52 protein-coding genes and 1 pseudogene (2 of these 53 running past the window's edge) are annotated in these 57,085 nt (G+C 69.4%); 25 read left to right on the top strand and 28 right to left on the bottom strand.

Features of this window, described 5'->3' with window-relative positions:
• Window positions 1–99, top strand: the 3' end of a protein-coding gene (locus KME78_RS46430) for an endonuclease/exonuclease/phosphatase family protein (protein ID WP_219536347.1). 900 nt of this gene lie to the left of the window's left edge; 99 of the gene's 999 nt are visible here — the last part of the coding sequence; its start codon lies off the left edge, out of view; it ends in the stop codon at window positions 97–99.
• Between the two features lie 5 nt (window positions 100–104).
• Here KME78_RS46430 and KME78_RS46425 read toward each other — a convergent pair whose 3' ends face one another.
• Entirely contained in the window at window positions 105–929 is an 825-nt protein-coding gene (locus KME78_RS46425) for an oxidoreductase (RefSeq protein WP_219536346.1), read from the bottom strand.
• A 90-nt stretch (window positions 930–1,019) separates the two neighbouring features.
• On the opposite strand from KME78_RS46425, the gene KME78_RS46420 reads away from it, so the two are divergent.
• Window positions 1,020–1,544, top strand: a complete 525-nt coding sequence (locus KME78_RS46420; RefSeq protein ID WP_308127391.1) for a MerR family transcriptional regulator — start codon at window positions 1,020–1,022, stop codon at window positions 1,542–1,544.
• Between the two features lie 143 nt (window positions 1,545–1,687).
• On the opposite strand, the gene KME78_RS46415 is transcribed toward KME78_RS46420, so the two are convergent.
• Window positions 1,688–2,689, bottom strand: coding sequence for a hypothetical protein (locus KME78_RS46415; protein ID WP_219536344.1), 1,002 nt, complete (start codon window positions 2,687–2,689; stop codon window positions 1,688–1,690).
• 122 nt (window positions 2,690–2,811) lie between these two features.
• Here KME78_RS46415 and KME78_RS46410 point away from each other — a divergent pair, with 122 nt between their 5' ends.
• Complete coding sequence (locus tag KME78_RS46410; protein ID WP_219536343.1) at window positions 2,812–3,237, top strand: hypothetical protein; 426 nt, start codon at window positions 2,812–2,814, stop codon at window positions 3,235–3,237.
• Between the two features lie 190 nt (window positions 3,238–3,427).
• On the opposite strand, the gene KME78_RS67590 is transcribed toward KME78_RS46410, so the two are convergent.
• Entirely contained in the window at window positions 3,428–4,546 is a 1,119-nt protein-coding gene (locus KME78_RS67590; protein ID WP_308127390.1) for a TetR/AcrR family transcriptional regulator, read from the bottom strand.
• Between KME78_RS67590 and KME78_RS46400 the strand changes: the two genes are divergently transcribed.
• Window positions 4,522–4,914, top strand: a complete 393-nt coding sequence (locus tag KME78_RS46400; protein WP_219536342.1) for a hypothetical protein — start codon at window positions 4,522–4,524, stop codon at window positions 4,912–4,914. The two genes, KME78_RS67590 and KME78_RS46400, sit on opposite strands and share 25 nt — an antisense overlap.
• A gap of 9 nt (window positions 4,915–4,923) precedes the next feature.
• Here the strand turns inward: KME78_RS46400 and KME78_RS46395 are convergent, their stop codons facing one another.
• The 3 genes from KME78_RS46395 to KME78_RS46385 are packed head-to-tail and all read right to left on the bottom strand — an operon-like array spanning window position 4,924 to window position 7,430.
• On the bottom strand, window positions 4,924–6,048 hold the full coding sequence (locus KME78_RS46395; RefSeq protein WP_246653397.1) for a magnesium and cobalt transport protein CorA: 1,125 nt from the start codon (window positions 6,046–6,048) through the stop codon (window positions 4,924–4,926).
• 9 nt (window positions 6,049–6,057) lie between these two features.
• Complete coding sequence (locus tag KME78_RS46390; RefSeq protein WP_219536341.1) at window positions 6,058–6,546, bottom strand: nuclear transport factor 2 family protein; 489 nt, start codon at window positions 6,544–6,546, stop codon at window positions 6,058–6,060.
• Complete coding sequence (locus KME78_RS46385; RefSeq protein ID WP_219536340.1) at window positions 6,546–7,430, bottom strand: amidohydrolase family protein; 885 nt, start codon at window positions 7,428–7,430, stop codon at window positions 6,546–6,548. The genes KME78_RS46390 and KME78_RS46385 overlap by 1 nt, the downstream gene beginning before the upstream one ends.
• A 34-nt stretch (window positions 7,431–7,464) precedes the next feature.
• Between KME78_RS46385 and KME78_RS46380 the strand changes: the two genes are divergently transcribed.
• Window positions 7,465–8,163, top strand: a complete 699-nt coding sequence (locus tag KME78_RS46380) for a M50 family metallopeptidase (RefSeq protein WP_219536339.1) — start codon at window positions 7,465–7,467, stop codon at window positions 8,161–8,163.
• A 45-nt stretch (window positions 8,164–8,208) separates the two neighbouring features.
• On the top strand, window positions 8,209–10,344 hold the full coding sequence (locus tag KME78_RS46375) for a serine/threonine-protein kinase (RefSeq protein ID WP_219536338.1): 2,136 nt from the start codon (window positions 8,209–8,211) through the stop codon (window positions 10,342–10,344).
• Window positions 10,345–10,363: 19 nt separating this feature from the next.
• Here the strand turns inward: KME78_RS46375 and KME78_RS46370 are convergent, their stop codons facing one another.
• Window positions 10,364–11,317, bottom strand: coding sequence for a winged helix DNA-binding domain-containing protein (locus tag KME78_RS46370; protein ID WP_219536337.1), 954 nt, complete (start codon window positions 11,315–11,317; stop codon window positions 10,364–10,366).
• 168 nt (window positions 11,318–11,485) lie between these two features.
• On the opposite strand from KME78_RS46370, the gene KME78_RS46365 reads away from it, so the two are divergent.
• Both KME78_RS46365 and KME78_RS46360 read left to right on the top strand, forming a co-directional pair.
• Window positions 11,486–11,734: a hypothetical protein gene (locus tag KME78_RS46365; RefSeq protein WP_219536336.1), complete on the top strand. Its 249-nt coding sequence runs from the start codon at window positions 11,486–11,488 to the stop codon at window positions 11,732–11,734.
• Between the two features lie 87 nt (window positions 11,735–11,821).
• The gene (locus tag KME78_RS46360) at window positions 11,822–12,289 is read left to right on the top strand and encodes an NUDIX hydrolase (RefSeq protein ID WP_219536335.1); all 468 of its coding nucleotides are present in this window, start codon (window positions 11,822–11,824) and stop codon (window positions 12,287–12,289) included.
• Window positions 12,290–12,310: 21 nt separating this feature from the next.
• On the opposite strand, the gene KME78_RS46355 is transcribed toward KME78_RS46360, so the two are convergent.
• The 9 genes from KME78_RS46355 to KME78_RS46315 all read right to left on the bottom strand — a co-directional run bounded on the left by KME78_RS46355 (window position 12,311) and on the right by KME78_RS46315 (window position 22,100).
• Window positions 12,311–13,324 carry an aromatic/alkene monooxygenase hydroxylase subunit beta gene (locus KME78_RS46355; RefSeq protein WP_219536334.1) on the bottom strand — a complete coding sequence of 338 codons (1,014 nt, stop codon included), beginning with the start codon at window positions 13,322–13,324 and terminating at the stop codon, window positions 12,311–12,313.
• A gap of 2 nt (window positions 13,325–13,326) precedes the next feature.
• Entirely contained in the window at window positions 13,327–13,632 is a 306-nt protein-coding gene (locus KME78_RS46350; protein ID WP_308127389.1) for an MmoB/DmpM family protein, read from the bottom strand.
• Between the two features lie 11 nt (window positions 13,633–13,643).
• Window positions 13,644–14,003 carry a monooxygenase system ferredoxin subunit gene (locus tag KME78_RS46345; RefSeq protein ID WP_219536332.1) on the bottom strand — a complete coding sequence of 120 codons (360 nt, stop codon included), beginning with the start codon at window positions 14,001–14,003 and terminating at the stop codon, window positions 13,644–13,646.
• Window positions 13,993–14,244 (bottom strand): toluene-4-monooxygenase system B family protein, encoded by a 252-nt coding sequence (locus KME78_RS46340; RefSeq protein WP_219536331.1) that lies wholly within the window; start codon window positions 14,242–14,244, stop codon window positions 13,993–13,995. Before KME78_RS46340 ends, KME78_RS46345 begins: the two co-directional genes overlap by 11 nt.
• A gap of 10 nt (window positions 14,245–14,254) precedes the next feature.
• Entirely contained in the window at window positions 14,255–15,751 is a 1,497-nt protein-coding gene (locus tag KME78_RS46335; RefSeq protein WP_219536330.1) for an aromatic/alkene/methane monooxygenase hydroxylase/oxygenase subunit alpha, read from the bottom strand.
• A gap of 88 nt (window positions 15,752–15,839) precedes the next feature.
• A complete protein-coding gene (locus KME78_RS46330; protein WP_219536329.1) occupies window positions 15,840–17,891 on the bottom strand; it encodes a transglutaminase TgpA family protein in 2,052 nt (683 codons plus the stop codon).
• Window positions 17,888–18,967 (bottom strand): DUF58 domain-containing protein, encoded by a 1,080-nt coding sequence (locus KME78_RS46325; RefSeq protein WP_219536328.1) that lies wholly within the window; start codon window positions 18,965–18,967, stop codon window positions 17,888–17,890. Before KME78_RS46325 ends, KME78_RS46330 begins: the two co-directional genes overlap by 4 nt.
• On the bottom strand, window positions 18,968–19,945 hold the full coding sequence (locus KME78_RS46320; protein WP_246653396.1) for an AAA family ATPase: 978 nt from the start codon (window positions 19,943–19,945) through the stop codon (window positions 18,968–18,970).
• A 16-nt stretch (window positions 19,946–19,961) separates the two neighbouring features.
• Complete coding sequence (locus KME78_RS46315; RefSeq protein ID WP_219536327.1) at window positions 19,962–22,100, bottom strand: hypothetical protein; 2,139 nt, start codon at window positions 22,098–22,100, stop codon at window positions 19,962–19,964.
• A gap of 132 nt (window positions 22,101–22,232) precedes the next feature.
• Between KME78_RS46315 and KME78_RS46310 the strand changes: the two genes are divergently transcribed.
• The 3 genes from KME78_RS46310 (at window position 22,233) to KME78_RS46295 (ending at window position 28,574) form a co-directional block, all read left to right on the top strand.
• Window positions 22,233–23,432: a hypothetical protein gene (locus KME78_RS46310; protein WP_219536326.1), complete on the top strand. Its 1,200-nt coding sequence runs from the start codon at window positions 22,233–22,235 to the stop codon at window positions 23,430–23,432.
• Between the two features lie 236 nt (window positions 23,433–23,668).
• A complete protein-coding gene (locus tag KME78_RS65285; RefSeq protein WP_246653395.1) occupies window positions 23,669–25,093 on the top strand; it encodes a hypothetical protein in 1,425 nt (474 codons plus the stop codon).
• A 160-nt stretch (window positions 25,094–25,253) separates the two neighbouring features.
• Window positions 25,254–28,574: a coiled-coil domain-containing protein gene (locus KME78_RS46295; RefSeq protein WP_219536325.1), complete on the top strand. Its 3,321-nt coding sequence runs from the start codon at window positions 25,254–25,256 to the stop codon at window positions 28,572–28,574.
• 176 nt (window positions 28,575–28,750) lie between these two features.
• Here KME78_RS46295 and KME78_RS46290 read toward each other — a convergent pair whose 3' ends face one another.
• Entirely contained in the window at window positions 28,751–30,154 is a 1,404-nt protein-coding gene (locus tag KME78_RS46290) for a citrate synthase (RefSeq protein ID WP_219536324.1), read from the bottom strand.
• A 67-nt stretch (window positions 30,155–30,221) separates the two neighbouring features.
• Here KME78_RS46290 and KME78_RS46285 point away from each other — a divergent pair, with 67 nt between their 5' ends.
• From KME78_RS46285 to KME78_RS46275, 3 genes are all read left to right on the top strand, one after another.
• Window positions 30,222–31,436, top strand: a complete 1,215-nt coding sequence (locus KME78_RS46285) for a LeuA family protein (protein WP_219536323.1) — start codon at window positions 30,222–30,224, stop codon at window positions 31,434–31,436.
• A gap of 350 nt (window positions 31,437–31,786) precedes the next feature.
• A complete protein-coding gene (locus KME78_RS46280) occupies window positions 31,787–33,151 on the top strand; it encodes a WD40 repeat domain-containing protein (RefSeq protein WP_219536322.1) in 1,365 nt (454 codons plus the stop codon).
• 57 nt (window positions 33,152–33,208) lie between these two features.
• Window positions 33,209–33,700 (top strand): GNAT family N-acetyltransferase, encoded by a 492-nt coding sequence (locus tag KME78_RS46275; protein ID WP_219536321.1) that lies wholly within the window; start codon window positions 33,209–33,211, stop codon window positions 33,698–33,700.
• Here KME78_RS46275 and KME78_RS46270 read toward each other — a convergent pair.
• Entirely contained in the window at window positions 33,659–34,528 is an 870-nt protein-coding gene (locus KME78_RS46270; protein ID WP_219536320.1) for a 4Fe-4S domain-containing protein, read from the bottom strand. The genes KME78_RS46275 and KME78_RS46270 overlap by 42 nt on opposite strands.
• A 202-nt stretch (window positions 34,529–34,730) precedes the next feature.
• Between KME78_RS46270 and KME78_RS46265 the strand changes: the two genes are divergently transcribed.
• From KME78_RS46265 to KME78_RS46255, 3 genes and pseudogenes are all read left to right on the top strand, one after another.
• Window positions 34,731–35,309, top strand: a complete 579-nt coding sequence (locus KME78_RS46265; protein WP_219536319.1) for a class I SAM-dependent methyltransferase — start codon at window positions 34,731–34,733, stop codon at window positions 35,307–35,309.
• A gap of 30 nt (window positions 35,310–35,339) precedes the next feature.
• A pseudogene (locus tag KME78_RS46260) lies at window positions 35,340–35,849 on the top strand (DUF1579 family protein); the annotation flags it as partial.
• A 30-nt stretch (window positions 35,850–35,879) separates the two neighbouring features.
• Window positions 35,880–36,704, top strand: a complete 825-nt coding sequence (locus KME78_RS46255; RefSeq protein ID WP_219536317.1) for a TauD/TfdA family dioxygenase — start codon at window positions 35,880–35,882, stop codon at window positions 36,702–36,704.
• 10 nt (window positions 36,705–36,714) lie between these two features.
• Here the strand turns inward: KME78_RS46255 and KME78_RS46250 are convergent, their stop codons facing one another.
• Complete coding sequence (locus tag KME78_RS46250) at window positions 36,715–37,440, bottom strand: hypothetical protein (RefSeq protein ID WP_219536316.1); 726 nt, start codon at window positions 37,438–37,440, stop codon at window positions 36,715–36,717.
• The gene (locus KME78_RS46245; RefSeq protein WP_246653393.1) at window positions 37,437–37,952 is read right to left on the bottom strand and encodes a SigE family RNA polymerase sigma factor; all 516 of its coding nucleotides are present in this window, start codon (window positions 37,950–37,952) and stop codon (window positions 37,437–37,439) included. Before KME78_RS46245 ends, KME78_RS46250 begins: the two co-directional genes overlap by 4 nt.
• A 478-nt stretch (window positions 37,953–38,430) precedes the next feature.
• On the opposite strand from KME78_RS46245, the gene KME78_RS46240 reads away from it, so the two are divergent.
• On the top strand, window positions 38,431–39,711 hold the full coding sequence (locus tag KME78_RS46240) for an NlpC/P60 family protein (protein WP_219536315.1): 1,281 nt from the start codon (window positions 38,431–38,433) through the stop codon (window positions 39,709–39,711).
• Between the two features lie 109 nt (window positions 39,712–39,820).
• Here KME78_RS46240 and KME78_RS46235 read toward each other — a convergent pair whose 3' ends face one another.
• The 3 genes from KME78_RS46235 to KME78_RS46225 all read right to left on the bottom strand — a co-directional run bounded on the left by KME78_RS46235 (window position 39,821) and on the right by KME78_RS46225 (window position 42,973).
• On the bottom strand, window positions 39,821–40,957 hold the full coding sequence (locus KME78_RS46235) for a LuxR C-terminal-related transcriptional regulator (protein WP_246653392.1): 1,137 nt from the start codon (window positions 40,955–40,957) through the stop codon (window positions 39,821–39,823).
• 430 nt (window positions 40,958–41,387) lie between these two features.
• Complete coding sequence (locus KME78_RS46230; protein ID WP_219536314.1) at window positions 41,388–41,867, bottom strand: hypothetical protein; 480 nt, start codon at window positions 41,865–41,867, stop codon at window positions 41,388–41,390.
• Window positions 41,868–41,896: 29 nt separating this feature from the next.
• Window positions 41,897–42,973: a family 43 glycosylhydrolase gene (locus tag KME78_RS46225; protein WP_219536313.1), complete on the bottom strand. Its 1,077-nt coding sequence runs from the start codon at window positions 42,971–42,973 to the stop codon at window positions 41,897–41,899.
• A gap of 370 nt (window positions 42,974–43,343) precedes the next feature.
• On the opposite strand from KME78_RS46225, the gene KME78_RS46220 reads away from it, so the two are divergent.
• Window positions 43,344–44,201 (top strand): MurR/RpiR family transcriptional regulator, encoded by an 858-nt coding sequence (locus KME78_RS46220; RefSeq protein WP_308127387.1) that lies wholly within the window; start codon window positions 43,344–43,346, stop codon window positions 44,199–44,201.
• A 331-nt stretch (window positions 44,202–44,532) separates the two neighbouring features.
• On the opposite strand, the gene KME78_RS46215 is transcribed toward KME78_RS46220, so the two are convergent.
• Window positions 44,533–45,687, bottom strand: coding sequence for a hypothetical protein (locus tag KME78_RS46215; RefSeq protein WP_308127386.1), 1,155 nt, complete (start codon window positions 45,685–45,687; stop codon window positions 44,533–44,535).
• 328 nt (window positions 45,688–46,015) lie between these two features.
• Between KME78_RS46215 and KME78_RS46210 the strand changes: the two genes are divergently transcribed.
• Window positions 46,016–47,452 (top strand): vanadium-dependent haloperoxidase, encoded by a 1,437-nt coding sequence (locus KME78_RS46210; RefSeq protein WP_219536311.1) that lies wholly within the window; start codon window positions 46,016–46,018, stop codon window positions 47,450–47,452.
• Window positions 47,453–47,555: 103 nt separating this feature from the next.
• On the opposite strand, the gene paaZ is transcribed toward KME78_RS46210, so the two are convergent.
• The 4 genes from paaZ to KME78_RS46190 all read right to left on the bottom strand — a co-directional run bounded on the left by paaZ (window position 47,556) and on the right by KME78_RS46190 (window position 52,220).
• Window positions 47,556–49,580: a phenylacetic acid degradation bifunctional protein PaaZ gene (gene paaZ / locus KME78_RS46205; RefSeq protein ID WP_219536310.1), complete on the bottom strand. Its 2,025-nt coding sequence runs from the start codon at window positions 49,578–49,580 to the stop codon at window positions 47,556–47,558.
• A gap of 99 nt (window positions 49,581–49,679) precedes the next feature.
• On the bottom strand, window positions 49,680–49,952 hold the full coding sequence (locus tag KME78_RS66705; RefSeq protein ID WP_219536371.1) for a substrate-binding domain-containing protein: 273 nt from the start codon (window positions 49,950–49,952) through the stop codon (window positions 49,680–49,682).
• A gap of 4 nt (window positions 49,953–49,956) precedes the next feature.
• Window positions 49,957–51,015, bottom strand: a complete 1,059-nt coding sequence (locus tag KME78_RS46195) for a zinc-dependent alcohol dehydrogenase (RefSeq protein WP_219536309.1) — start codon at window positions 51,013–51,015, stop codon at window positions 49,957–49,959.
• A complete protein-coding gene (locus KME78_RS46190) occupies window positions 51,012–52,220 on the bottom strand; it encodes a mandelate racemase/muconate lactonizing enzyme family protein (protein WP_219536308.1) in 1,209 nt (402 codons plus the stop codon). The genes KME78_RS46195 and KME78_RS46190 overlap by 4 nt, the downstream gene beginning before the upstream one ends.
• Before the next feature lie 131 nt (window positions 52,221–52,351).
• Here KME78_RS46190 and KME78_RS46185 point away from each other — a divergent pair, with 131 nt between their 5' ends.
• The 5 genes in view from KME78_RS46185 to KME78_RS46165 are tightly spaced (at most 29 nt apart) and all read left to right on the top strand, a layout consistent with a single transcriptional unit that may run on beyond the window.
• Window positions 52,352–53,464 (top strand): cellulase-like family protein, encoded by a 1,113-nt coding sequence (locus KME78_RS46185; protein ID WP_219536307.1) that lies wholly within the window; start codon window positions 52,352–52,354, stop codon window positions 53,462–53,464.
• Between the two features lie 29 nt (window positions 53,465–53,493).
• On the top strand, window positions 53,494–54,798 hold the full coding sequence (locus KME78_RS46180; RefSeq protein WP_219536306.1) for an extracellular solute-binding protein: 1,305 nt from the start codon (window positions 53,494–53,496) through the stop codon (window positions 54,796–54,798).
• Between the two features lie 11 nt (window positions 54,799–54,809).
• Complete coding sequence (locus KME78_RS46175; RefSeq protein ID WP_219536305.1) at window positions 54,810–55,670, top strand: carbohydrate ABC transporter permease; 861 nt, start codon at window positions 54,810–54,812, stop codon at window positions 55,668–55,670.
• Window positions 55,667–56,476 (top strand): carbohydrate ABC transporter permease, encoded by an 810-nt coding sequence (locus KME78_RS46170; RefSeq protein ID WP_219536304.1) that lies wholly within the window; start codon window positions 55,667–55,669, stop codon window positions 56,474–56,476. Before KME78_RS46175 ends, KME78_RS46170 begins: the two co-directional genes overlap by 4 nt.
• Window positions 56,473–57,085 carry the 5' portion of an ABC transporter ATP-binding protein gene (locus KME78_RS46165; RefSeq protein ID WP_219536303.1) on the top strand. It continues 524 nt past the right edge of the window, so the window shows 613 of its 1,137 coding nt (coding positions 1–613); the start codon lies at window positions 56,473–56,475; its stop codon lies off the right edge, out of view. Before KME78_RS46170 ends, KME78_RS46165 begins: the two co-directional genes overlap by 4 nt.

Genomic DNA, 57,085 nt, shown 5'->3' with positions numbered 1-57,085 from the left:
CTGACGGACAGCCGTGCGGGGGCGGCCGATGTACAGGTGTACGACATTCCCGGATCGGACCATCGGGCGGTCTTCGCCGACCTGCGGGTCCAGCCGTAGGGCGTTCAGCTGGTCGAGAGGGCGATGGGCCGCCATTGATCCAGCTCGCGGCGGACGAGCTCGAGCTTGGCCTCCACACGCGCGACCGCGTCCGCGCCGAGTTGCAGGCGCAGCGGAGGCTCGCCGGCCTCCGCGACGTCCACGATCGCGGCGGCGGCCTTCGCCGGATCGCCTGGTTGACGGCCGTCGTTGGCGGCCAGGGCCGCGCGGATGGGGCCCGCACCGGCGTCATAATCCGAAATGGATGCGGGCTGGACGTGAAGGCTCGTGCCATTGAGGAAGTCCGTGCGGAAGCCGCCCGGTTCGACAATGATGACCCGCACACCGAGTGGCGCCAATTCGCCGTACAGCGCTTCGGAAATGCCCTCGAGGGCGAACTTCGTCGCGCCGTACAGGCCCGTGCCCGGGGCCGTGGCGAACCCGGCCACCGAACCGATGTTCAGGACGCACCCGGATCGCTGGGCGCGCAGGGTGGGCAGCGTGACGCGCAACGTGTTCAGCACGCCGAAGACGTTGACGTCGAACACGTCGCGTGCCGCCTTGTCGGACACCTCCTCGACCGCGCCCACCAGCCCATATCCGGCGTTGTTCACCACAATGTCGATCCGGCCGAACTCCGCCAGTCCCGCATCAACCGCGGCTTGCAGTTGCTCCTGCGAAGTGACATCCGCGGTCACGACCAGCAGTCCGGCAGGCTTGTCCGGGTATGCCGTGAGCACCGCCGCCGCATCCCGAGCCGTGGCGATGACACCGTGCCCCCGAGACAGTGCTTCGCGCACGATTTCCGCCCCGAGCCCCCGCGACGCTCCGGTGACGAACCAAACACTCATGATCTTTCCTCATCCGTTCGATCGGCTACGGCTCGACGCTATTAGCTAGAGTCGGCTCTAGATCAAGCGATGGCGGGACGGGAGTCGCTCGTGGATTTGAGCATCGGTGAGGTGTCCAAGCAGAGTGGGCTGAGCGTCCACACGCTGCGCTTCTACGAGAAGGAGGGGCTGTTCGCCAACCCCGTACGCCGCACGCACAACGGGCGGCGGATCTACCACGAGGAAGACCTCGAATGGCTGGCGAGCTGCACCAAACTGCGCTCCTCGGGGATGTCGCTGGCGGCGATCCGGCGATACGTCGAGCTGACCCAGCAGGGGCCCGGCAACGAGCACGAGCGTCTGGCGTTGCTGCAGGACCATGAGAAGCAGGTCGAGGCGCACATGCGTGAGCTGCAGGAATGCTTGGACTTGATCAGGTACAAGGCCAGGGTTTACGCGGAGTATGTCGCCCGCGGCCAAGCCGACGAGCTCTGGAACCCATCCCATCCAGACGCCGAAGCGACTGTCACCGATCCATGCCGCGATGCGCCTCGCGCGACAGCTGAGATCGCCACCACCGATTGCCCCCCGACCCTGCGGGAGCGGAGGCAGGAAACCCCGCTGACGAAGGCTTGAGGGCCCGCATGAATACGCCGCCATGGACTGCAATGTGCTTGGACGCCGATCCAAGTCGTTGATCGAGATCCGGCGGAACCAGAACCCGATCGCTTTCGGCTTCTCCACGCCACATGAGAGAACCCGCCGTACCATCTCTCTCTTCAGTGCGGGGTAGGGCAATAACACGAATCCTGGTAACTCGGCGCCATCAGGTCGAGGCGGTCCGCGTATTCGGGTCGGCCGAGGTCTCGGTACGCGCGCGCCCACAACGGCTTGAGGTCGGCGAAGTAACAGCTCGGTACGTTGACGAAAGCGTCTTTGAGCGCGAGCAACACTGTCGCCGGATATCCGGCATCGAGCCAGCATGTGGCGGCGATCAGCTCTGGTTCGAGCGGTGGGGGGTCCGCGACCACCGGCCTCCGATCGGCGTACGCGTCGGCTGGGGCGAGCACGCCGATGCCGTCCGCGCCGGGCTCGTGCCGCCACCCCTCCGGTACGTCAAACACGATGTCGTACTCGGTGTCCTCCCGGACGGTCGTGCCCTGCCACCATGAACCGGGAAAGGTCCGGTCCGGGGCTGGGTCTATGCGGAGTTCGGCGGCCAATCGAGCAACAAGTCTCTGGTTCTTGGCGCGCGCGTCGATCTGCCGCTGGTTCTGGGCGAGCCACACGTCTGGGTCACGCCACGCCGGAGGCTCCGGGACCGGGTTCTCGCGCCACTTCCGCAGGGCCCACGACAGCATGAACTCCAGGCCGGTACGGGTGTCCGCGCCGATCAGGGTCACGCCGTGTTCATGACCGTTGGCCAGGACAACCGGATGGTCCAGGCGCCCAAGCTCCGGAGCGGGCACCAGCCAGCCGACGTCGCCGCCGTCGCCAAGGGAGCCGAAGGGCACGAACTCCGGCGTGGCGAAGTGCGGTACTGACAGCTGCCGATCTACGAACTCCGGGTAGGCGTCGCAGCCATCGGGCGGGCGGGGAATCGTGGCCAGGTCGAACATGAAATCGTAGTGAGACATCAGCAGGGTGTAATCGTAGGTTTCGTTCTCTTCGTAGAAGTCGTACGCGGCCTGCCAGGCGATGTCGATCAGCGTGCGGAGCGCGGGCGGAGTGGGAAACGAGAAGAGGTCGTCAATCCATGGCGGCGCTGTCGAATCGGTCACGGCACCAGAGGATACTCACCGACATCAATCGCCCGATGTGGCATTTGGGCGATCTGACCTCCGCTGTAAGTTTTCCGTGCGATGATCATCAGCCCGGACTTCCGTACAGAGAAAGGAGAGCCGTGACAGACGTGTCGGCATTTTCCGAGGATGAGCTGAATCAGCTACTGGATGTAGCGAGGCAGGCAATGTGGGCCGCGCTGCAGGCCGAAAGCGATGGCATCATCGGGTTCGCCAAGGAGCTCTACGCGGGCGGCAAGGCATTTGAGGAGGCCAAGCAGCACAGCAGCAAGCTGATCAGCACGCTCGCGTCCCGCACCCCGGTGGGTGAGGCGGCCGGCTCGACGCCGGAGGAGGCCATCGCGAGCGCGCTCGACAAGGTTCCGGGGGCCATCGCCCTGCTTCGCGCCAAGGGAACCGAAGAAGACGTGCACGCCTACGGGCAGTGGCTGATCGAGATCGCCGCCAAGATGTCCGACGGCGCCAAGGGGGTCTCCGGGGCCGAGCAGAAGTTCATCGACCAGCTGACCGCGGCGATCAAGGGCTGACCACTCGTAGAGGTCGCCTTTGCCGGCGTGTATCCGGCGAGCAGCGGAACCAGAACTGTATCCGCGAGCGCCGTTCGAACGGGCAGTCGACGACCTCCTTCCATGAACCCGGCAACCCGAACCGACCGTGCTCTTTGAGAATGCCGGTCGGTTCGGACGCCATCTCCTCCGCCAAGAGGCGCCACCACCTTCAACTACGCGGTCGAGGCCCCATACCGACGAAGACCGCTTGGAGCACACGGTCGAGGTAGTCGGGCGTCAGCGGCTCATGCGTGATCAGCAGCCTGTAGTACAGCGGGCCTGACAAGACCTCGAAGGCCAGGTCCAGGTCGAAATCGGGGGCGAGTTGCCCCTGCTCTTTGGCGACCTTGAGGCGGGCCAGGGTGTCGGCCGTCTGTGGCTGGATGAAGCGTTCGTTGAGGGCGGCGGCGACCTCGGGATTGTGCTGCGCCTCCCCTATCAGGTCCCGGTACAGCGGTCCCCATGGCGGCCGAGCCAGCAGGTCGACGGCCCGGGTCATGACCTCACGCAGATCGGCCACGATGTCGTCGGTGTAGGGATGCTCCAGGCCTGTGGTTCGCGAGCTGAGAACCGCGTCGAGGAACAACAGGGCCTTGGAGGGCCATCGGCGGTAGATGGTGTCCTTGCCGACGCCGGCCCGGCTGGCGACCGCTTCCATGCTGAGCTTGGCGTAGCCGACCTCGAGGGCCAGGTCGAGCGCGGTCTGCATGATCGCTTCGGTTCGGACGGCGGAGCGACGGCGGGCGTTCATGACTCCACCATATCGGGACGGGACGTTTCGTTTGACAATGAAGAGGCCACGAGGTGAGGTGCTTCTCCGGCCCTTGTTCGGGAGCTCGGGGATCACCACCTTGGAGACCTCCTTGGCGATCACTGGCAGTCGCTCCGCGTTGTCGCGCCATAGGGGCATGTCGCCGCGCACCCAGTAGCGGCGCGCCAGGTGCAGGTGGACCAGGTCGTCCGGGATCAGTATGCCGACGGTGCCGTCCAGCAGGCGGATGTCGTCGCGGGCTCGCCCCGCGATGCCGTAGAGAATCAGGCAGGCCAGGGCACAGACGGCTGTGCCCAGCGCGGCGATCCACCAGAAGCCGATGCCGATGCAGACCGCGATCAGGATCGGCGGTGGCAGCCATAAGGGGCGGGCCGCGGCCAGCGCCCGCGCGTGGCGGGACATCAGCCGGTCCGCCCTGCGCTGCTGGTCGCGATCCGTGTCCGGTGCGTCGCGAATGATGCGGTCAGCGTCCGGGCCGGTGCGGTGGGCGTATGCGGCGACATGAGCAGCGGGCACACGCGGCGAGCGAGCTGTCGCTCCTCGGCAACACCCTGTGCGCCCAAGGCGACCGGCTCGGCGCGGTCATCGCCTACCGCAGGGCGGCTCGCCTGGCCCCGCCTGCCATGCGTGCGGTGATCCGGCTCATGCTCGGGCTGGTGCTGTCGGAGCTGGGCGACTTACGTGCCGCGCATCGAGCTCTGCGCCGGGCCGCGAGGGCGGAGGAGCAGATCATCGCCGACAGGGCACGAAGGACGCTGGCGATGATCAGCAGCGACCGCCTCCTCAGCCCACCGCAGAGCCTCGTGCGGACGCCCGACATCGAACTCCTCGATCGGCTGAGTCACGCGCGAAAGGACATGCCCAACGGGGAGCCCGGCGCGTGACTTACCCGGTCAGAGCCAGTCGCGGCGCTTGAAGACCGTGTAGAGGACCAGGCAGACCACACCCATCAGCAGCATCGCGAACGGGTAGCCGAACACCCAGTGCGTCTCGGGCATGAAGTCGAAGTTCATCCCGTAGATGGTGCCGACCAGCGTCGGGGCGAACAGGATGGCCGCCCAGGCGGAGATCTTCTTGACCTCCTCGCCCTGCCGGATGCTGGCCTCGGTCATCCGGGCGATCTCGTCGTTCTGCGCCTGCGTCACCAGTGTCGAGTTGACCAGCAGGATGTCCTGGAGCATCTGCCGGAAGGAGACCACCCGCTCGTTGACCGTGATGGCGTGGTCGGCCACGTCACGCAGGTAGCTCTGCAACTCGTCGTTGACGCCGTACTTGGCCGCCCCGGCGATGAACCCGTCGATCATCCGCACCAGCGGCGCGGTCGCCCGCTGGAACTCGATGACCTCCCCCGACAGCTCGTAGACGCGCCGCGACACGGACGGGTCGCCGCCGAACACCTGGCCCTCGATCTCCTCGATGTCCTTCTGCAGCCCGGCGACCACCGGGGCGTAGCCGTCGACCACGGCGTCGAGGACGGCGTACAGCACCGCCTGCGTGCCCTGGCGGAGCAGCTCGGGGTCCGATTCCATGCGCTTGCGTACGGCCTGCAGGTCGGGCGACTCCGCATGCCGTACGGTGATCACGAAGTTGGCCCCGACGAAGACGTGCAGCTCGCCGAACGCGACCTCCTCGACGTCGTCGAGGTAACGGGCGGCACGCAGTACGACGAACAGCATGTCGCCGTAACGGTCGGCCTTGGGCCGCTGGGAGCCCACGATGGCGTCCTCGATGGCCAGCGGGTGCAGCTGGAACTCCTCGGCGAGCTTGGCCAGCTCCCAGTCCTTCGGCCGGTAGAGGCCGATCCAGGCGAGACTGTCGGGCAGCTCCTTGAGGCGTTCGAAGGCGTCGGCCAGCGAGCCGGGGTTGTCGACCCGCTTGCCGTCCTGGTAGATGGCGTTGTCGATGACGGTCGGCTGGTAGGGCGCCTGTTCGCCGGCGCGCGGGTCCATCGAGTGCTCGGGAGGCGCCTCGCGGGCGCCGCCTCCGTTACCCCGTCCGAACCCCATCAGCCGTGCCATGTGCGCCCCTTACTGGAAATCTGCCGCAAGCTCGTCGAGTGCCCGCGTCGCCCGGTCTCGGATGGACTTGCGCCACATCGGCGTCCAGCCGAACAGCAGCCCATGCGGCCTGCCCAGCGCCATCCGGGACCAACGCTTGAAGTCGAAGTCGTCGTGATGTCTGACGATCACGCCGTCCTCGAACCTGAACAGCGCGTCGATCTCGCTGACCACCTCGCGGCCCGTGCTGGCGAAGGTGTAGCGGGAGGACCAGTGCGCCGTGCCGGTGAAGTCGTCGGCCGTCACGCCGCTGAGCTCCGACTTCAGGCCGTCGCGCTGACCCGCTTGCACCCGCCACATCGCCATCACCCTGCGCCGGCCCTCCACCTCCTGGAAGACGGGGTCGCCGAAGCTCACCTCGGGGTGGTAGCACCTTTCCATCGCCGCGTAGTCGGCGCGGCCGAGTGCCTCGTAGAAAGCGCGGATCAACGCCACGTGCTGGTCGTTCACCTTGCCCATCAGATCATGATTGTGCCGTTATGCCAGCATACGGCCCTCAACCAGTCTTCTCCCAGGTCGAGCCGGTGAAGAGCACGCAGCTGGTGCGCGTACGAATATGGAATTGTCGGGAAATCGGTGCCAAGCACCACCTTCCCCGCGAGACCAAGATCAAGCAGCGCGGGCCGCAACCTGTCCGGAAAAGGCATCCTGGCCTGGGTGAAGTCGGTGAAAGCCATGGTCGTGTCGAGCGCCACCCGCTCGTAGCGGGCGGCCAGCTCGAAGAACGGGTCGTACTCGGGCATGCCCAGGTGCGCGATCACCACCCGCAGCCGGGGATGCCGGCGCAGCACCGCGCCGATCGGCTCGGCCCCCAGGAAGCCGCTGCCGACCGGCACCGAGCTGGCGTGGACGACCACCGGTACGCCCGCCTCGGCGAGCAGGCCCCAGATCTCGTCCAGTTCGGGCACCCTCGGGTCGAACCCGCCCACCTGGAGGTGCACCTTGAAGATCCGCGCGCCGAGCTCCAGCGCCCGCCGGACGTAGCCGGTCGCGCCCGGCTCCGGGTAGAAGGTCGCCGACGGCAGGCAGTCCGGCGTACGACGGGCGAAGTCGAGCGTCCAGTCGTTGAGCTCGGCGGCTATGTCCGGCTTGTGGGCATAGGCGAGGGCGGGGAAGGCCCGCACGCCCAGCTCGCGCAGCCGGGCGACCCGCTCCTCCACCGGCCACAGGTACTCGATCTTCCAGCCGTCCCCCATGAGTGGCCCGCCGTGGGTGAAGTGGTGCCAAACCCGGCGTTCCATGCGCTCCGGCAGGAAGTGCACATGCAGGTCGATCAGCCCCGGCAAGCCCAGTTCTCGCCACCATTCCGGAACCTCGGCATCAGAATCTCGTTCTGTGAGCACGACCGAGACTTTAGCTGGATAGGGTCATACCTCGATGGACAAGCTCTGGGCTCACCTGATCGAGGTTCAGCCTGCCCCCGACCCGTGGGTCGTGGTGGTCTCGGCACTCGTCGCGTTCGCGATCGTCAGCTTCGGCATGTCCTGGCAACTGTCCAGGGGCCTGATCACGATCGCCCACGAAGGCGGCCACGCGCTGATGGCGCTGGCCACCCGGCGCAAGCTCGAAGGCATCCGGCTGCATTCGGACACCTCCGGCGTGACGCTGACCAGGGGCCGGCCCAACGGCCCCGGCATGGTGCTGACCGCGCTCGCGGGCTATCTGGCGCCGTCGCTGCTCGGGCTGGCCGCCGCGTGGCTGACCGAGCAGGGGCGCATCACGCTGCTGATGTGGACCGTGCTGCTGTTCCTGGTCTGCATGCTGCTGCTGATCCGCAACCTGTACGGCGCGTTGATCCTGCTCGCGACGGGCGGCGCGGTGTTCGCCCTGTCGATGTACGCCCCGGACAACGTGCAGCAGGTCGTGGCCATGGTGGCGGTCTGGTTCCTGCTGTTCGGTGGGGTACGCCCGATCATCGAGTTACAGCGCAAGCGGCGCAGGCGGCAGGCCCGTGACTCCGACGCCGACCAGCTCGCCAGGCTGACCTTCCTGCCCGGCGGCTTCTACGTGTTCTTCTTCCTGCTCGTGGCGGGCGCCTCGGTGGTGGGCGGCGCCTATCTCATGAATCCGCTCTAGGCAGGAAAAATCACATTAAACTCGCCCGTGACAGGGGGGAGTACTGTGCTGCCAGTCGAGGACGCGCCCGGCTACCGGGTACTCGATCAGGCCGGCCAGGGCGGTTTCGCCATCGTCTACCGCGCCTACCAGGAGCGCCTCGACCGGATCGTGGCGCTGAAAGTCCTGTCCGTGGACCGGGTCGACCAGCGGACCATGCGCAGGTTCCAGCGCGAACTCCAGCTCACCGGCCGCCTCACCGGCCATCCGAACGTCGTGACCGTCTTCGACACCGGCGTGACGCGCTCCGGCAAGCCGTACATCGCCATGGACTTCTTCGAGAACGGCTCGCTGCGCGACAAGGTCCGCAACGAGGGCCCATTGCGGGTGCCCGACGTACTGCGCGCGGGCGTGAAGCTGGCCGGGGCGCTGGCCGCCGTACACGAGGCGGGGGTCCTGCACGGCGACATCAAACCCCAGAACATTCTCATCTCCCGGTACGGCGAGCCGGCCGTGGCCGACTTCGGCGTGGCCAGGGTCGTCGACTCGTCGGAGATCTCGGCCACGGCGCAGGCGTTCACGCCGTTGCACGCGGCGCCGGAGGTGCTGACCGGGCAGCCGCACTCCGCCTCGTCCGACATCTACTCGCTCGGCTCGACGCTCTATCACTTACTCGCCGGGCAGCCCGCCTTCCACAGTCCGACGGACCCGTCGATCGCGCCGCTGATGTACCGGGTGCTGAGCGCGGAGCCGCCGCCGCTCAACCGGGCCGACGTGCCGCCTGTGGTGTTCGAGATGGTGCTGCGGGCGATGGCGAAGCAGCCTGATGTGCGGTACGGGTCGGCGCGCGAGTTCGCGCAACGGCTGCGGGAGGCGCAGGCGGAGCTGGGACTGCCGGTGACGGACCTGGTCGGGCAGGATCCCGCTCCTGGGCCTGCCACCGCGACGGTGCCCCGGCGAGCGGACACCGGCGAGCCTGCTGCGGGCGGTCCCTCGACGGGGGCGCACCTGGCCGGGGCGCCGGTGACCGGGGCGTACGCACCTGGACCGGTGGCCGCGCCGGCCGGATACAACCCGTTCGAGCCACAGCCGTCGGGTCCTCAGCCGACGAATCTTCAGCCGACGGGTCCGCAACAGGCAGGTCCTCAGCAGGCGGGTCCTCAGCAGCCCGTGTACAGCCCCTTCGCGCCGCCGCCAGCCGACGCGCAACAGCCGGGGCACAGCCCCTTCGCGCCGCCGCCAGCCGGCGCGCAACAGCCGGGGCACAGCCCTTTCGCGCCGCCGCCCGTCGGCGCGCAGCAGTCCGGGTATCACCCCGCTGGGCTCCAGCCGTCGGGGCCGCAGTTTGGCGGGCCTCAGTCGACCGGCTCTCAGCTCGGCGCAGACGGATCGGCCGCTCCCGCCACGATCCCACCCCCGCATCCGGCGCAGACCGGTTCCTCGTTCGGAGCCGCACACCCATCGCAACCGGGCTATCCGCCCAGCGGCGCCTATCCTCCCTCGGGCGGTCCGGCGGTAGGCGGTCCGGCGGTAGGCGGTCCGGCGGTAGGCGGTCCGGCGGTAGGCGGGCCGGCGGTAGGCGGGCCGGCGGTAGGCGGGCCGGCGGTAGGCGGGCCGGCGGTAGGCGGGCCGGCGGTAGGCGGGCCGGCGGTAGGCGGGCCGGTAAACGCGTCGGGCGGACTCCCGCCGGGGCGTACCGGACTCCCGCCGACGCGGAGGGGAACGCGGGTGGCGACGATCGCAGCCGCCGCCACGATCGTGGCGCTCGCCGGCGCCGGATTCGCCGTCTACCTGTCGCGACAGAACGCCGCCCCCGTGGCCGACCCACAGGCGTCCCAGCTCCCGTCGACAGCCCCCAAGTCGTCCGAGAACACCGGCACCATCAACAACGAAGCCCTGGCCGCGCTGGCCCCACGCCGGGTACAGGTGGTGGCCGACCGGAGCACACTCGTGGAGCTACGGTGGGCGCTGCCCAAGGAGTCCGCCCGCTACCCGGTCGTGGTCCAGCGCTCCCCCGCCAAGCAGGGCGAGCAGGCGATCACCGCCCTCCAGCCCGGCACCACCTCAACCCGCGTGGCAGGCCTGGACCCGGACACCGGCTACTGCTTCCTGGTCGGCGTCCCGCTGCAGATCTCGAAGACCAGCAAGGTCGCCTGGTCCAAGCCGGTCTGCGTCAGGGGCGCGGTCGCCAAGAACAACTAGATCGGGCGACGGTCCACGCTCAGCCGAGGAACCGCCGGACGTCCGCGATCTCGGCATCGAGCTGCGGCCCCGGCGGCGGCGCACCGAACGGGGACACTGTCACCTCGCTCCCCTTCCGCCCCCAGACCCCGGCGATCACCCCGTCGACGAGCAGGACAGGGCGCAGGATCCCGCCGCCGGGAAACACCTTGCGGGCGTGTTCGGCGGGCAGGATGGGGTCCCGGCTCTTCCAGCCCAGCAGGTACTCGTCGAAGGCGGGTGCCAGCCGTACGAGCTGGGTGGACGCGGAAAGACCGACGTCCGCGGGCGGGCCGGCGAGGGACCAGGCGGTGCGGGCGGCGCTCAGGGAGAGGCCTGACCAGGCGGCCAGGTCCTCGGGGGTCGACGGGTGGTGGGCGCGGCGGTAGCGGTGGGCCAGTTCGGTCAGCGCGCGGTCCCTGTCCGGGTCGGGGACGACGGGAGCGCCGAGCCAGTCGGCGGCGTGCACGTACGTGGGCTTCCCGCCGCGTGGCGGGCCGAGCACGGCCAGGCCGTGGTGGGCGGCCAGGGCGACGAGGTGCACGATGCCCTGGCCGCTCGCCCTGCCCGCCAGCCGTTCCGCCAGCTCGGCCTTGGTGAGTGGGCCCTGTCCCGCGAGGGCGCGGTCGATCAGCGGGAGCAGGTCGTCGCCTGTCACGCCCTCCTGGTGGAGGCGGCGGGTGGTGTTCGTGGCGTTGCGGGTGAGCGCGTGGATCCACGGCAGGTCGTCGGTGTGGACGAAGTGCAGGGTGCCGCGCGGGCCCCAGGTGCGGACGATCTCGCGGTCTCGCCACGCCGCCTCGACGTCCGCCACCGTGACCGTGGCCGACCGCGCGCGGAAGGCGAGGTAGGCGGCGGTGACGTCCTGAGCCTGTACGGCGAGCAGGTGGCGAACGATCTCACCGACGCTCAGGCCCGGCGGGCGGTGCAGCAGCTGGGCTTCGACGCTTCTCATGCACTCGATCTTCCCGGAACGCCGAACTCCTCCGGAATGAACCTTTCATCGTGTTCGCGCTGGTCGTCGGGGCCGGGCGGGGGCGGATCTTGCGGCGATGCGGTGCTTGTCGTCCAATTCACGGTGATCGCTCTTCGCGATTTCCGGCTCTTCATGAGGGGAGAACTGGTGCGTCGCCGAATCACCGCCTTGTCGCTTCTCGCGGTCACCGCCCTGGCGCCCGTCCTGGTCACGAGCACGCCAGCGCACGCCTCGTCCCAGCTCCAAGTCGTCTACACCAACCTGCCCTATGACGTCTGCATCAGCTTCGGCCGGTCGGGCCAGGAGACCGGACGCTGGCAGACCTGGTGGTGCAGCACCCACCAGCCCGAGAACCCGATGTTCTACACCTACGACCTGTGGGCGTACGTGAACTGAGGCGTTCTTCCGATACGGGTGCTGCCGTCCTCCCCATGGGCCGGATCGAGCAGCACCCGCAGACTTCGCGCGGATACCCTCGGGCAAATGATCACGAACCGTCCCACGGCGCGCGTCATCCTCGTCGATCCCGCCGACCGCGCACTGATGTTCCGCTTCGTCCCGCCCGACCCCTGGCCCCGCGAGCCCGCATGGCACCTTCCCGGCGGCGGGATCGAACCCGGCGAATCAGCGGTGGAAACGGCGTGTCGCGAGGCTCACGAAGAGACCGGCTTCATTCTCACACCCCACGACCTGGGCGAACCGGTGGCGGTCAACGCGGGAGAGTGGTCCATCCGGGGAAGCCGCTACTACACCGTGCACACCTACTTCTTCGCCCGGGTCCCCTTGGGGGAAATTTCCGGGTCTGGAGATGACGGATTCGGGCATCGATGGTGGACCGCGGCCGAGCTCGGCTCGGCCACGGAGCGGGTCTTTCCACCTGGGCTGGCCGTGCTGCTGAAAGACCTGCTCCAAGGAGTACGGTACGAGCGGCTCGTCACTCTTGACTGGTGAAGCCGCGCGGCGTGTCCCGCGTCATCGTTCGTTCTGGCCGGTGAGGGCGGTCGAGCGGAGTCGATCGACCGTCGCGGTGACGGCGGTCAGCACCTCGCCGGGGTCGGCGGGCTTCGGGGCCGTGGTGAACAGTGTGGCCAGGCCCTCGACCGCGGCCATGGCACGGGGCCGCCAGATGTCCTCCCAGATGGTGAGGGTTTTCAGGTTCTCCGGGCGGGCGGCGATGGCATACCTGGCCAGCGCCGAGCTCCAGTCCTGGCTGCGGGCCGTGTCGGTCCCGGAGTCGCGGAGGAGTCGCGTCGTCAGGCCGTCGCCGTTGGCCAGGGCGAGGTCGGCGAAGCACTGTTTGAGCAGGGTGTCGAAGGCGGGTTTGACGACGAGGTTGAGTGCGGTGAACGCCTCGCCCCAGTCGTAGGCGAGCAGGAGCCGCTCCAGGGTCTCCCGGGCGGGCTGCCAGGCCGGGTCGTCCTCCCAGAGGGCGCGGGCCGTCTTCCCGTCGGCGAGTGCGGCGCCGTGGGTGAGCGACAGCGACTTGGCCCGGTAGGCGATCCATTGCAGCGCGCGGAGTTCGTCGGCGCCCTGGAACAGGGCCGCGTTCATGATGGCGGTGCTCGGGGCGAGCTGGCCGACGTACTCGCTGGTGATCTGCAGGACGTGGAAGGCGAAACGGGCCGGTAGGTACAGGCGGCCGAGTACGGCGACCCAGGCGGGGTCGAGGCGGGCGTCGTGGTCGTCGGCCTCGAAGCTGTCGACGACGCCCTCGGCGTAGATCTCGCGTTCGTGCTGCAGGGCGATGTAGCGCCGGTAGTTGAGCTGCGCGGGGTCGCGGAAGCCCTCCCAGTCGGGGGCCTGCAGGGGCGATCCCTCCCGGTGCCGCAGGTACCACTGGTTGATCGCGCTGCCGGGGTCGAGGTCGAACGGGGCCGGCCGGCGGCCGAAGTGGTGGTGGAAGCCACGGGTGACGATGTCGTACTCGGTGGGTCTGCGGCGTTCGCCGTCGAACAGGCTCCAGGTACGCCGCCGGGTCGTGGCCATGGTCAATCCTCCCTGGTCAGGTACCAGACGAGTTCGTCGTCATCGACGTAGCGCATGCGGCCCGCGAAGCTCGCGATCGCGGGTTCGAGAGCTGCCAGCGGGAAGGGGTGGCCCGCGGCTTCCTCCAGGCTGGCGCGGGTCAGCCGCAGCAGGTGGGGAGCGTGGATGCGTACGTAGCCGCCGTGGTCCTCGACGCGGAGCTCCTTGTCTGGATTGTCCTTCTGCAGCGCGGTCACCAGCGCGTCCACGACCTCGGGATCGAATCCCCTGGCCACGGGTCCCACCAGTTGTTCGCGGTCATCGGCCACGACGGTGCTCCTCATCCACGGCATCGGTTGTGGTGGCGCCGGCCGTCGGCCGGCACGGCAACGTAGATCCGCTCGCCGTCCAGGCGGACCGGGAAGGTGTACAGCCGGCAGGTGTCCGGGTTGTTCCCCCGGCCGGTCGTCAGATCGAACTCCCACCCGTGGCCCGAGCAGGTGAGCACCTCGCCGTCGAGCTCACCTTCGGCCAGCGGGAACTCCGAATGCGGGCACATCCCCTGGTACGCCCGCAACTCGCCGCCCGGCAGATGGGCCAGCAGCACCGGCTCCTCCCCCACCGTGACCTCGGCGATGTCGCCCTCCCACAGCTCGTCGAGGGTGCAGACGCCCGTCCAGGACAGCTCCTCAGGATGCATCGAAGAACGCCTCCACGTGATCGAGCGGCCCCACCCCCGCCTCGCCGATGCGCTGCTCGGGCGGCAGCACGCGGCCCTCATGGCGAACGCGGATCGGGGCCGGCCTGGCCGCCACCCGGTGGCCGACCGTGAGCTGGGCGATCTTCTGGCCGACGACCTCCACCGTGTCCTGATCGTCGACTGGGACGAGCAGCGCGACCAGGTCGTTCTCGAAATTCGCGCTCAGCGGTAGCAACGCCATCGGATCCCCCTCATTCGGCGGCCGGGCCGAATGCCCAGGCGTAGTCGGTGGCGTCGCGACCCTGCTCGGCCTCGGACAGCCCCATGTAGGCGAGTGCGCCGGCCAGATCGGGCGGCGCGATGTCACCGGCGAGGAAGCGGTCGATGAGCGACTTGTGCCCGGCGAACCGTTCCGGCCGCTGGGTGAAGATCCACTTGCACGGCTCCGAGCAGAACAGGTACGTCCGGCCGTTGTGGGTGTGCCGCAGCGGGGCGGCCGAGCCGAGCGCGCCCACCATGACACCCGCCGCGCGGACGATCGGGATCTGGCAGAGGTTGCAGGTGATCGGCAGCGTCTGGGGGAAGGTCGCAGCGATGTTCCCGCTGCGCAGGTTGTCCTGGATGACGTCCCAGTTGCGGCCGAACGTGCTGTTCCAGCCCGGGTACTTCTCCTCCAGCCATTGGCGTTCGTCGGCGGAGACGCCCGCGTCCGGGTTCCACCACAGGGTGGGCCGGTAGTTCCAGACGCCTAGGTGGACGGCGTGGTGGTACCAGGTGAGTTCGTCGATGAACTGGTCCCAATACCAGGGATAGTCCAGGCCGAAATCGCGGAACTGCTCGGCGAACTGCTTGACGACCCAGTCCTCGATGAATTCCTTGAACGACATCCGGCGGCTTTCCAGCGGCGTGTAGTAATCCATCGACAGTCCCGTGAGCACCGCGAACGCTCTCCAGGAACGCCAGAACATTTGGTCGATCAGAAACTGACCCCATTCCTTGTGCCCGTTGTCGATGAGCACCTTGATGGTCGGCTCGCCCTGCTGGGAATGGCGCGCCTCATCGGTCTGGATGCTGGAGATCAGGGCCCCGAATTCCAGGTCGCCGACGTCCATCGCATCGGCCGCCATGCCGAGGAACTGCAGGTTCGTGAAACCCGTCTCGAAGGTGAAGGTGAGTTGCAGCGCGATGGAGACCGCGTCGTTGGCGACGAACATGTCGTCGAAGAGATGCCGGACGGCGAGCACCACCCAGTTGTTCGTGTGGAACGCCTTCAGCGCCCAGTCCGCGCGCGGCTCCTTGTCCAGCAGCCCGTACGGGAAGAACGCCTGGATCTGCCCGTGCCGCATCTCGTCCAGCGCGCCGAAGGTCGCCGTGTTGCGCCAGGCCGCCGACCTGCCGAAACGCGCCATGCGCGCCTCCGCGATGGCGGCCAGATATTCCGGCATCGTGATGGCCCCGTAGTGCGCGAGAATCACCGACTTCCAGCCGGGATCCAACTGGTCGAACAGCTTGGAGCGGCTGATCGCGTTCTTCAGCGAATAGGTGGCGGTGTCTTTGGTGACCTGGTTGTGGACGTACTCGCGGTAACTGATCTTGTACGGTTCGTCCCACCGCGTCCATGCCTCACTGGAAACCCGATGGGAGCCGGATAACTCCTCCGGGAAGACCTCTTCTTCGGCGACATAGCGGAACGTCCAATTGGTGTCGCGTGATAGGTCATACCAGTCGCTACGTGAGAGCTTCGGCATAACTGCCCCTTGTCGCCGCTCCGAAGGAGGAACAATCCCAGACTCTTCAATGTCACGGAATCGCGCTCGGGTCAATGACGCTGTTTTGTCAGCGCAGGAGCAGTCGCTTGCGGAGGCGGGTTTTGAGCGGCGTCCTGGCGCGTACGGCCCGGCGAACGGCGTCGCTGTGGCGCCAGGCCGCGTCGGCGGCCTCGTGGGCGACGGCGTCGGGGGCGTAGCGGACGAAGTTGGAAATATCGGCGAGTGGTCGTAGATGGGCGGATATGTCGGCGGGATGCCGGGCCACCACGTCCTCGGCGGTCAGTGCCCGCTCCCCCTTCAGGCCGAGGTCGTCGCAGGTCTGCCACCAGGCGCCGAGCACGCGCCGCTCCGCGCCCGCCACCCTCCTGCGCGCCCGCCTGCGCCACCAAGGCAGCACCATCGCCGCGCCCGCGTACACCACCAGGATCCCCGCCCCCACCGCCGGGACGATCGCCCACAGCGGCGGCCCGGCGGAGGGCTTGTCGCCCGCCGTGGGCTTCTGGTCCGCCTTCGGCTTGTTCACGGTGCCCTGGGTGAACTCGCCCTCCACCTCCTCGCTCTCCTTGATCGCGGAGGACACCACGTCGTGGTCGTCCTTCGCGCCGCCACGGCCGGGGGTGGGGTAGAACGGCCGCCAGCCGAGCCGGTCGAACTTGATCTCCGCCCACGCCATGATGTGACCCGATTTAACGTGATAAACCCCGTCAGACGCCTGCCCCGGCCGGAACCCGACCACCACCCTCGACGGCAGCCCGAGCGTCCTGGCCATGAGCGCGAACGTCGACGCGAACTGCTCCGACGTCCCCCTGTGCGTGGTCTCCAGGAAGAACTCCAGGCCCTTGAGCGAGTGCCCCGGCGGCGCGGTGACGTCGTAGGTGGCGTTGGTGCGCAGGTAGTTCTGCAGCCGGTACGCCTGCTTGATCGGCACGTCCGCGCCCTTGGTGGCCTGCTGGGCGAGCTTGCGGAACAGCGCCTCCTGAGGCCCGGCCGGGAACGCGGTCAGCGCGGCATCGCCGACCGGTGTGGCCGCGAGCAGGTCGGCCTTGGACGGCTCCGCCACCCGCGACGTCACCTCGTACGTGAACCCCTTGGCCGGCCTGCTCGCGGCCAGCAGCGCCCCGCTCCCGGGGTCCACCGCCAGCCCGCGCACGCCCTCGACCTCTACGGGACGTTCCGCGCCGGGCAGCCACGTGCCGGGCAGGCCGCTGAACGTGATCGTCTGGCGTACGGTCTGCGCCTTGCCCGTCCAGTCCCCCGCGGGCACCCGGCCGCCCGTGGGCTGGAAGCGGGCGCCGGACGTCCAGCGGACGCCGTCATAGCGATCGAGTACGGCCAGCCGCCAGTTGAGCGGCTTGGCCGCCTTGACGGTGAACAGGTCCCGGTCGGGGATCTGCAGCCAGGCCGACACGCGGTCGAGCGGGCTGACGCTGTCGACGCGCACCGGGGGTGGGAGCTCGGCGTCGTCCCTCGGGTTGTACGGCTCGGCGGCGATGGGCAGCAGCGGCCCGGCGACCAGGGCGACGGCGGCCAGCGCGGCGGCGGCCGGGAGGCCCGCGAGCAGCCACAGCGGCGGCCGGTCGTCCCGGATGAGGGCCAGGGCCGCCATGAGCACCACGATCGCCGCGGCCAGGGGCAGGTTCGAGCCTTCGCCGTCCACGCCGAACAGGAGCGCCACGCCGTACACGACGAGTGCGGGCACCGCGGCGGCCACGCGGGTCCTGGTGCGGGTCAGCGTCTCGGCGCCGACCACGGCGGCGGCCCAGACGAGCGTGTGCACGAGGATGAGCAGCCGCGGCTCCGGCTGGGCGGGCAGGAGCGTGGTGAGCAGCGCCCGCCACGAGTCGGCCAGGTCTCCGAGCAGGCCGGGGGCGACGCCCTTGTACAGCGGTACGGTCCCCGCGAACCCCAGGACCAGATTGACCACCAGGGCCAGCCAGAGCGGCCGCCGCCAGGTGAGCGCGGCCACGACGGCGGGCACGGTCGCGGCCGGTACGACGGCCGGCAGCAGCTCGGTGCCGGGAAAGACGCGATGAAACCCCCACCCGCCGACCCCGGTGACGGCCGCCACGACGACCAACCCGGCCGGCCGCCGCCACACGGGCCCACCGTCGCGCTTCATCGCGTGCCCCAGGCCAGCGGTAGTGCGGCCAGCTCTGTGATGGGGACGACCGTCACGCCGGGGGCGGTGAGTGGGCCTGTGCCGACATATACGCAGATGATGCGGTCGAACCGGCGCCGTGCCCCCGAGGCCCGGGCGGCCTCGGCGGGGTCGCCGGTGACCACGACCAGGGAGCCGCCCCGGGCCAGTCGCACCGCCTCACCGATGCCGGCCGTACCGGCGGGCCGGACGCGGGCGAGGCGGTCCAGCACGAGCTCGGGGTCGGACTTGGTCTCGGCGAGCGGGCCCTCGCCCGTGAGCACCCGCACGGGGAAGCCGGACCTGGCGGCGGCGACGGCGGCCGAGGCGGCGGCGTCCACGGCCAGTTCGGTGAGGTCACGGGTGTCGAGGACGACCGTCGTGGTGGGCAGGCTGGCGTCGATGAGCTGGCGCACCATAAGCGTGCCGGTGCGCGCGCTGGACTTCCAGTGGACGTGGCGCAGGTCGTCGCCGACGACGTACTCGCGCAGGGTGTGGAAGGTGACCGTGCCGCTGGGGGCGTTGTCGCTGGTGGGGCCCTCCAGGTGGTGGGCCCGGCCCGACGGGGGCACCGGCAGCGCGACCGTGCGGGGGCGGACCAGCAGCGTGGCCGCCTGGCCGTACCGCCGGACCCTGCGGGTGAGGCCGAGCGGGTCGGCGCGGACGAGCTGGAGCGGGCCGACCGGGATCTCGCCGCGCACGTCGGTGGGCAGCGGGTACGACACCGTCCTGGCGGCGCGTCTGGGCAGGCGGGGCAGGTCGACCGTGTGCTCGGCCGTACCGATCCGGTCCTGGGCGCGCAGCCCCGACAGGCCCCGGCGGCCGAGATTGCGTACGTGCAGAACCGCGACCGCCGCGTCACCGCGCGCCACCTTGAGCGGCGTGACCTCGCGGTGCACCTCCAGCTTCGGTCTGGGGGCGGTCCAGGCGAGGGCGGCGGCCAGCGCGAGCAGCCCGCCGGTGGCCAGCACGACGGGTTCGGGGTAGCCGAGCCCGAACCCCGCCGCGTACAGGATCGCCGAACCGGCCAGCGTGCCCCAGCCCAGCGGTGTCAGCACCTAGGCCGCCTGCGGCACCGGCATCCCGGCGAGCAGCTCGCCGAGCACGTTCGCCGCGGTGACCTCGCGTAGTTCGGCCTCGGGGGTGAGGATCAGCCGGTGCGCGATCACCGGGACGGCCAGGGCCTTGACGTCCTCCGGCACGACATAGTGGCGGCCGGCGGCGGCGGCCTTGACGCGGGCGGCCCGCAGCAGCGCGAGGCTGCCGCGCGGGGAGGCGCCGAGGCGCAGGTTCGGGTTGGTGCGCGTGGCGGCGCAGAGGGCGACGATGTAGTCGTAGACGGGGTCGGCGACGTGGATGCGGGTGGCGAAGTCGATCATCCCGGCCACGTCCGACGCGCGGGCCACCACGGGCAGCCGTTCGACCTGTGGCCCCGTGGGCATGCCTTTGAGCACCTCGACCTCCGACACGTGGTCGGGATAGCCGACGGAGATCTGCATGAGGAACCGGTCGAGCTGCGCCTCCGGCAGCGGGTACGTGCCGTCCATGTCGACCGGGTTCTGCGTGGCGACCACCAGGAACGGCCTGGGTACGGGGTGCGGCTCGGCGTCGACCGTGACCCGCCGCTCCTCCATGACCTCCAGCAGCGCGGACTGCGTCTTCGGCGAGGCGCGGTTGATCTCGTCGGCGAGCACGATGTTCGCGAACACCGGCCCCTGGTGGAACTCGAACTTCTGGTGCGCCTGATTGAAGATGGACACGCCCGTGATGTCGCTGGGCAACAGGTCGGGCGTGAACTGGATGCGCCGCCACTCGGCGTCGACGCTGGCCGCGATGGACCTGGCCAGCGTGGTCTTGCCGGTGCCGGGCACGTCCTCGATCAGCAGGTGCCCCTCGGCGAACAGGCAGATCAGGGCCAGCTCGATGGCTTCGTGCTTGCCGCGGATGATGCGCTCGATGTTCTGGGCCAGCATCTGGAAGCGCTGGGCGAACTGTGCCGCCAGCTGTTGCGGTTGCTGCGTCTGCTCGTTGTACAACTGAGGTTCCCCTATCTCAGTCGGTGCATTCGAAGAGCGGAGCCTCCGGGAACCCGCCCCCGTCCGGTGTGGCCACCAGCGTGTCGTTGAGGTAGCCGTTGCCCGCTGACGACTCGATCCGGTTCCAGATGTCGCTGGACTTGCCGGTGGACGTGTCGGTGTAGGCCGCGCCCTTGACCTGGCAGATCACCGTCAGCGTGATGTACTGCCCCTTCGTGATCCTCCCCGCTTCGCCGTTGGCTGACGGACCCGGCCGGATGAGGGTGTTCGTGTCGTCGTTGCTGGCGTTCTGGTACTGCTGTTTCGGATAGGCCAGGTCCACGTCGGTCGTGGCGGCGTCCTGGCTCTCCCCCGCGTCGTTCTTGGCCTTGAGCGTGAACGCGTGCTTCTGGTTGTTCTTGAGCCCTTCGGCGGTGAACGACGTGCCCTTGATGCCGTCGTTCGTGGCCGCGCCGGAGAGCACGTACGTGACGCCTTCGGCGCCGTTCTCCGGGGCGTCCCAGGTCAGCTCGGCGCCGCGGTTCTTGGGCTTGGCCGTGAAGTTGGCCGGTTTGCCGGGGGCCACACAGGGCTTGACCCCGGCGCTGGGCTCCGACTCGACCTCGCCGCCGGACCAGTGGGCGACGACCGTGAAGGTGTACTCACTGCCACAGCTCCCCCCGGAGAACTCGAACTGGAACGGCCCGTCGCCGTCCACCGACTGCGGCGTGGTCCTGCCGTCGCCGCCGGACACCTTGAGCGTGTAGCGGTCGACCTTGCCGCCGCTGGACGGGCTGAAGTTCACGCTGACATGGCCGGGGCCCGACCTGGCGCTGACGGCGCCCGGTTTGGTGGGCGCGCTGGGCGTGGGTGTCGGCGTTTGCCTTGGCGTCTTGGTGGGCTTGTTCGATGGCTCGGGGTCGTCCGTCCGCGTCGGGCGCGGGTCTGCCGTCCTGGTCGGTTCCACCGTCCTGGTCGGTTCGGGCCGGGTGTCGGTGTTCGTCGGCTCGGGCCGCGGGGTCTGCTTGGGCTTGGGCGTGTTGGTGGGTCCTGGTACGTCCGAGTCGTCCTTGTCGACGTCGTGCTTGCGGCCTTCGGTGTCGATGACGACGGCCTTGTCGCCGTCCTCGTCGTTCGCCCAGAGCAGGCCGTCCTTGACGAACACGTCGACCTGGCCGGGCCCCTGGGCCACCTGGAGCGTGGTGGGCTGCCCGCCCGCCGCGCTGTCCCACACGATCAGGCCGCCCGTACTGCGGTCCGGGACGTACACCTTCGAGCCGAGCACCTGCGGCACACCGAGCGCGGCCGGGTCCTTCACCGCGAACCTGGTGTTGAGCACCGAGTTCGACGCCGTGTCGACCACCACGAGCAGCCCGGAGTCGCCGGGCGTGAGCAGCGGCACCAGCGAGCCCTCGGTCGAGGCCGGCGCCAGCAAGCCGCCCTTCGCGGCCTGGGCGACCTCCTTCGGCAGTGTGATCTCGCCGACTCCGCCGTCGGCGCCGACGATCGTGGCGGTCGCGGCGCGGGTGTTGACGATCATCGGCAGGCCGCCCGCGATCGTGACGGCCAGTTCCTCGCCCGGCTCGCCGACCTTGACGGGGGTCGCGGCGACGCCCTCGGTCACCGGTACGACCTCGCCCTTCGCGGTCACCGGCACCCAGAGCCGCCCGCCGCCGTCGATCCGGGCCGAGCCGAGCGGGCCCGGTAACGACAGCGACGCGCCGACCGAGTTGAGCGTGGCGGGGTCGATCTGCTGCACTTTGCCCGCCGGATCCACGGCGTACCCGGCGGCGCCCGAGACGACGAGTTGCAGCCCGGCCGTGCCGAAGTCGCGGGTCTGCGCGACGCTGAGCTGGCTGGGCTCGATCCGGCTGACGTAGCCGCTGCCGTCGTCGACGAGCAGCACGTTCGAGCCGTCCTGGACGACGCGCAGCCGCGTGGCCGACTTCTTGTTCAGGTAGCCGTCGACCTCGCCGGACAGGCCGTTGACGTGCACGATCTTGCCTCGGGCCTGGGTCCAGAGCCAGGCGCCGACGTCGGCCAGCTTGGGGTTGGCGCTGGAGACGCCCACGCCGAAGACGGCCGCCACGGCTACCAGGATCGCGGCCACCACACCGGCGATCACGGCCGTAACGCGGTCTCCACGCAGCACGTGGATACGCAATGCGTCACTCACCCCGTACGTACGATTACTTAACGTTTGCCCCCGTATTACCCTGGAGCACACTAGCGTGCGCACCTGACTACTCGCAGGCAAGCGCGTCAGGTCAGGCCGAGATTGTCGGCCGGAAGCCGTACCTTAGTGCCCGTGTCCGAACAGCCCTTGACTCTCGACGCCGCGCTCTCGGAGGAGGCGGTGCTGTCGACCTACCGCCGGATGTTCGCGGCGCTGGCCCGCGACAGCGGCGCGGTCGTCGACGACCCCGCCCTGGTCGACATCGCCGAGACGCTGTTCGCGGCGTTCGCGGAGGCGGGCGAGGAGTGGCTGACGCATGAGCAGATGCGGTTCGCCTGCCGCGCATACCCCGGCGACCAGTTCGACAACCGGCTGCGCGTGCTCAAGGGGCTGGGCGCGATCCGCGAGGTGTTCCCCAAGCCCAACCAGCTGCGTTATCGGGCGTCGTTCACCAGCGTGGTCGGGCTGATGTTCATCAGGCGGATGATGGACGACGGCGGCCAGTCCGAGATGCACCGGCTGCTCGCGCTCGAAGACCTCAACGTCGCCGACCCGCGCACCACCATGGAGGAGGCCAGGCAGAGCGCCGCCAACCTGGCCAGGGCGTTCCGGCTGTGGGCGCTGGAGCTGATCACGCTCACCACCGGCACCATCGAGGAGCTGCGCGAGCAGGCGCCCAAGCTGTGGGGCACCGAGGAGATCGCGCGCCGGGCACAGAGCCTACACGGCACGATCCTGACCCGCTGGCCGGAGCTCGACCGGGTCTGCACCGACCTGCGGGCGGCCATCTACGCCTACAGCGACGCCTCCCGGCGGGCGGCCGGGCGCCTGGCCGACTCGGCGGGCACGACCCGCAACCTGACGCTGCTGCCCACCGAGACGTGGCGCACGTTCTCGCAGACCGCTTCGCGCGAGCGGCTCGCGGCGGTGCTCGACGGCTTCGTGTTCGACGCCCCGGCGCCCTGGCACGACCCGGCGGCGATCGCCCGCGCGGTCGACGAGGCGCCTCGTCCTGCCCCGGCCCAGCCCACTCCCCCGCGCTCCACCCTCGCCGACGCCGGCCCGGAGGGCGCGCTCGACTCCTCGCCCAACGCGGCGATCGAGCGGCTGACCGAGGTGGCGGAGTCGCTGCTGGGGTCGTCGTCGCGGGTGGCGCTGGCCGGCGTGCTGCGCTCCGACTGGCCGTCGGCGCGGCGGCTGCTGGCCGATCTGACGACGGTCGATCTGCGGCCTGAGCTGCCTTATCGGCTGGTGTGGGCCGACGATCTCACGATCTCGCCAGGGGAAGAACCGGCCTGGCTGTCGCACGGTTACCTGGAGCGCATTTCATGAGCGGCACTCGTCATTCTTCCGGGCCTGGCGACGCGGGCCGACCTTCGGAGTCCGCTGCCTCGGGGCTCTCTTCAGAGTCCGCCCGTGAGGGCCGTTCTTCGGCTGCCGCCGGTGCGGGTCGTTCTTCGGCGGGTGCCGGTGCTCGTCGCCCGCTGGGTGACGGCGCGGTCGCTCACGCGCGGGCGCGGACGGGTGGGCCGCTGCGGCTGGGGGCCGGTGTCGCCGCGCCTCCCGGGATGGTGCGGCTCACGCGGGCCGACTCCACCGGCCAGGCACTGCCCGTGTGGCCCGATTCGGCCACCCCTTCACTCCTCGACGAATACCAGGTGCCCCCGGTCCCGGTCGAGCGCGCGGGCGAGACCCGGCGGGTGCTGGCGGCGACGCTCAAGTGCTGCTGGAGCGACCTGTCCGTCGATCCATGGCCGGGCACTCCGGCGCCGGCTGAGCTGATCCTCGACACCTACCGGGCGTTGATCGGCCGTACCGACGACCTGATGCGCAACTGGGCCATCGGGGCGCTGCGCCGGTTGCACGACTCGGCGTGGATCGTCATGTCCGACGGCGTGGTCTCGCTGGGCCCCCGCTGTGCCCTGTGGCCGGTCGAGTCGCACGCCCAGCTCAAGGAGCTGGTCCGGCGCATTCCTGTGCCGGAGCACCGCGACCTCACGGTGGTGGCGGACGCCGACATCGTGGCAGCCGCCGCAGAAGGCCCGTTGGTGGCGGCCACCGCAGAAGGCCCATTGGTGGCGGCCACCGCAGAGGAGCCGCAGGCGACGGTCACCATGGAAGACCCGCCGAAGGCGACCGACGCGCAAGAGCCGCAGACTGCGGTCCCCAACGAAACGCCACAGGCAACCGTCACACAAGACCCATCGGTAGCGGCCGCCACAGAAAAGCCGCAGGTGGCTAGGGCCGCGCAAGCGCCTCCGAGGGCGCTGGAGTTCGCGGTGGCGGGACGGGTCGAGAGCGGCGAGGCGGAGTTCGACGATCTGCTGGGCGGTTATGACGAGCGGCGGCGGGCTGAGCTGGTGGCGGCGTTCATGGCGGTGGAGCATGGGGCCGAGCCGGTGCTGGAGGCACGGTTCGGCGGGCTCCGCGACCCCGCGCTCCGCCACACGCTGGGCGAGATGCTCGCCCGGCGCGGCCGGACGCTGATCCAGTACCGCGAGCGATGGACCTCGGGCTACGACGACGCCTACGACGACGACCTGGTGCCCAGACACGGGCCCACATCGGGAGCCGCGTCGGGAGCCGTGTCAGCACCTACCTCGCGGCCTGCGTCGGGAGATGTGCCCGGGCTTGGTGAGAGTGAGCGGGCGGTGTTGACGCTGGTGCTGGTGCATTCGGTGGCGATCCCGCGGGCGGAGGGGCTGCTGCCCGACGACACCTGGCTGTCGCCGCACCCCACTCCCGTCGATGAGTTGCGCCGCCACACCCAGTTGCCGATCGGCGAGCTGGAGGCGGCGCTGCGGATGCTGCGGCACGCTGGGTTGCTGTCCCAGGTGAAGGCAGGCGAGGAGGCCGGCGGCTACACGCCGGGACCGCAGTTCCACCGGCTCACCCCGGCGGCGCGGCGACGGCTGCAGGAGGAGCTGATCCTGGCGGCCGGACCGCACAGCCCGCTGGCCTCGGCCGTACGAGCTCGAAGATCGGCCGGGTAGCCGCCCGGAACTTGCAGGCAACACGCGTCCGCCCCAGCCGGGGACGGCGCGGTACAAGCAACAACCGTCAGCCCCAGCCAGGGGCGGCGCAATGCAAGCAACAAGCACCAGCCCCAGTCGGGGGCGGCGCGGTGAAACGGAAGGGCTACGGGGGTCACAGGTGTCGCAGGTGGAGAACGTCGTCGGGGACCGGGTGCTGATCGCCATGCAGGCGGTCAACATCTCACGGCTCTCGACCCATCCGGTGCCGACCGTCCCCGGCACGCTCATCGTCGTCGCGGGCGCCGGGCCCAAGGACTCCAACGGTGCGGGCAAGTCATCGTTCATCGCGTCGATCACGGCGCTGCTGGGTGACGAGCAGTGGCGTTTCGCCTCGGGCGCCAAGGCGGTGTCGGAGCTGCTGTTCAACGCCGAACTGGCCAGCGGCGCCGGCGCCCGCCAGTGGGCCAGCGCCGACCACGGCTACATCGTCGGCGTCTTCGGCCCGCCGGGCGCCTCCTTCGACCTCCCAATGCACACCACCGAACCGCCCGCGACCCTTGCGGAGACGGTGCCGACCGACCTCGTCGAGACGCTGGCCTCGGTTTCCCCCGACCCTGCTGCTCCCGGGGCCGGGTCTCCCCAACCCGGCGCGGGCCCGGAAGGGGCCGATCCGGAGAGCGGCGAGCTGTTCGCCGTGCCCGACACTTCGGGCGGGGCCGTCACCGTGTGGCTCAAGGTCAACCAGGAGGCCCCGCACCTGGAGATCCGCTGGCGTGACGGCGTGCACCTGGCCTCCGCCGCGTCCGAGGCCGAGCGCGTGGTGCGTGCCGACGAGATGTGGGCGACGCTGCCCAAGTCCGCCGGCCGCCGCGACGTGGTGGCCCGCGACCTGACCAAGGTGCTGTACGGCGACCGCATCCGCTGTGTGTCGTTCCTGTCGACCTCGGTCCGGAGCAAGGTCGCCACCAACCTGCTCTCCCAGCCGCTCAACGAGATCTCGCCGGAGCGCGTGTTCGAGGCCATCGCGGCTCTCACCGGTCTCGACGCCGAGCTCGAACAGGAGCGCGAGGCCCGCAGAGACGAGCACGCCAAGCGGGTACGGGCGGCGCAGGCGGGTGATCGGCTGGCCGAGTTCGAGGCGGAGTCGAGGGCGTTGCTGACCACGTTCGACCGGCGCGATCAGGCGCGGATCCGGCTGGCCGACGCGCTGCGCTGCTGGCGTGGGCGGCAGGCCCGCAAGCTGGACGACGCGGCGGCCAAGGACGAGCTCCTGGTGGCCGAGCTCGAACGGCACCGGGACGCGGGTGAGGCGGCGGCCGAGGCGATCTCCCAGGTGAAGGCCGAGATCACCACGCTGAAGGACGACACGCTCGACCGGAGGGTGGCGGAGGCGCGCAAGGAGCTGGCCGTGATGCAGGCGCGGGCCGCCAAGCTCGACGCCGACCGGGCCGTGGCGGAGAACTCCGCCGACGAGTTGCGTGGCCTGATCCCGGCGCTGGAGGAGACGCGCAGGTTCGCCGACGGCCGCGATGTGCCCACGGCCGAGCGGGAGCTGCGGGAGGCGCGGCTGCGGCTCAACGAGGCGCTGAAGGCGCTGGGTGTGGCCGATCGCGAGGTGGCCTCGGCCCAGACGGCGCTGGACGACGCCGAGGGCGGTCCGGCCGCGGCGCAGCTCAACGCGCTCGCGGCGGCTGGCGTCGGCGCGACCGGCCTCCTGGACGCGCTGGACGTGGCCGAGCAGGCGCGCGACTACGCCCGCACCCACGGCTCCGGCCCCGGCCCCGAGAACGGATCCGCTGGTAAAGCGTCTCGCGGGGGTGCCCGGGGAGCGGTCAGGGCAGGTGAGCTCGGGACGGTCGGGCCCAACGGGCCGGTCGGGCCCAGCGGGCCGATCGCGGCGGGCGGGCCGGTCGCGGCGAGCGGGCCCAGCGAGCCGGTCAGGGCCAGCAGGCCGGCCGGAGCCAGCGGGGCGAGTGGGCTTGGGCTGGAGGAGTTGCGGGGTTGGCCGCATGAGCATGCGGTGATCGTCGACGCCGGCCAGTTGGAGGCCGCGGCGGCCGCGCTGGCCGGCCTGCCCGGTTCGGTGCTGGTGAGTGCTGCCGGGGTGAGCGTGGTGGGGGCGTTCGACGGGGAGGCGACCGGCCGGGAGGCGCGGATCAAGGCCGCCGAGCACCGGCTCAACCGGGCCAGGGACATCCAGGAGACGGCATCGCAGGCCGTACGAGATGGGGAGGAAGGCGTCGCGGAGGGTCAGCGGCGGCTGGAGGGGGCCGAAGCGGGTGTGCGGCTCGCCGAGCTGGAGACGAAGCTGGCCGGGCGGCGGGCGCGGCTGGGCGAGCTGACGGCGGCACTGGAGGAGCTGGCGCCCGCGGTGGCGGAGGCCGAGCGGCAGGCGGGCGCGCTCGACTTCCGGGCCCGTACGAAGGACATGGAGATCGAACGCCTGGAAGGGCGGCGGCAGCGGCACGAGGGCGAGCGGACCCGGTCGCGTCAGGACGAGACGAGGGTGAGCGGCGAACGGGAGGCGCTCAAGGTCGAGGCGCTGGCCGCCGACTGGGGCGGCACCGCCGAGGGGGCGCGGGAGTGGCTGAAGGCGCTGCCCGAGGACGAACGATCGCGTACCGCTGAGGAATGGTGGCGCATCGCCGAACGCCATTTCGATCAGGCGCTGCGCGACACGTTCCCTGAGGAGGACGCGGAGATCCCGGAGGAGCTGCGGTTCCTGCTGTCCGAGCGCGGGGGGAGCACGGCGCGGGAGCAGGCGACGTTCGTGGCGGTGTGCGGCTCGCTGGCCTCCTACCTGCGCGGGCAGGAGGAGTACGAGAAGCATCAGCGCCGCCAGATCGAGGCGCAGGTCGTGTCGCGGCAGCGCGACCTGGCCGCGGCCGACAAGGGCGCGGAGGAGGCGGCCAGCTCGACGGCCGTGCACCGGGCGGCGTTGACGGCGGCGATCAAGGCCAGGCTCACGCGGGTGGCTGAGGAGTTCGAGCAGCTCGACACGTCGTACGGAGGTTATGGGGCGACCCTGGAGTTCCCGGTGCCCCCGGCGCCCGCGGACCCCGAACAGCGCTGGCAATGGCGCGTCACCCCGAAGTGGCGGCGTGGCGAGGGCCAGGGCTTCGTCCCGTACAACCGGCGGGCCAACACCGCGCTCATGGACGAGAAGGCGGTCAAGCTGGTGTGCGCGGCGGCGATCGCGTCGTCCGGCGGCGGGCATCTGTGCCTCGTGCTCGACGAACTGGGGCGCAACCTGGGCAAGGAGCACCGGCGGGAGGCGGTGGCGCTGTTCCGCCGGATCGGCGAGACGTACGGGATCACGGTGATCGGGGCGCTCCAGGACGACATGGAGCCGTACGCGATCGACGCCTGTGGACAGTACATCAAGCTCAGGCGTTCGTCGGACGCCATGCCGTACAACGAGCCGCCGGTGATCGTCGGACACGACGAGCACGCGGAGCGGGTGCGGGCGTTGGCCGCGTATGTCGACAGGAGTGCTTGATCGGCGGAAGCGCCTCACGTGTGCGGGGCACGACGTGATTGGCGACCCGCCCCACGCGTGTGCGGGGCACGACGTGGTTGGCGATCCGCCCCACGTGTGTGCGGGGCTGTTAAATGATCGCGGACGTGCCTCACGGCTGCGGGACGTCGTGTGATCGGTGGGCGCGTCCAGGGCTGTCACTTGATCATCGGGCCGACGTACGAGGCGCGGAGGCGGAGCAGGGAGCCTTTGGCGTACTCCTCCATCGCGTGGGCCAGCCATCCCGCCACCCTGGCCACCGCGAAGATCGCCTCGCCGGACCCAGGCACCATTCCGGCGACGCCCACGAGGGTGGCGAGCGCGAAGTCGACGTTCCGGTCGGGCAGGCGTCGCCGGCGGACTTCGGCCAGGACGGCCCGCGCCACGGCGACGCGTTCGTGGTCCGGTGCGGCCTCCGCCACCAGGTCGAGCAGGAAGCTGCCGCGGGCGTCGCCGTTCTTGTAGACGCTGTGGCCGAAGCCGGGGATGCGCTCGCCCCTGCGTACCCGCTCGGCGATCACGCGGGTGGCCTGACCAGGCTCGTTGACCTCGGTCAGCAGCCGTTCGGCCGCGTAGCACGCGCCGCCGTGCAGCGGGCCGCCGAGCACACCTAGGCCGGTCAGCACCACGGCGTACGGGTCGGCCCGGGCGGAGGCGGCCACCCGGGCGGCCAGGGTGGAGGCGGCCAGTTCGTGGTCGGCGAGCAGCACGAGTGCGGCCCGGAGGGCGGCGAGGAGAGGTGGGCTGGCGGAGCGCGGGGACAGGCGGGACCAGAGCCGCTCGGCGATCGACTCACCGCCGGGGGTGCTGAGGGCGGGCAGGGCGTCGACCAGGCCGGAGATGAGGCGACGGCCGGTGGCGGCGACGGAGGCGGGATCGAGCTGGTAGCGGAGCGAGTCGGTGGCGCCGAGCACCGTGGTGATCACCTGGAGATGGTCCAGGGGCAGCAGCCCTTCGGGGAGGCCGCGCTGAGCGGAGACGGCGGCCTGCGACGTCTCGGGATCACGCACCCAGCCGGGCATCCGGCCGTGCAACTTGCCGGGCATCCGGCCAGGCCCACGCGGGACACGCACTGAGCCGGAGCCGCGCGCCGTACCGGAGCGGTGCTCGGGGACAGAGGCCGTACCGGAGGGGTGGTCGGGGACGGAAGCCGTACCGGAGCGGTGCTCGGGGATAGAGGCCATACCGGAGCGGTGCTCGGGGACGGAGGCCGTACCGGAGGGGTGCTCGGGGGCGGGGGTGAAGACCTCGGGGTCGCCTGTCCACAGCCACTCGGCCACCGTCTCGAAATCCGTGGTTCTGGCCAGGTCGAGGGCGTCGAGACCGCGATAGTACGGGCGGTCGAGGCCGAGCGCGGTGATGCCCGACTCGATGACCAGCTCCGGCGGCTGGTTGCGGGGCCGCCCGCGCCGGGCCAGCTGCTCGATCTCCGCCGCGTCGAACAGGCTGCGCCGATCGTCACCGTGGCGGCGCTTGAGCACGCCCCGGCTCACGTACGCGTAGAGGGTGGCGGGCTTCACACCGAGCCGCTCGGCCGCCGTCGCCGCGTCGATCCACTCCACGCCCAGCCTCCTATGTTGATGAAAATCAATATTGATACACATTGAATGAGCGTGTCAACGTGTGGGCATGCCCAAAGTTCATTTCCTCGACGTGACCAACCGGGACGGCGTGCAGACCGCGCGCACCGGCCTCTCGAAGTTCGGCAAGACCATGGTCAACTTCTACCTGGCCAAACTCGGCGTGGCTCAGTCCGAGATCGGTTTTCCCTTCCTGTTCCACGAGGTCCCCTACATACGGGCGCAGACGGCGCTGGCCGAGGCGGGCGCGTTCGGCGAGCTGCGGCTGTCGGGCTGGTGCCGCGGTGTGCCGCAGGATGTGGAGCAGGCGGCGCCGCTCGGCCTGAAGCACTACAACCTGTCCATCTCCACCTCGGACTACATGATCCAGAACAAGTTCCGCGGCCGGCTCGACCGTGACGCGATCATCAGGGAGATGACGGCGGCCGTGCGGGCGGCCAAGTCGGCGGGCGCGCTGACCGTGGGCGTCAACGCGGAGGACGGGTCGCGGACCGATGACGGGTTTCTGCTGGAGTTCGCGCTGGCGGCCAAGGAGGCGGGCGCCGACCGGGTCCGCTACTGCGACACCATCGGCGGCGACACGCCTGACCGGATCCGCGAGCGCTTCGCCAAGCTGGCCTCGGCCGTCGGGATGCCGGTCGAGACGCACTGCCACAACGACCTCGGCCTGGCCGTGGCCAACTCCATCTCGGGCGCGCTCGGCGATCTGGAGGCCGGGCAGGACGCGTGGATCAACACCTGCGTGAACGGCATCGGCGAACGCTCCGGCAACGCCGACCTGCTGTCCACCATCCTCGCCTTCGAGCACGGCTTCGGGCTGGAGGCGGAGATCGGTGACGCCATCGATCTGTCGTGGGCGCGCAGGTTCGGGCTGTGGGCGAGTTACGCGTTCGGGCAGGCGCTGCCGTACAACCAGGTGGGGGTGGGGCGGAACGCGTTCGCGCACGAGTCGGGCATCCACGCGGACGGGGCGCTGAAGGATCACGGCAACTACGAGCTGTACGACGAGGCGACGCTCGGGCCGTTCCCCGAGGACTGGCACGCGCGCAGCGGGCGGGTCGTGCTGACCGGCGAGTACGGCGGGAAGGCCGGGTTCCGGCACGTCATGGACGGGCTCGGTGTCGAGGTGCGGGAGGAGGACCTGGCGTTCCGGCTGGTCCAGCTCTGCAACGCGATGACCGGCCGGCCGCTCACGGACGACGAACTGCGGTTGATCGCGGCTTATCCCCGGGAGCTGTCACTGCTGTTCCCCGGCCAGGGCTGAGCGTCCTCCACGCCCGACCACATCGCCTGAGATCCTGCTAATTGGTTAATGCTTACGCCTCGACGCCACGGCAAGAGGCGAGACGCTTGTGCATCAATCCATGGCGCGAATATCCCCAATAATTCGACCCCTATCAGTGATTGCCCGTCTCTCCATCAACTTCAATTTCTCAATATGGCGTAGTAGGCCGTTGACCTGAGAGAGTGGTCGGTGCGAACCGCACCGACCGTCCGAGTCGACGCGCCTCACTGGCCTGCCGAGGTTCTGAAGGAGAGACGTTGAACGAGACGGCCGAAGCGCAGAGAGCCGCGCCAGGACGCGGTTTACCGCCCGGGAGAATACTCCCTGTCGTGCTCGCCACCGCGCTGGTCGTATGTCTGGTGGTCACGGGGTCGGTGGTGTGGCGTGAGCACGAGAGGGCGTCGGCGCAGGAGCGTGTCGCGGTGGCTCACAGGCTCGCGCTGCATGCCGCGGAACTCCGCGATGACGACCCGGTCAGAGCACGGGATCTCGGATTGGCCGCGGTCAAAATCCACGCGGATGAGCAGACCCGGGCAGGGTTGATCGACACTCTCGTTATGGGGAGTCGCACGGACGTCTACTCGCTCGCCCCTAGCGGCGTCGATTGGGTGGCTCTCAGCGGCGACGGGCGGATCGCTCTCACCGGGGACACCGATGGGGTGGGCGTGTGGGACCTCAGGACCTGGCTTGATCCCGAGGTCGCATTCACCGACAAAGCCGATCGGCTCGCCGTCCTCAAGGGAAACAAGAAAGGCGTCAGCACACTGGTGTTGTCATTCGACGGCCGCACCGCGTTGATCGGCGGCGAGGATGGCAGCACGATCGTGTGGAATCTGACGGATCCGGCACATCCAGCCCGGCTCGCCACTCTGCCGGGCGAGCCGGAAGACGATTTCGCGAACAGCGTGCAGGATCTGGCATTGACCCGTGACGCGCGCATCGCCATGACGGCCGATTTCAGCGGCAATATCATGGTGTGGGACCTGGCCAGCCCCTCTCGTCCGGTGCGCCTGTCGATCACCAAAGCCCACGGTTCTTACGTACAAGATGTGACACTGAGCGCGGATGGCCGGACCGCCGTCACCGCCGGCGAGGACCGTTCGGCGATCGTCTGGGACCTGGCTGATCCCGCGCGGCCGGTCAAACGGGCCGATCTAGCGCTTCCTGCCGACTACGCCGAGGCGACGGCCATGAGCGCGGACGGGCGTACGATCGTCGTGGCGAACTCGCAACGGGCCGATGTCTGGAGACTCGACGACCGGACGCATCCGACTCACACCGCCACGCTGGACCTGCCCCCGACGGACATGTACGACGTGGCCTTGACTCCGGACGGTAAGACCGCCCTCATGGCTGGTAGCAGTGGCACAGGTTTTCTGTGGGACCTTTCCGATCCGGCCCGCCCTGTCCGGCTGGCCAACTTGAAGGGATATACGCAGGAGATCATCAGTGTGGCGCTAAGCGCTGATGGCCGAGTCGCCCTGATGACCAGCCCCGACAGGGGGCTGTCCCTGTGGAACCTCGCCGATCTGCGGGAGATCGTCGCGGATCCAGTGGAAACCCTGTGCCGGAGCATGCCTGGCCGGCAGACCATCAGCAGAGCGGACTGGATTCGGTTCGCGGGCGGCGCGGACTGGTCCGACTATGGTGAGGACCCCGTCACGGGCAACCTTTCCATCTGCTTCATCCGCTGAGTTTCGGGCGGTGGTCGCGGATGGGCCGACGGATTAATCAGCTCATAACATGTGTGCATGCTGATCGAGGAGCGGACTCTTGCCGATGCCGACCTGACCGGGTTGCTCGATGCGGCGTTCGCCGAGCTGGTGCGCCGCTACGGAGCCGAGGGTCGGTCTGTCGTCAAGGCGGGAGCTCGCTATCTCGTCGCCTATGTCGGCGCCTGTGCTGCCGGGTGTGGCGCCATTCAGCCGGCGGGCGCGGACATGGGTGAGCTCAAGCGCATGTACGTCGCGCCCGAATTCCGCGGGCGGGGAATCGCCCGCATGCTCCTGGCGGCGCTGGAGGACCTGGCCCGGGATATGGGATACCAGACCGTGCGCTTGGCGACGGGCGTCAAGCAGCCCGAGGCGATCGCTCTGTACGAAGACAGCGGATACGTGCGTGGCGAGCGCTACGGGATGTACACGAATCAGCCGCTGACCCGCTGCTACGAGAAGACACTGAGCCCGGACCCCGCGCGGGCCCTACCAGCGGACCGCCGTGAAGTCGATCGGCCTCGGCCGTAGGAGTCGTGTGCGTTCTGCCAGCGCTCGCAGCCGCCGGGACATCTCGTCGGCGGCCAGGCGGCGGCGGTCACCGTGGCCTGGCAGGATCCATTGGAATCGCAGCCGTCCGGCCGTCCTGGTCAGGGACGCGGCCAATTCCTCGATGGAGTACCAGGTCACACTATCCGCGACTTCCAGATCGCCGGAGGTGCGTGACCAGTAGAAGCTGTCGCCGCTGAAGCAGTAACGGTCATCCGCGAGGTAGAGCACGCTGCCAGGGGTGTGGCCGGGCAGTGGATGGGCGGTGACGCCCTCACCGATCTCCAGAGGCTCCAGGCCACGGATCACGCGGTCGGCATTCGGTGCCGCGTCGAGGTCGCCCTCGTGGATCCACAGGTGGGCGCCGAAATGGTCCGCGTAGCGGCGGCCGTGTGCGGCGTGGTCTCGATGTGTGAGCAGCACATCGGTGACCTGGCCCGATGCCGCGTATCGCGTGGCGAGCTCACGGCTCCAGCGCGGTGTGTCGATCATCATTGCCGTGCCGGAAGGCCGTAGCAGCAGGTAGGAGTTGGCTCCGGCGGTGTGCCGGGAGTTGTGTCCACACAGCAGTACGTCGTCGTCCAAGGCCATCGGAAAGGGGTCGAGCGCCTGGTCCGGCGGCCCGGACGCCGGGCGGATCGAGCGTGTGGGGCAGGCGAAGGCGGCCGCGTGGAGGCTCCGTACCTCCGCCTCGTCGTTGGGCGGGCGCAGGATCCGCGACCTTCCGTCTACCTCGCCGATCAGGTCGGGCGCGAGTTGTCGGGCGGCATCGCAGTTCATGCAGCGGTCGTCCACGTACCAGTCGTCCATGGCAGGACTCCTTCCAAAGGGGACGACCCGGACTCGGGCCGTCATCAAACGCCTCCGTCTCGTGGAAGCGATTCATCGAACAGGATAGCTGCACGGATAAGTATCTTAGCCACGAAGATAAATGGAAGTCTGTCGGAAACGCGATATTAAGTGGCAGATTACGCAGTTCACGCCGTCCGATCGCCGTGCCATCGTCGACTACATGCCGATGAACCGCGCGCACCAGCGCCTCTGCCGGTCCGAGGAGTGGGCCCGAGGCGTGCACGAGTGGCTGATCCCGTGGGCACTGCACGGCCTGGACCTTGGCGATGATGTGCTCGAGATCGGCCCGGGGTACGGGCCGACCACCCGGGCGCTGGTCGGCCTCGTTCCGAACCTCACGGCCCTCGAGCTCGATCCGCGGCTCGCCGAGGATCTGGAGCACACGCTGGGCGACCGGGCGACCATCGTTCACGGTGACGGCTCGGCGATGCCGTTCGCTGATGGCTCCTTCAGCGCCGTCGTGTGCTTCACGATGCTGCACCACATCCCGTCCGCCGAGCTGCAGGACCGGCTCCTCGCCGAGGCCTGCCGGGTCCTGCGGCCCGGGGGCGTCTTCGCGGGCAGCGACAGCGGGATGTCCCTTCGGTTCCGGCTGCTTCATCTGGGCGACACCATGGTGGTGGTCGATCCGGACACGTTCGCCGGACGCCTGAGCAGGGCCGGTTTCGCCGATGTACGGATCGAGCGGGCGGCCGAGCCGAGGAGATCATTTCGCTTCGCCGCCCGCAAAGCCGCATGAGACCGCACTGATCTTCGAACTGAACAGCACCGTCGGCTCGATCCGCTGGTGGGGGCGTGGAAAGCCACCAAGTACAACTGGATCCTCGGCAAGAACGGCCGGCCGGTCGTGTCCCGCGACTTCACGGTCCAGACCCGCTGGATCACGAAGACGGGCGGCCGGTTCATGGAGGAGAAGACCGAGGGGACGCTGGGCGGCCGGCCGTACTATCGGCTGGGGATCATGGGCTACTCGAACGTCGACCGGCGTTTCGAGTGGACCACTTTCGACAGCGTCACGCCGACGAGCATGACCTATCGCGGCGAGCGGGATGTCAGTGGTTCCGCCACGATCTCCATCCCCGGGGTGCTCGGCCCCGAGTTCGCCGGGAAGCGCATCCCGATGCGCACCGTGATCAAGATCGAATCGAAGCACCGGCATATCTTCGACCTGTACTTCACGCCGCCCGGGCAGCGGGAGCGGCTGGTGGACCGCGTCGTCTACACCCGGAAGGCCGCGGGGTCAGCGACGGCATCAACCGGTGAACCGGGTACGCCGTAGTACAGGCGGCACGATCATCGGGAGACCACGATGGTGACCAACGCGACACCGATAGGCGGCCCGACGGCATGGACCAGGTCCACCCTGCGCGAACAAGACTGGCTGCACCACATCTCCCAACCGCTACCGGAGTTGGGCATCCCGGCGCTGACGCTGCTGGCCAAGAAGGCCAAGGCCGCCCTCGAAGAAAGCCCCGGTCTGATGGTCATCCGGGGGTGGCCGGTCGAGGGGCGGTCCGAGGAGCAGATCGATCTGTTGTGCTACACGTTCGGCTCGCTCATCGGCGCGCCACGCGCCCAGAAGACCGGCCTGGTGACCACCGGCGCGAATCAGCCGCGCAGAGGCATGGACGACCGGGGGCTCGCCTTCCACACCGACCGGGGCGGCCCGCCCGGCCCGCCGCATCTGGTCGGGCTGCTCTGCCTTCGCGCGGCCGTGCGCGGCGGAGAGTCGCTGATGGTGAGCGGCCACGCCGTACATGACCGGCTTCTGGAGGAGTGTCCCGACCTGCTGCCTGAGCTCTACGAGGATTTCCACTTCGGCGCGGGCACGGTCACCGACTTCGACCGCGTCTATCCGGTCTTCACGCGGTACGCGGGCCGGGTTCGGGTCCAGTACAACCGCCACTGGATCGAACGCGGGCAGGAAGCCGCCGGGAAACCACTGGCGCCGAGCGCCGTGGCCGCCCTGGACGCGTTCGACGAGATCCTCACCGATCCGGACCTGGTGCTGCGCTTCTCGCTACGGCCGGGCGATCTTCTGCTCGTCAACAATGATGTGGTCCTGCACGGCCGTACCGCGTTCACCGAAGACCCGCGCGCCCGCCGCCGCCTCGCCCGGATCTGGCTGGACTGACGCGCGCCGGTCATGAGCCGGCTTTGTCGTAGATCCCAACCGTCCAGGTGCTGCCCCGCTGAGGGCCGAGCTCGGCCGCCAGCCGTTCCGGCATCTTGGGGACCGCCTCGCGATCCCACGGTCGATCGCATCTCCCCTCCCGCCGGTCGGCAAGGGTGCAACTGGGCGAGCCCATGATCGGCGCGTCGGCGGGGAAGACCCAGATCTCCAGGGTCTGCGGTGCCCGCAGCCAGTCCGGTGTCACGGACTTCTCGTCGTTCTGGATGTCGAGGCCACTCCCCCGTACGCCACATCGGCCGAAAACACTCCATGGGGTCGTCACAGACCGCACCAGCAGCCACACGTTCGGATCGGCGCACTTGATCGCGAAGCCGGTGTAGACGCTGGTCGGCTGGAACGTGACCCGCACCCTCTCCCCCACGGCCTGGTAGGTCCGGCCGAAGAGCAACGACAGCGGCCCCTGCGGGCTCGTCACGGTCTGCGGAAGTCCGGCCCCTGTCAGGACGTGCGCTGTGGAACCCGCGGTCGGCGCGCCGAGCGACGGCACCATGACACCGGCGAAGGCCACGACCGCCGCGGCGGCCCCCGCCAGCGTCGCTCCCGCCGTCACCCACCTGCGCTGCCGCGTCCTGGCTCCCCGCCGCTTGATCTCGCTCACCACGGGCGCCCGCCCGTCCTCGCGGGCGCTGTGCTCGGCGAACATCACCCGCAGATCGTCCTCGGTGTACTGGGTCATGGGAGCGCCTCCATCTTCAACTCGTGCAGTGCGGGATCCACGCGAAGCCGCGCCAGCGCCCTGCTGAGCTGCTTCTTCACGCTGCCGACCGAGCAGCCGAGCGCGTCGGCCACCTGCTGCGGGGTCAGATCGTCGAAATAACGCAGGACCAGGACCGCGCGTTGCCGGGGCGGCAGGTCGCCGACCGCCATCCAGAGGGCCGAGCGTTCCGCGACACTCGTCTCGAAGCCCGGCTCGATCGGGCCCTCGGGCAGCACTTCGGTCGGCACCTCGTTCCGCCAGCGCCGCCGCCACCACGAGGCGTGCGTGTTGACGAGGATCCGGTACACGTACCGGTCGGGATCGGCCTCGATCCTGCGCCACACCGCCCACGCCTTGACCAGCGCGGTCTGCACCAGGTCCTCGGCCGTCGCCCAGTCCCTGGTCAGCAGGTACGCCGTACGGCACAACCGCTCATGTCGTTGCCCGACATAATCGGCGAACCCATCCGCCATCGTGTCCTCCAGCTCCATACCGCCTCACGGTGTACTACCGGTTGGAGGGGCGCTCCGGGTGACAAGACACGTTGACCGGACTACGGGGGCTCGACACGCGCGTGTCGTGGGTTGTTCGGCATCCACCGCAGCGCGTCCTTGTCCCGGCCGGCTTTGAGGGACAAGCCGGAAAGCAGCCCGCCATTGTGCGCATGAACTTCTTTTCTGGCGGGAATCGTCTTCAGCTTGTCGAGAAGAAACGACGAGTGAATATCTCTGCGCTCAGGGTCTGCCCTGATGTGCGGGTGCGACCCCGGCCCTAGCGTGATGTTCACCGGAGGCTGAGCTTTCGGTAACACCGCGCGCAGCCATCAGCATCGCGGTGCGAGCGGATCCAGGCTGAGTCATTCACGGGGAACAGCGCTGTCTCACTCCGGGCAGTTCATGACGCCATGTGTGACCTCGGAATTCTCGGCCGGAATCACGGAAAGAGTCGCAGAGAATAAGGAGAAATGCTATGCAGCCAAGGCGTGTGCGTGGTCTTCGAAAGACCGCGCTCTTATTTGCCACCCTGGTCGCCACCCTTGCGGGTGCCGGTCTCGCCGGCCCGGTGCCCGGTGCGATGGCGGCCGCGCTATCTAACGGCGGCGACGACGTCCAGCCGCTGTTCGATTGCGGTAGTTACGACGCCAACCAGCAACTCACCCGCGAGCAGATCCGGCAGCGGGCCCAGTCGTGGGTGGACGCATCGGTCCCCTACAGCCAGTCGAGTTGCTACTCCAACCAGTACGGCAGTTACCGGCAGGACTGCTCGGGATTCGTCTCGATGGCCTGGGGCCTGACCAATTCGCGCACCACCCGCGACTTCGACCCGGTATCCCACGCGATCGCCAGGGCCGACCTGCTGCCCGGGGATGCGCTGATCAAGCCGGACGTTCACATGGCACTCTTCGTGGGCTGGGCGGACGCCGCGCACACCCAGCCCATCGTGCAGGAGGAGACCGAGCCCGGTTCCTGGGCGAAGCAGGACACCTGGAGCGCGTCATACGCCTCCGGATTCACCCCCATCCGGTATGACAACGTCATCGAGTCGAGCCGCTACCAGAATCTGGGCGTCTACCGGACATCGGAAAGCAAGTTCATCATCCGCGCCGCCAACGGCAGCATCCTCACCCAGGTTCCCTTCGGCGACACCACCAAGGGCGACATCCCTGTCGTCGGGCATTTCGAAAACAGCGCCTACGACAACCTCGCCGTCTACCGCGCATCGGAAAGTAAGTTCATCATCCGCGCCGCCAACGGCAGCATCCTCACCCAGGTTCCCTTCGGCGACACCACCAAGGGCGACGTCCCCGTCGTCGGACATTTCGAAAACAGCGCCTACGACAACCTGGCCGTCTACCGGAAGTCCACGGGCACCTTCATCATTCGCGCCGCAAATGGCAGCGTCCTGACCCAAGTCCCCTTCGGCGACACCGGCAAGGGTGACATCCCCGTCGTCGGACATTTCGAAAACAGCGCCTACGACAACCTCGCCGTCTACCGCGCATCGGAGAACAAGTTCATCATCCGCGCCGCCAACGGCAGCATCCTCACCCAGGTTCCCTTCGGCGACACCACCAAGGGCGACATCCCCGTCGTCGGACATTTCGAAAACAGCGCCTACGACAACCTCGCCGTCTACCGGAAGTCGGAGAACAAGTTCATCATCCGCGCCGCCAACGGCAGCATCCTCACCCAGGTCGCCTTCGGCGACACCACCAAGGGCGACATCCCCATCGTCGGCTACTTCCAGTAGACATAAGTAACGGGTGAAGTGCTCCCAAGTGGGGGCACTTCACCTTTTTACGGCTGTCGTGGCAGGTGCCCGGGGCTCGGTTTGCGCCAGGGTCTCCACATGCTCGTCCTCAGCGCCGGTCAACGGTCGGGTGTGGGCTGGCTTGCAGATAGGCCAGTACGGCCAGCACCCGTCGATGGTCGGTGAGGCTCGGCTCCAGGTGGAGCTTGGCGAAGATGTTGCGTACATACGTCTCAACCGTCTTGGCGCCAACGCCCAGGCACTGAATGATCGCCTCGTTGGAACGTCCCTGGGCCATCAGCGCGAGCACCTGCTGTTCTCGCACGGTGAGCTCGTTCAGCGGGCCCGCCGCTTGCCGCGGGCTCCGCCGACGCAGCCGTGCGGCGGCGACGCCTCTGGCGTCCAGGTGGGAGAGATCCTCGTCGAGGACGGTCGTCCCCAGATCCGCCGCGTGGGTTCGGCCTGATGGCGCGGCCCATGGGCGGGAGCTCGGCGTCCGCGCGGTGCGGTCGTCGGCGGGGACAGCCCGGTTCGGTGCGTGGTCGATCGGATAGACCAGGACCGGGGCGAGGCTGGGATCCCTCAGACAGATAGGGGTACGCCAGCAGAAGAATGACGGCACGAGCAGGAGGCCGCGCCCGTCCAGATGCAGGTCCCGGTCGTGCCGGCCGTAAGGAAAGGTGAGTACGGGCTGTTCCCACCGGATCGCGGGGTGGAGCGTGCTCAGCAGCCGGCCCAGGCCGTGATCCAGCAACGTGCCCGCACGGAACGCCCGATCGGCCCCGACACGGTGAGAGATCTCCCGCCAGTAAGGCGTGAGGGCGCTGGCGTGGTACTGCCGCAGCGCTTCTCCGAGCCGCTGGATGGCCGCACGCCCGCCGTCGGCGAGGCAACACAGCCAGGGAGTGGACCGCCGTTCGGCCATCAGATGGACGATGTCGTCGCGGAGCCGTTCACGGGGCGTGGATAAGACGGCGTCGATGCCTAGGCGAAACTCCGGGTTGCCGGCGGTCTCCGCGGGAGTGAGAAAGTCCGCGGAATAGCCCTGCGCGGGCGCCAGCTCATACAGCAGGGCCGCGCTGGCGGGGAGGTGGCCTTGTACGTCGGCCCTCCATCGCCCGAACGCCCCGGGTGTGGCCCGTTCTTGCAGAAGATGCAGGCTCAGCAGCGTTTCCCACATCGGGTCCGGGCCGTCGGCGATTCGGGTTCGGGCGAGGTCCTCGGCTGAGAAGTGGATACGCAGCATCGAAAATCCCCCGTCATGCGCGTTGACAAGCCTGATGAAGATCCCTGGTGCACCGTTCCTCTGCGGGGTTCCCACGGCCTCTGGCCCGCCTGTTTCGCGCGATCGGCGCCCGTGGGGAGGGAGCCAGGAGTGGGCGGTAACCCACAGGTGCGACCGGTGCCAGTTCTGTGAATTCTTCCCGAATGAACCTCCACAAATGGTAATCCTGCCCATCGCCGGGCCGTCCGTCAATGCCCGTAAAAGGCGACCGTCAACCAAGGGTCGCGGGGCGCCACGCACTGCGGAGAATGCCGGTTTGTGGTGGGGGCGGAGCGGGCCGACGTCTCGTACAAGCTCGTGACGAAAGCGGGGGACGGACACCTGTCCGTCCCCCGCCCAACTTCCGGATCAGCCCAGACCACGACAATCGCCGGTGGGGCGGACCGTGCCGTCAGTTGTCCCAGTTGTCCCAGCTGACCTCTTCCGGAGAGACGGGAAACAGCCGGATCTTGTTCCGCGCGAAGGCGTACTGGTCGAAGACGGCCTCGCTCGTGATCCAGCGGAAGCGCCCTATCCGATCGTCATAGAGGTACACCCTGGGTGAGGTGGGATCCCTGATCAGAAAAGCGTCGCTCCACAGGTGGGAACCCCCGAAGCAGCTCGATACGGTATCGCGGGGCCACACGGTGAGGCCGTCCCAGGTGTTCCACAGTTGGAAGTAGATCGTTTCGTTCGGGATGGCGTACGCCACGTCGTCCGGCCCCGCGAGGTACACCCGGTTGGACCCGCTCATCTGGAACCGCTTTCCGTGCGCCGGACAGGAGGCCGCTCTGGACTCCGCGGCGTTGGAGACCCCAGCTGTTCCCAGCGACAGGGTCAACCCCAGGGTGAGAGCCAAGCCGATACGGCCGAGCATGCGATTCTTGAACACTGATCCTCCTCTTGCTTCTGTTTCTTGTGTCAGCAGGACAGGGGTTGGATGCGCGGCGGAGTGGTGATTCTGAGAGGTTCGAGGCGGATGGCCGCGCCGGTCTGGTTGGGCGCGCCATTGGGTGTCCATTGGTCGATCCATTGGGTTATGGTGCCGTCGAGCCAGCTCAGGCTGCGGGGTTGACCGGAGCAGCTGCGGTCGGAGATGTTGCCGCCAGCGTGCCAAGGCCCGAGCATTCCGTTGGTGGAATATATATAGCTGGTGCCGATTCCCGAGCAGTATCCGCAGTTGGGATCGGAATAGGTCAGGTACAGGTAGGCGCCGGCCCGGAACACCGCGGGCGATTCCACATTGATCAGCCCGCCTACGTTCGTCGCCCCGCCTCCGATGCCGTTGGTCCACCACTGGTCCAACGGCTCGACGTTGAATGACTGGTTGATCGTGGTGCACACGATATAGGCGGTGCCACCGTCGTTGACGATGGAGAAATCTCCGTTGTCGTGACAGGTGTACAGATTTGGTTTGTGCGTGGTGCCACCGGCGTATTGGTCACCGCACGGTCCGGCCGGGCTCAGGCAGCCCATCGCGTAATAGGCGTTGGCACCGGTGCGGCGGAAATCGTCCGGCGCGTTGAACCACAAGATCCATACGCCGTCGCTCGCGCGTTGCACCATGCGGGCGTTGAAACAGCCGCCGCCGTGGATGCCGCAGGTGGTCTGCCAACTCTCCGCGCGCCAACTGTTGCGGCCGTACGGGTCGAACAGGTTCCGTACAAAGGTCCAGCGAGTCCTGTCGGTCGACTGCCACACCCCGAATCCGCAGAACGGCGTGCCGGGGGTGCCCCAATTGAACCCGCACCCGTACCTGGTTCCATACAGATAGTACGTGGAACCCACCTGAGTGATCATGCCATCATGAGCATCCAGCCCGGCAATGGTCTGACCGGAAGCGGCCGGGACAGCCGCCGGGACAGCCGCCGTGGCCGGGGCCGCACCGAACAGGGCCAGGACGAGCGATGCCGCGGCGAACACACCACCCAGCAGACGGAGGACGTGTTCACGGCCTGTCTTTCCGCTTCCCGCGCCGGTCGAGATGGTTTCAGTCACTTGGTCTCCTCTCTTTGATTCCTTGCGTGAATTTCCTGTTGCCACTCGTGCCGGTGCATGCGACAGCTATGGCCGTCTTTTCAGCCGGCCGAACAGAGCAGTCAACCGATTCTTCTGCCGGCCCAGGGATTTCCGGGATGCCAGCGTGGCACGCGAATGAAATGTCCCCCCGCCTCGATTGCACATAGAAATCGAACTCGGCGAGCGCCACTTTATGACCAGCATTTCACCCGCACATCAGGGCAGACCCTGAGTGGGACTGCGGTCCCGGCCGTGTGGTTGACGCAGCGTCTCCATGCGGGCACGATTGCCGCCTATGGAGCACGAGGCGGGAAAAGTTCACAGGCTGGCAGGAGGGATCACAGCGCGTGTGCGCGGGCTGCTGCCCGCCCTCACTCCGGCCGAGCGGGCACTCGGCGAGGTGGTGCTCGCCGATCCCTCCGGTGTCGCCGCTTCCACCATCACCGACCTCGCCGCTCGCAGCGGCACCTCTCGTACCACCGTCACCCGCTTCTGTCAGGCCCTCGACCTCTCGGGTTACGCCGAGCTACGGCTCGCGCTCGCCGCCGAGAGCGGCCGCGCCGAGGCCCGACCCGGCTGGACCCGGGACGTGGGCGACGGCGTCGCGCCTGACGCCCCGCTGGAGGCCGTACTGGACTGGGTGGCCAAGGCCAACGCCCAGGTCATCGAGGAGACCGCCGCCCAGCTCGACGTGGCCGCCCTCACCGCCGCGGTGGATGCCATGGCCGGCGCTCGCCGCATCGACCTGTACGCGGTCAGTGGCAGCCGTTCCGTCGCCATGGACCTGCACCTGCGGTTGCACCGCATCGGGTTGTCCTGCTTTCTGTGGACCGACGTCCACGAGGCTCTGCCCAGCGCCGCCCTGCTGCGGAAGGGCGATGTCGCCCTCGGCATCTCCCACTCTGGGGAGACCAAGGAAGTCGTCGAACCGGTCATCCAGGCCCGTGGCAACGGCGCCACCACTATCGCCGTCACCAATTTCCCCCGCTCCAGCCTCGCCAAGGCCGCCGATCTGACCCTGGTCACCAGCGCCCGGGAGATCGCCTATCGTCCCGGCGACATGGCCGCCCGCCACGCCCAGATGATCGTGCTCGACTGTCTCTACATCGGTATCACCCAGCGTGACCACGTTCGCACCGAGCAGGCTCTTGAGGCCACCCGCGCAGCCGTCGCCCCCCACCGTTACCGGCCGGGCCCCGGCGCCTGACCCCACGCCGGCCGACGCCCTGAAGAGATCCGCCGCGGTCTTGAGCTCACGGGGCTGGCGGAGCGGTTCGGCGCGCACGTGTTCAGTGCCGAGGATGTGGCGCGGGGGAAGCCCACCGATGCCGCCGTGCTGCCGTCTCTGATCGCGTAGCTCCCCGTTTCAGGCGAAAGGCGATCTTCCCGTACGGCAAGCATGGGCCGGCCCCACCCGCCGCACATGGCTGAGGGCCTCCAGGAATACGCCCGCTGAACCCGCACGGGGCGGGCCGCCGACACGTGCGCCTCCTGAAACCAGCCCGGCACGAGAGCGGGGGCAAGGCACAGACCTCAGATCATGCCCACTCGGCGTCGGCGGCGCTGGGCGGAACCGGTCCGGCGATGACCGCGTTGGGCAGGAGCAGTGCCCCGAGTGCCAGCCCGATCAGCCCGGCGATGACCGGCGCGCCGGTCCACAGCTCGGGCACGGTGGGCAGGCCGCCGCCCACGGCCGAGGCGACCCCGATGTACAGCGACCACGTGGCGAAGGCCGACAGTCCGGCGAAGGCCCAGTAGGCGGTGCGCCGCTCACCCGACGGCCGCAGCCGGCGGATCAGCAGGTCGCTCACGAACCCGGCGGCCACGAACGACAACAGGATCGGCACGTTGCGGAACCCCGTCTGGGCAGCCGGCATGAGCACCATGATCGCGTACATGACGGTCACCGAGCCGAACGGCAGCAGCCAGCGGCGCACCAGGAACAGCACGGGGCTGAGCAGGATGACGTTGGTGACGACCATCGCGGCGGCCAGCCGCTCGGCGCCTGGGCCCACCGGTACGGGACCGGCGCCCCCCGGCCCGGCGCTCTGCGGCCCGGCGCCCGAGTCCTGGAGCATGGAGAACGCCTGCACGATGCCCGCGGGACGGAACATCATGGCGTCGCCGTACGACAGGAACAGCGACACCAGCGTGGTGGCGAACGCGAGCCCGATCAGCGCGGGCAGCAGGCGGCCGAGCGACGGCCGGGCGCCGATGTCGGGGGCGTTCCACGCCGAGCGCAGTGGTGTGGTGATGATGAGCATCATCGTCACGACGAGGCCGAGGTGTGACGGGCTGAAAAAGATGTTGATGGTCGTCTCGATGCCGAGGATGGTGTGCCACATCATGTCGGCCAGCCCGAAGGCGGCGAACGCGGGAATCGCCACCAGCCCGGCGAGATAACCGGTGGGGACGGCCGCCAGCCCCTGCCGCCCGGCGCGCACGTTGCGCCAGACCTGCCAGCTGATCCAGCCGGAGACCACGGCGAAACCGGAATAGAACACCGCGTGCCATGGAGTGAAGAACGTCTCCAGCTCCGCCAGGTTGCCGTGCGCCCAGGCGTCGATCATCAGCCCGACCCCGAACCAGATGCCGAGCAGCGCCATCACCAGGTCTGCCCTGGGTGACACCCATCCACGGGGCTCCCCCGTGTCCACCATGAATCGCCGAATGCCGGCGGCGTCAGATGCCACGTCATGCTCCCTTCATTGAGACGCCGGTGGGCCGGGCGCCTGTCGGCGAACGCTCATGAGGCGGTTGAGGTCTCCGCGGGTCCTGCCGTCGCTGAGGTCGTCAAGGCGATACAGCGGACGTCGCCTACCCTCTAACGGTTAGGCAATAGATAGCGGTTAGCTGTCAGGAGTGTCAAACGCCGTGCGCCTCGCGATAGCCCGGGGCAGGCGAGTTCTCTGAGACAGAGGAAGACAGCTCTTACCGGTGGGATAGTTCGAAAGCGCGTTCGAGTATGGAAGCCTCTCCCTACCGGGCACACGGGGGCCCGCAACGCGAGGAGACTTTGTCATGCCCGTCCCGACGTCCTTACGCGCGATCGCGCTCACCCTGGTGACCGCCACCGCGCTCGTCCTGCCCGCCTTACCCGCGCAGACCGCGGCGGCGACGGCGCAGCCCAACGTGGTGGTCAGGTGGAACACCGCGCTGCTGGCGACGGTGCGCACCGGCACGCTGGGGCCGCCGCTGGTGGCCAGGGCGCTGGCCACCGTGCACACCTGCGCCTATGACGCGTGGGCCGCCTACGACCCGGTCGCCGTCGGCACCCGGCTGGGCGGGTCGCTGCGGCGGCCCGCGGCCGAGCGCACTGAGGCCAACCGCGCGCAGGCGATCAGCTACGCGGCCCATCAGGCGGCCGTCGATCTCTATCCGGCGCAGCGGGCCGGGTTCGACGCGCTGATGACCGAGCTGGGCTACGACCCGGCCGACCAGTCCAGCCAGCCGGCCCAGACCGGTCTGGCCGCCTGCACGGCGGTGCTCGACTACCGGCACGCCGACGGCGCCAACCAGCTCGGCGGCTACGCCGACACCACCGGTTACGCGCCGGTCAACGCCCCGATGGTGGTCGCCGACCCGCTGACCACGGTCAACGATCCGAGCCGGTGGCAGCCGCTGACGTACCGCAACAAGGCGGGGGTAGTGGTGACGCCGCCGTTCCTGGCGCCGCACTGGGGCGGGGTCGCCTCCTTCAGCGGTCGCGCGCGTGACCTGGCCAGTGGCGTGCCCGCGCCCGCGACGTACGGCACGGCCGCCTACCGTACGCAGGCCGCCGAGATCGTGGCGGGCACCGCCGCGCTGACCGACCGCCAGAAGGCGATCGCGGAATACTGGGCCGACGGCCCGAGCAGCGAGACGCCGCCGGGGCACTGGTGCCTGTTCGCCCAGCAGATCTCCCTGCGTGACGGGCACAGCCTCGACCAGGACGTGAAGATGTTCTTCGCGCTGGCCAACTCGGTGCAGGACGCCGGGATCGCCTCGTGGGAGGTCAAGCGGCACTACGACTCGGTACGCCCGATCACCGCGGTCCGCTTCCTGTACCAGGGGCAGCAGATCGCGACCTGGGGCGGCCGGGTGATCGACGGCGCGACGTGGGTGCCCTACCAGGTGCCGACGTTCCCGACGCCGCCGTTCGCCGAGTACGTCTCCGGCCACAGCACGTTCAGCTCGGCCGCGGCCGAGGTGCTGCGGCGCTTCACCGGCGGTGACACCTTCGGCGGCTCGACGGTGATCGCTAAGGGCTCGTCGCAGGTGGAGCCGGGTGTGACCCCCGCGAACGACGTGACGCTGCGCTGGCGTACCTTCACCGACGCCGCCGACGAGGCGGGCATGTCGCGCAGGTACGGCGGCATCCACTTCCGCGCCGGCGACCTGCAGGGCCGCTCACTCGGCCGGGCGGTCGGCAGCGCGGCGTGGCAGCGAGCCACGGACTACTGGTCGGGCCGCGGCTGAAGCCGGGCAATCAGCCGCGCCACGGCCTACCGGTCGGGGCGCGGCTGAAGCGGCGCGGCTGATGAAGCGGCGCGGCTGAAGCGGCGCGGCTGAAGCGGCGCGGTCAGCCCTTGGCCACCAAGGTGAGCACGTCGTACTTGGCGACCACGGCGCCGTCCTGGTTGGTGACCTCGGTGTCCCAGCGCACCTCGCCATAGTCGGCGTCCTCGCGAGGGGTGATCTGCTTGGCGGTGAGGGTCACGGTCAGGGCGTCGCCGGGGAAGGTCGGGGTGAGGAAGCGCAGGTTCTCCAGCCCGTAGTTGGCCAGCACCGGGCCGGGGTCGGGCGAGACGAACAGCCCGGCCGCGAACGACAGCACGAGGTAGCCGTGCGCGACCCGGCCGCCGAAGAAGGGGTTGGCGCGGGCCGCCTCCTCGTCCATGTGGGCGTAGAAGGTGTCGCCGGTGAACTCGGCGAAGTGCTCGATGTCGTCGAGGGTCACGGTGCGCGGGCCCGCCACCACCGTGTCCCCCACCTTCAGCTGTCCCAGGTGCTTGCGGAACGGGTGCTCGCCGTCGGCCCGGGGCGCGCCGGGCACCCAGCGTCCGGTCAGCGCGCTGAGCATGGACGGCCCGGCCTGCACCGCGGTGCGTTGCATGTGGTGGAGTACGCCCCGGACGCCGCCCATCTCCTCGCCCCCGCCGGCCCGGCCGGGGCCGCCGTGGATGAGGGTGGGCAGCGGGGAGCCGTGCCCGGTGGACTCTTTGGCGTCCTCCTCGTTCAGCACCAGCAGCCGCCCGTGCCAGGGGGCGGCGCCGATGATCACCTGCCGGGCGAAGGCCGGGTCCGCGGTGACGATCGACCCGACCAGGCTGCCGTGTCCCCGCGCGGCCAGCTCGACGGCGTGCTCGGCCGTGCGGTAGGGCAGCAGGGTGCTGACCGGTCCGAACGCCTCCACCTCGTGTGGTTCGCCGCGTTCGGGGTCGTCGGCGCGCAGCAGGATCGGGGACAGGAACGCGCCGCGTTCGGCGTCCGCGTCGATCACGTCCACCCGGTCGGGGCTGCCATGGACGAGGCGGCTCGCGTCCAGCAGCGACTTGAGCGCGCGCCGGACCTCCTCGCGCTGCTCCAGGCCGGCCAGCGCGCCCATGCGTACGTCCGGGTTGGCGGGGTTGCCCACCTTCACCCGCGCCAGCCGCTCCGCGGTCGCCTCGGCGACGTCGTCGATCACCTCGGCGGGGACAAGCGCGCGGCGGATCGCGGTGCACTTCTGCCCGGCTTTGACGGTCATCTCGGTGACGAGCTGCTTGACGAACAGGTCGAACTCGGCCGTGCCCGGACGGGCGTCGGGCCCGAGGATCGAGCAGTTCAGTGAGTCGGCCTCGGCGTTGAAGCGCACCGAGCGGCCGGTCACCGCCGGGTGGTGGCGCAGCCGCAGCGCGGTGGACGCCGACCCGGTGAAGGCCACCAGGTCCTGCTCGGTCAGGTGGTCGAGCAGGTCACCGGCCTCCCCGCAGAGCAGTTGCACGGCTCCCTCGGGCAGGATGCCGGACTCGGCGATCAGCTCCACCAGGCGAGCGGTCAGGTAGGCCGTCTGACTGGCCGGTTTGATCAGGCTGGGCATCCCGGCCACGAACGCGGGCGCGAGCTTCTCCAGCGGCCCCCAGACGGGGAAGTTGAAGGCGTTGATCTGCACCGCGACGCCCGGCAGCGGCGTGCAGATGTGCTGCCCGACGAAGGTGCCGCCCTTGCTCAGCGGCTCGGCGGGGCCTTCGACCAGGATGGTGTCGTTGGGCAGCTCGCGCTTGGCCTTGCTCGCGTAGGAGAACAGCACGCCGATGCCGCCGTCCACGTCGAAGCGCGAGTCGGCGAGCGTGGCGCCGGTGTGGGCGGACAGCGCGTACAGCTCCTCACGGTGCTCGCGCAGGTGCAGCGCCAGCGTCTTCAGCAGCGCGGCGCGCTGGTGGAAGGTCAGCTCCCGCAGCGCGGGACCGCCCACCCCGCGGCCGTACGCCAGCGCCGCCGCCCGGTCGACGCCGGTCGCGGAGACGCGGGCCACCTCCTCGCCCGTCACGGCGTCCTTCAACGGCACACCCTCGTCCGGCGGGACCTGCCACCGGCCGGACACGTAGCTGCGTAGCGGAGTCACCGCGGGGTCCCTCCTCGATGAATTACCTACCGGACGTTCAGTCAGCAGGTTAACCCGGTGGTCTGGAGGATGGAAGCGGCACCGCCGTGTCTCAGGAGCTCAAGGGCCCGTCCCGACGGACTCGGCCGAGTCGCGTTCGATGAACCGGGTGGGCAGGCGGCGATGCACGGGGCGGCGGTCGGTGCCGTGGACGCGGTCCAGGAGCAGGCGGCCCGCCTCCGCCCCCAGCTCGTAGACCGGCTGGGCCACCACGCTGAGCAGCGGGGAGATCGCCTCCGCCCAGTCGGCGTCGGGGAAGCCGGTCCGATGGTGAGGATCGCGGACAAGCCCTGTATGTCCCGCCGATGAGCGGGATGCCTCAGACTCGCTCAGCCAATCAGAACGCGGCCACGTCGACGATCGTCTTCACGATGTCGCGCGGCGGGTCGGCCAGGCCGCGCGCCACGGCCTGCGAGAGCGGGACGGTCTGGACGGGCAGTTGGTCGACGCGGACGTGCCTGCCGTGCAGCAGGGCGACCGCGGCCCGCAGGTCGGTGTCCCACCGGTGGGAGGCCGAGCCCACGATCCGCTTCTCGCCGAGCACCACGTCCAGCGTGGGAAGGGCGGCCGGCTCCGGTGACACGCCGAGCAGGACCGTGGTCCCGCCGCGCCGGCACAGCGACAGCGCGCTCTCCACCGCGGCCGCCGGCCCCGCGCACTCCACCACCGCGTCGGCGCCACGACCGTCGGTCAGTTCGCGTACGGCATCGAGGGCGGAGCCGGGCGCCACGCCGGCCAGGCCGCAGGAGCGGGCCAGCGCGCGGCGGCCCGGGTCCGGGTCGACCGCGACGACCGTCGCCGCGCCGCGGCACCTGGCCACCTGGGCGACCAGCAGGCCGACGGCCCCGGCGCCGACCACCGCGACCACTGCCCCGGACACGTCACCGGCCTTGTCGAGCGCGCGGACCGCGACCGCCGCCGGCTCGGCGAAGACGGCCACGGCGGCGGGCATGCCGTCGGGCAGGGGGACGCAGCGAGCGGCGGGCGCCACCAGGTACTCCGCCAGCCCGCCGTCGGCCTGCAGCCCGAGTGCCGCGCCACGTTCGCACAGTGGGTAGTCGCCGCGGGCGCACCACCAGCACCGCCCGCAGCCGAGCACGACATCCGGCACGACCGGGGTGCCGGGGTCGAGGGCCACGCCGGGACCGGCCTCCGCCACCACGCCGACGACCTCGTGCCCCAGGGTGAGTGGCGCGGTCCGGCCGGTCAGCGGGTGCGGTTCGACCGGCACCACGACCGGCCCGAACCGGTACTCCTCGCTGTCGCTGCCGCACACGCCGCACAGCGTGACCGCGATCAGGACCTCTCCCGGACCCGGCACGGGCACCTCGGTGTCGACCAGCCGCACGTCGCCGCGGCCGAACCAGCGCAGCGCCCTCATCGGCGGCCGGCTCACGACCGGCTCCCGGACAGCCGGGTGGTGACGTCGGCGCGTTCGGTGAGGCCGGGGACGAGCTCCACCCCCAGTCCCGGTCGTCCGTCCAGGCGCACCGTGCCGTTCTCCACCTGCGGCAGGCCGGTCGCGAGCTCCTGGTACCAGGTGTGCTGGAACGCCCGCACGCTCTCCTGCACCAGCGTGTTGGGCTGGCTCAGGGCGAGGTGGACGCAGGCCGCGAAGGAGATCGGCCCGGTGCAGTCGTGCGGCGCGAACGGGATGTCGTACGAGTCGGCGAGCGCGGCGATCTTGCGTGCCTCCGTGAGCCCGCCCGACCAGCCCATGTCGATGATCGCCACCCGGATCGCCGAGCGTTCCAGCAGCCCGCGGAACGAGCGTTGCCCGGTCAGCGTCTCGCCGGTGGCCAGCGGCACGGACGTCGCCGCCTGCAGCGTCGCGTAGGAGTCGTGGCTGTCCGACCGCAGCGGATCTTCAACCCAGAACGGGGCGAACCTCTCCAGCTCCCGCATCAGGCCGACGGCCGCGTACAGGCTCCAGAGCCCGTGCAGCTCGACCATGACCTCCATCTCCGGCACGGCGTTCTTGATCTCGTCGAGCACCCGCAGACCGGTACGCAGCTCCGCCCGGTCCAGCCGGGTGCCGCCGGTGCGCTCGGCCGCCTGGTCGAACGGCCACACCTTCATCGCCCGGAACCCCTCGTCCCACAGGGACCTGGCCAGCTCCGCCGGCCGCTCCAGGAAGCCTTGGAGGTCGTCGTACGGCGAGGCCGTCGCCAGCCCCCAGTTGGACACGGCCTGGCGCGACTCGTTCTTGATGTACGCGGAGCCGGCGCAGGTGTTGTAGACGGGCAGGCTGTCCTGGTACGGCCCGCCGAGCAGGGTGGACACCGGCTGCCCCGAGATTTTGCCGAGCAGGTCCCATACGGCGAGGTCGACCGCGCCGTTGCCGCGGGTCTCCACACCGCTGCCCTGGAAGCCGACATGGCCGGTGAGCAGCCGGCGCAGCCGCTCCGGGCCGGGCAGCGGCGCGCCGACCAGGAGTGGGGCGACGGTCTCATGCAGGTACGCCTCGACCGCCTCGGCACCGAAGAACGACTCGCCGAGGCCGGCGTGCCCGTCGTCGGTGTGCAGCCGCACCAGCAGCACGTTGGGCTGAATCGAACAGCGGATGGTCTCCAGTCCGCGCACGGCCGCTCGGGTAGTCATGGTTCCAGGACGTTATCTGGTAAGACCAGTAATCCGCAAGAAACAATTGACTCTTGACAGTAATGCTTCTACCAGCAAGGCTCTTGCAATCTGGTAAGACCACAGTCGGGACGGATGTTGAGGCTATGACGTTGACCGACAGACCCCTGGCGATCACCATGTGGGACTTCTCCTGGCTCGAACGGCGCTGGGACGGCGCCGGCTACGAGGACTGGGACCGCGCCCTCGACGAGCTCGTCGAGCGCGGCTACGACGCGGTGCGCATCGACGCCTTCCCCCATCTGGTGGCGGCCGATCCGCGGCGGACCTGGCGCCTGCTGCCCGTCTGGCACTTCGAGGCGTGGGGCGCGACCGAGCCCGTGTCCGTGCGCGTGCTGCCCGAACTGCTGGAGTTCATCCAGGCCTGCGCGACCCGGGGCCTGCGGGTGGCGCTGTCCTCCTGGTTCCGCCGGGACGAGCTCGACACCCGATCCCAGATCCGGACCGCGGCCGACCTGGCCCGCGTCTGGGACGTCACGCTGTCGGCCATCGAGAACGCGGGTCTCGCCGACGCGATCTACTTCGTCGACCTGGTCAACGAGTGGCCGATCCCGATGTGGGCGCCGTTCCTGTACGGGAACGACCCGGACGCCGTCATCCTGTCGCGGGCCGAGGAGGTGGTGCGGGGCTGGACGCGCGAGGCCATCGCCACCCTGCGCGCGGCGCATCCGCGCTACCGCTACACGCTGTCCGTCGCCACCGAGACCACCGGCGCAGACGGCGAGGACCTCACCGAGCTGGACCTGCTCGAACCGCACGTCTGGATGACGCCGCAGGCCACCGATTTCTACACCGAGATCGGCTACGACCTGGAGCACTCCCAGTTCGACCCGCACGCCTACCAGGCGCTGTCCGGCCCGGCCGAACGCCTCTACCGGTCGGACCCGCGGCGTTGGGCCGACGGCCTCACCGCCCACATCGAGCGCGTCGCCGGGTGGTCGCGGTCGGCCGGCAAGCCGCTGGTGACGACCGAGTGCTGGGCCATCGTGAACTACAAGGACGGGCCGGGCCGCGACTGGGGCTGGATCAAGGAGCTGTGCGAGGTCGGGGTACGTGCCGCGCTGGCCACCGGCCGGTGGGAGGCGCTGGCGACCAGCAACTTCTGCGGGCCGCAGTTCATCGGCATGTGGAAGGACGTGGCCTGGCACCGGAGCATGACCGACGCCATCCACGCGGGGGTAACCGAGTTCACCGCCGTTCCCTGAACGGCCTGTGTTGTGGAAGGAACCGCACAATGAGTGCCATCCCCCGTCGAGACCTGCTCCGTGGCGCCGCCCTGCTCACCCTCGGTGGCGCAGTGAGCCAACTGACCCTGACCGGGTGCGGGTCCGCCGACCAGCCGGTCGGCTCCAGCAAGGCCGGGCCGCAGGGCCAGGTCGTCGTCTGGATGCATGAAGAGCCCGCGAACACCAAGTACTTCAACGCCAAGATCGCCGAATACCAGAAGAAGTACCCGAAGGTGTCGATCAAGCCGCTGTACGTCCCCATCGCCAACCTCGACACCAAGCTCTCCACGGCGTTCACCACGGGCGCACCGCCCGACCTGATCAAGGTCGGCGCCTGGACGCTCGCCGAGCGGGCGTCGAAGGGGCAGCTCGCGCCGTTGGCGCCGGCGGACTTCGGCGCCGGCTCCCTCGACCAGCTCAAGAGCAGGTTCGAGGCCAACGCGTTCGCCGCGCTGACCTACGAGAACCAGGTCTACGGCACGCCGATCGACTTCAACTCGGTCCACCTGTGGTACCGCCGCGACCGCTTCGAGCAGGCCGGGCTCGACCCCGACAAGCCCCCCACCACCTGGGAGCAGATCGCCGAGTACAGCCAGAAGCTCACCAACGCGGACGCCTCCAAGGTGGGGCTCCAGTGGCAGCTCGCCGACAACATCTGGGCGATGCTGAACTTCATCCCGCTGATCCGCGGACTGGGCGGCCAGATCATCGACGAGAGCTCCCGGCGCGGCACGCTGAACACGCCGGAGGGCATCAAGGCGCTCGAATACTACGGCAGCCTCGGCAATCCCAAGCTGAGCGATCCGGTCGGCGCGTTCGGCCTGTTCGCCAAGGGCACCTCGGCCATGCTGATGTCCGGCCGGTTCACCTCGAGCCTCATCCCGGCCATCAACCCCGAGGCCAAGCTGGGCAAGACCTTCGACAGCGCCATCGTGCCCAGCTGGGCGGGCAAGGAGAAGGTGGCCGCCGGCTACTCCTGGGGCTGGATGGTAGCCAAGAAGGCGAAAAATCCGTACACCGCCTGGCATTTCATCAACTGGCTCACCGAGGGCGACAACGTGAACCAGCAGCTGTCCGCCACCGGCCTGGTCACCCCGACGGCCGGCTGGCAGAAGCTGCCCAGCGCGAGCGACAAGGCCAGCCAGCAGCTTGAGGAGCAGATCCCGTACACCGATTTCGGCCCGGTGCTGCCGCAGTGGACCGAGACGATCAAGGCGCTGCTCGACTCGCTCGAATCGGTGATCCACAAGAAGCAGGACGCCAGAACGGCCGCGACCGCGTTCGACGACGCGGTGGGGCGGATTCTCAAGTGAGAGCCCGCTCCATGACCACGGTCGAGGCCCGCGCCGGCGCGGGCCTCGCCGCCCCGGCGATCGTGTACTTCGTGCTCTTCTGGGCACTGCCCGCGCTCGCCGCCCTGTACCTGAGCTTCACCTCCTACGACCTCTCCGGCACCCCCCAATGGGTCGGGCTCGACAACTACCGCGAGATGGTGACGAGCGACGAGTTCTGGAGCAGCGCGGGGGTGACCCTGCTGTACACGGTCTTCGCCGTGGGCCCGACGATCGTGATCGCTCTGGTGGTGGCCGTGCCGCTGGCCAAACCCGGACGGTTCCGGGCCTGGCTGCGCGGGCTGATCTTCATTCCCGCGGTGATGCCGCTGGTCGGCGCCACCGTACTGTGGCAGGTGATCTACTCGACCGGCGGTCTGGCCGACGCGCTCGCCCGCGCGGCCGGGGTCGGCGCCCGGCCGTGGCTCACCGACTCCGACTACGCCATCTGGGCGCTGCTCGTGATGGTCATCTGGAAGTACGTCGGCCTGTACGTGATCATCTTCGTCGCCGGGCTGCAGGCCCTGCCGGCCAACGTCTTCGAGGCCGCGGCCATCGACGGCGCCCGCACGCTGCGTACCTTCTTCCTGGTCACCGTGCCGCTGCTGCGCCGCACCTTCACCTTCGTGATCGTGGTGGCGGTCACCGGGGCCATGCAGTCGTTCGTGCCCGCCTACCTGCTCACCAAGGGCGGGCCGGTCAACGCCACCCAGGTGCTGCCGTTGTACCTGTACAACAACGCGTTCTCCTACTCCCGGTTCGGCTACGCGTCCGCGATCGCGATCGTCCTGCTGGTGGTGCTGCTGATCTTCGCCTTCACCCAGTTCACGTTGGTCAGGAGTGACGAGGAATGAGAATCGGCCGGTCACTCACCGCCGTGGCCCTCATCGGCTTCGTGGCGCTGATGCTGCTCCCGCTCTACTCCATGGTCGTGCTCGCGTCCGCGCCGGACGACGGCGACCTGTCCGGGCTCGGGTTCCACGGGTTCGCGCTGTTCGACAACATCGGCCAGATCATGACCGACGGCCGGTTCCCGCGCTACCTGATGAACAGCCTCCTGATCGCGTCGGCGGTCTCCGTGCTCGACGTGGCGATCTCGGCGGCCGCCGGGTACGCGCTGGCCCGGCTGCGCTTCCCCGGCCGGGCCGCGCTGCTCAACCTGGTGGTCGTCGCGCTGTCCCTGACCCCGGCGATCGTCATGATCCCGGTGTTCGTCATGCTCAGCGAGATCGGGTGGCTCAACAGCTATCAGGGCCTGATCGCGCCGTTCGCCGCCAGCGCGCTCGGCGTCTTCCTGGTCCGGCAGTTCGCGCTGGGCATCCCCGTGCAGATGCTGCACGCCGCGCGGGTGGACGGCGCCAGTGAGCTGCGCATCTTCCTCCGCATCGCCGTACCGCTGCTGCGACCGGCGCTGCTCACCGTCCTGCTGCTGCAGTTCCTCGCGCAGTGGGACAACCTGATCTGGCCCTTGATCGCGGCCAGCGAGCAGGACCTGTGGACGCTGCCACTCGCGCTGTCGTCCTTCGAGGGTGAGCACGGGATCGTCTACCACCTGCAGACCGCGGCGGCGCTCATCTCGATCCTGCCCCCGCTGGTCCTGTTCTCTTTCCTGCAGCGTTACTACGTCTCGGGCCTCACTCTCGGAGGAGTCAAACGATGACCGACGGCATCCGCGTCGAGCAGGTCACCAAGCGCTACGGCCAGCAGGTGCTGTTCGCCGACATCGACCTGCACGTCCAGGACGGGGAGTTCCTGGTGATCGTCGGTCCGTCCGGGTGCGGGAAGTCCACGCTGATGCGCATCGTCGCCGGCATCGAGCCGGTCAGCTCCGGCCGGGTGACGGTGGGCGGGCGGGACGTCACCCACGCCCACCCCGGCGACCGCGGGATCGGGATGGTCTTCCAGGACTACGCCCTTTATCCGCATCTGAGCGTCGAAGGCAACCTGGCGTTCGGGCTGCGCGCCCACCGCGTGCCGAAGGACGTCATCCGGCAGCGGATCGCCGACACCGGCGAGGCCCTCGGGCTCACCGACCAGCTCAAGAAGCGGCCCGGGCAGCTCTCCGGCGGTCAGCGTCAGCGGGTCGCGCTCGGCCGCGCCATGATCCGGGAGCCGGCCGCGTACCTGATGGACGAACCGCTGTCCAACCTGGACGCCGCGTTGCGGGTGCAGATGCGCGCGGAGCTCATCGAGTTCCACCGCCGTACTCGGGGCACGGTCCTGTACGTGACGCACGACCAGGTCGAGGCCATGACCATGGGAGACCGGG

Source organism: Nonomuraea guangzhouensis, from assembly GCF_019396345.1.
GTDB classification, from domain to species: Bacteria; Actinomycetota; Actinomycetes; order Streptosporangiales; family Streptosporangiaceae; genus Nonomuraea; species Nonomuraea guangzhouensis.
Note: the sequence above shows the minus strand (reverse complement) of the source record. Positions and strands in the feature narration are given on the sequence as shown.

Excerpts from the sequence above, each read along its gene's own strand:
- KME78_RS46425 (WP_219536346.1), bottom strand. The coding sequence starts at position 929 with ATGAGTGTTTGGTTCGTCACCGGAGCGTCGCGGGGGCTCGGGGCGGAA.
- KME78_RS46400 (WP_219536342.1), top strand. The coding sequence starts at position 4,522 with ATGCGGCGACATGAGCAGCGGGCACACGCGGCGAGCGAGCTGTCGCTC.
- KME78_RS46395 (WP_246653397.1), bottom strand. The coding sequence starts at position 6,048 with ATGGCACGGCTGATGGGGTTCGGACGGGGTAACGGAGGCGGCGCCCGC.
- KME78_RS46390 (WP_219536341.1), bottom strand. The coding sequence starts at position 6,546 with ATGGGCAAGGTGAACGACCAGCACGTGGCGTTGATCCGCGCTTTCTAC.
- KME78_RS46380 (WP_219536339.1), top strand. The coding sequence starts at position 7,465 with ATGGACAAGCTCTGGGCTCACCTGATCGAGGTTCAGCCTGCCCCCGAC.
- KME78_RS46370 (WP_219536337.1), bottom strand. The coding sequence starts at position 11,317 with ATGAGAAGCGTCGAAGCCCAGCTGCTGCACCGCCCGCCGGGCCTGAGC.
- KME78_RS46360 (WP_219536335.1), top strand. The coding sequence starts at position 11,822 with ATGATCACGAACCGTCCCACGGCGCGCGTCATCCTCGTCGATCCCGCC.
- KME78_RS46355 (WP_219536334.1), bottom strand. The coding sequence starts at position 13,324 with ATGGCCACGACCCGGCGGCGTACCTGGAGCCTGTTCGACGGCGAACGC.
- KME78_RS46345 (WP_219536332.1), bottom strand. The coding sequence starts at position 14,003 with ATGCATCCTGAGGAGCTGTCCTGGACGGGCGTCTGCACCCTCGACGAG.
- KME78_RS46340 (WP_219536331.1), bottom strand. The coding sequence starts at position 14,244 with ATGGCGTTGCTACCGCTGAGCGCGAATTTCGAGAACGACCTGGTCGCG.
- KME78_RS46335 (WP_219536330.1), bottom strand. The coding sequence starts at position 15,751 with ATGCCGAAGCTCTCACGTAGCGACTGGTATGACCTATCACGCGACACC.
- KME78_RS46330 (WP_219536329.1), bottom strand. The coding sequence starts at position 17,891 with ATGAAGCGCGACGGTGGGCCCGTGTGGCGGCGGCCGGCCGGGTTGGTC.
- KME78_RS65285 (WP_246653395.1), top strand. The coding sequence starts at position 23,669 with ATGGTGCGGCTCACGCGGGCCGACTCCACCGGCCAGGCACTGCCCGTG.
- KME78_RS46285 (WP_219536323.1), top strand. The coding sequence starts at position 30,222 with ATGCCCAAAGTTCATTTCCTCGACGTGACCAACCGGGACGGCGTGCAG.
- KME78_RS46275 (WP_219536321.1), top strand. The coding sequence starts at position 33,209 with ATGCTGATCGAGGAGCGGACTCTTGCCGATGCCGACCTGACCGGGTTG.
- KME78_RS46270 (WP_219536320.1), bottom strand. The coding sequence starts at position 34,528 with ATGGACGACTGGTACGTGGACGACCGCTGCATGAACTGCGATGCCGCC.
- KME78_RS46265 (WP_219536319.1), top strand. The coding sequence starts at position 34,731 with ATGCCGATGAACCGCGCGCACCAGCGCCTCTGCCGGTCCGAGGAGTGG.
- KME78_RS46255 (WP_219536317.1), top strand. The coding sequence starts at position 35,880 with ATGGTGACCAACGCGACACCGATAGGCGGCCCGACGGCATGGACCAGG.
- KME78_RS46250 (WP_219536316.1), bottom strand. The coding sequence starts at position 37,440 with ATGACCCAGTACACCGAGGACGATCTGCGGGTGATGTTCGCCGAGCAC.
- KME78_RS46245 (WP_246653393.1), bottom strand. The coding sequence starts at position 37,952 with ATGGAGCTGGAGGACACGATGGCGGATGGGTTCGCCGATTATGTCGGG.
- KME78_RS46240 (WP_219536315.1), top strand. The coding sequence starts at position 38,431 with ATGCAGCCAAGGCGTGTGCGTGGTCTTCGAAAGACCGCGCTCTTATTT.
- KME78_RS46235 (WP_246653392.1), bottom strand. The coding sequence starts at position 40,957 with ATGCTGCGTATCCACTTCTCAGCCGAGGACCTCGCCCGAACCCGAATC.
- KME78_RS46210 (WP_219536311.1), top strand. The coding sequence starts at position 46,016 with ATGCCCGTCCCGACGTCCTTACGCGCGATCGCGCTCACCCTGGTGACC.
- KME78_RS46190 (WP_219536308.1), bottom strand. The coding sequence starts at position 52,220 with ATGACTACCCGAGCGGCCGTGCGCGGACTGGAGACCATCCGCTGTTCG.
- KME78_RS46180 (WP_219536306.1), top strand. The coding sequence starts at position 53,494 with ATGAGTGCCATCCCCCGTCGAGACCTGCTCCGTGGCGCCGCCCTGCTC.
- KME78_RS46175 (WP_219536305.1), top strand. The coding sequence starts at position 54,810 with ATGACCACGGTCGAGGCCCGCGCCGGCGCGGGCCTCGCCGCCCCGGCG.
- KME78_RS46170 (WP_219536304.1), top strand. The coding sequence starts at position 55,667 with ATGAGAATCGGCCGGTCACTCACCGCCGTGGCCCTCATCGGCTTCGTG.